General features: G+C 69.9%; 34 protein-coding genes and 2 rRNA genes (2 of these 36 running past the window's edge). 22 read left to right on the forward strand and 14 right to left on the reverse strand.

All coding sequences use genetic code 11. The features are described from left to right. The 5 genes from UA75_RS25680 to UA75_RS25700 form a co-directional block, all read left to right on the forward strand. A protein-coding gene (locus UA75_RS25680) for a hypothetical protein (RefSeq protein WP_157434438.1) crosses the window boundary here: on the forward strand, positions 1-408 show its 3' portion. Its footprint begins 138 nt before the window's first position; 408 of the gene's 546 nt are visible here — the last part of the coding sequence; its start codon lies beyond the left edge, outside the window; its stop codon occupies positions 406-408. Between the two features lie 162 nt (positions 409-570). Beyond that, positions 571-990 carry a hypothetical protein gene (locus tag UA75_RS25685; RefSeq protein ID WP_075742444.1) on the forward strand — a complete coding sequence of 140 codons (420 nt, stop codon included), beginning with the start codon at positions 571-573 and terminating at the stop codon, positions 988-990. Next, on the forward strand, positions 990-1,616 hold the full coding sequence (locus tag UA75_RS25690; RefSeq protein ID WP_075742445.1) for a DUF3558 domain-containing protein: 627 nt from the start codon (positions 990-992) through the stop codon (positions 1,614-1,616). Before UA75_RS25685 ends, UA75_RS25690 begins: the two co-directional genes overlap by 1 nt. 20 nt (positions 1,617-1,636) lie before the next feature. Then, complete coding sequence (locus UA75_RS25695; protein ID WP_157434439.1) at positions 1,637-3,025, forward strand: hypothetical protein; 1,389 nt, start codon at positions 1,637-1,639, stop codon at positions 3,023-3,025. Continuing rightward, on the forward strand, positions 3,022-3,816 hold the full coding sequence (locus UA75_RS25700; RefSeq protein ID WP_075742447.1) for an ESX secretion-associated protein EspG: 795 nt from the start codon (positions 3,022-3,024) through the stop codon (positions 3,814-3,816). The genes UA75_RS25695 and UA75_RS25700 overlap by 4 nt, the downstream gene beginning before the upstream one ends. Positions 3,817-3,922: 106 nt before the next feature. Here the strand turns inward: UA75_RS25700 and UA75_RS25705 are convergent, their stop codons facing one another. After that, complete coding sequence (locus tag UA75_RS25705; RefSeq protein ID WP_075742448.1) at positions 3,923-4,858, reverse strand: carbohydrate kinase family protein; 936 nt, start codon at positions 4,856-4,858, stop codon at positions 3,923-3,925. Between the two features lie 230 nt (positions 4,859-5,088). Here UA75_RS25705 and UA75_RS25710 point away from each other — a divergent pair, with 230 nt between their 5' ends. Further along, positions 5,089-5,295, forward strand: a complete 207-nt coding sequence (locus UA75_RS25710; protein ID WP_075742449.1) for a hypothetical protein — start codon at positions 5,089-5,091, stop codon at positions 5,293-5,295. Positions 5,296-5,654: 359 nt separating this feature from the next. Here the strand turns inward: UA75_RS25710 and UA75_RS25715 are convergent, their stop codons facing one another. Together UA75_RS25715 and UA75_RS25720 are read right to left on the reverse strand one after the other, a co-directional pair. Further along, the gene (locus tag UA75_RS25715; RefSeq protein ID WP_075742450.1) at positions 5,655-6,026 is read right to left on the reverse strand and encodes a HesB/IscA family protein; all 372 of its coding nucleotides are present in this window, start codon (positions 6,024-6,026) and stop codon (positions 5,655-5,657) included. A 147-nt stretch (positions 6,027-6,173) separates the two neighbouring features. Next, a complete protein-coding gene (locus UA75_RS25720; RefSeq protein WP_075744212.1) occupies positions 6,174-7,301 on the reverse strand; it encodes a glycerate kinase in 1,128 nt (375 codons plus the stop codon). A 339-nt stretch (positions 7,302-7,640) separates the two neighbouring features. On the opposite strand from UA75_RS25720, the gene UA75_RS25725 reads away from it, so the two are divergent. Together UA75_RS25725 and UA75_RS25730 are read left to right on the forward strand one after the other, a co-directional pair. Continuing rightward, positions 7,641-8,297 (forward strand): DUF3043 domain-containing protein, encoded by a 657-nt coding sequence (locus UA75_RS25725; protein WP_075742451.1) that lies wholly within the window; start codon positions 7,641-7,643, stop codon positions 8,295-8,297. A 55-nt stretch (positions 8,298-8,352) separates the two neighbouring features. Beyond that, the gene (locus UA75_RS25730; protein ID WP_075742452.1) at positions 8,353-9,336 is read left to right on the forward strand and encodes an aldo/keto reductase family protein; all 984 of its coding nucleotides are present in this window, start codon (positions 8,353-8,355) and stop codon (positions 9,334-9,336) included. 386 nt (positions 9,337-9,722) lie between these two features. Here UA75_RS25730 and UA75_RS25735 read toward each other — a convergent pair whose 3' ends face one another. Next, positions 9,723-9,923 (reverse strand): hypothetical protein, encoded by a 201-nt coding sequence (locus UA75_RS25735; RefSeq protein ID WP_075742453.1) that lies wholly within the window; start codon positions 9,921-9,923, stop codon positions 9,723-9,725. Between the two features lie 122 nt (positions 9,924-10,045). Between UA75_RS25735 and UA75_RS25740 the strand changes: the two genes are divergently transcribed. From UA75_RS25740 to cobS, 3 genes are all read left to right on the forward strand, one after another. Next, positions 10,046-10,618: a bifunctional adenosylcobinamide kinase/adenosylcobinamide-phosphate guanylyltransferase gene (locus UA75_RS25740; protein WP_075742454.1), complete on the forward strand. Its 573-nt coding sequence runs from the start codon at positions 10,046-10,048 to the stop codon at positions 10,616-10,618. Positions 10,619-10,641: 23 nt separating this feature from the next. Beyond that, the gene (gene cobT, locus UA75_RS25745) at positions 10,642-11,715 is read left to right on the forward strand and encodes a nicotinate-nucleotide--dimethylbenzimidazole phosphoribosyltransferase (protein ID WP_075742455.1); all 1,074 of its coding nucleotides are present in this window, start codon (positions 10,642-10,644) and stop codon (positions 11,713-11,715) included. A 217-nt stretch (positions 11,716-11,932) separates the two neighbouring features. Next, positions 11,933-12,682, forward strand: coding sequence for an adenosylcobinamide-GDP ribazoletransferase (gene cobS / locus UA75_RS25750; protein ID WP_075742456.1), 750 nt, complete (start codon positions 11,933-11,935; stop codon positions 12,680-12,682). Positions 12,683-12,788: 106 nt separating this feature from the next. Here the strand turns inward: cobS and UA75_RS25755 are convergent, their stop codons facing one another. The 3 genes from UA75_RS25755 to UA75_RS34770 form a co-directional block, all read right to left on the reverse strand. Beyond that, positions 12,789-13,889: a branched-chain amino acid aminotransferase gene (locus UA75_RS25755; RefSeq protein WP_075742457.1), complete on the reverse strand. Its 1,101-nt coding sequence runs from the start codon at positions 13,887-13,889 to the stop codon at positions 12,789-12,791. A gap of 188 nt (positions 13,890-14,077) precedes the next feature. Beyond that, entirely contained in the window at positions 14,078-15,205 is a 1,128-nt protein-coding gene (gene gcvT, locus UA75_RS25760) for a glycine cleavage system aminomethyltransferase GcvT (protein WP_075744213.1), read from the reverse strand. Positions 15,206-15,216: 11 nt separating this feature from the next. Further along, positions 15,217-16,473 (reverse strand): hypothetical protein, encoded by a 1,257-nt coding sequence (locus tag UA75_RS34770; protein WP_232237448.1) that lies wholly within the window; start codon positions 16,471-16,473, stop codon positions 15,217-15,219. Positions 16,474-16,896: 423 nt separating this feature from the next. Here UA75_RS34770 and UA75_RS25770 point away from each other — a divergent pair, with 423 nt between their 5' ends. Beyond that, on the forward strand, positions 16,897-18,393 hold the full coding sequence (locus UA75_RS25770) for a leucyl aminopeptidase (protein ID WP_075744214.1): 1,497 nt from the start codon (positions 16,897-16,899) through the stop codon (positions 18,391-18,393). 679 nt (positions 18,394-19,072) lie between these two features. Here UA75_RS25770 and UA75_RS25775 read toward each other — a convergent pair. After that, the gene (locus tag UA75_RS25775; RefSeq protein WP_075744215.1) at positions 19,073-19,423 is read right to left on the reverse strand and encodes an oxidoreductase; all 351 of its coding nucleotides are present in this window, start codon (positions 19,421-19,423) and stop codon (positions 19,073-19,075) included. 431 nt (positions 19,424-19,854) lie between these two features. Here UA75_RS25775 and lpdA point away from each other — a divergent pair, with 431 nt between their 5' ends. The 4 genes from lpdA to lipB all read left to right on the forward strand — a co-directional run bounded on the left by lpdA (position 19,855) and on the right by lipB (position 25,064). Then, on the forward strand, positions 19,855-21,237 hold the full coding sequence (gene lpdA / locus UA75_RS25780) for a dihydrolipoyl dehydrogenase (RefSeq protein ID WP_075742459.1): 1,383 nt from the start codon (positions 19,855-19,857) through the stop codon (positions 21,235-21,237). 54 nt (positions 21,238-21,291) lie between these two features. Then, the gene (sucB, locus tag UA75_RS25785; RefSeq protein ID WP_075742460.1) at positions 21,292-23,031 is read left to right on the forward strand and encodes a 2-oxoglutarate dehydrogenase, E2 component, dihydrolipoamide succinyltransferase; all 1,740 of its coding nucleotides are present in this window, start codon (positions 21,292-21,294) and stop codon (positions 23,029-23,031) included. Positions 23,032-23,365: 334 nt separating this feature from the next. Beyond that, positions 23,366-24,256, forward strand: a complete 891-nt coding sequence (locus tag UA75_RS25790) for a TIGR01777 family oxidoreductase (RefSeq protein WP_075744216.1) — start codon at positions 23,366-23,368, stop codon at positions 24,254-24,256. A 31-nt stretch (positions 24,257-24,287) separates the two neighbouring features. Further along, positions 24,288-25,064: a lipoyl(octanoyl) transferase LipB gene (gene lipB, locus UA75_RS25795; RefSeq protein ID WP_075744217.1), complete on the forward strand. Its 777-nt coding sequence runs from the start codon at positions 24,288-24,290 to the stop codon at positions 25,062-25,064. Positions 25,065-25,271: 207 nt separating this feature from the next. Here lipB and UA75_RS25800 read toward each other — a convergent pair whose 3' ends face one another. Further along, on the reverse strand, positions 25,272-26,219 hold the full coding sequence (locus UA75_RS25800) for an LLM class F420-dependent oxidoreductase (protein ID WP_075742461.1): 948 nt from the start codon (positions 26,217-26,219) through the stop codon (positions 25,272-25,274). Between the two features lie 103 nt (positions 26,220-26,322). On the opposite strand from UA75_RS25800, the gene UA75_RS25805 reads away from it, so the two are divergent. The 3 genes from UA75_RS25805 (at position 26,323) to UA75_RS25815 (ending at position 29,428) form a co-directional block, all read left to right on the forward strand. Beyond that, entirely contained in the window at positions 26,323-27,252 is a 930-nt protein-coding gene (locus UA75_RS25805; RefSeq protein WP_075742462.1) for an oxidoreductase, read from the forward strand. 291 nt (positions 27,253-27,543) lie between these two features. Next, entirely contained in the window at positions 27,544-28,545 is a 1,002-nt protein-coding gene (lipA, locus tag UA75_RS25810; RefSeq protein WP_075742463.1) for a lipoyl synthase, read from the forward strand. 154 nt (positions 28,546-28,699) lie between these two features. Beyond that, the gene (locus UA75_RS25815) at positions 28,700-29,428 is read left to right on the forward strand and encodes a DUF4191 domain-containing protein (protein ID WP_075742464.1); all 729 of its coding nucleotides are present in this window, start codon (positions 28,700-28,702) and stop codon (positions 29,426-29,428) included. Between the two features lie 566 nt (positions 29,429-29,994). Here the strand turns inward: UA75_RS25815 and UA75_RS25820 are convergent. Continuing rightward, complete coding sequence (locus UA75_RS25820) at positions 29,995-30,465, reverse strand: RDD family protein (RefSeq protein ID WP_075742465.1); 471 nt, start codon at positions 30,463-30,465, stop codon at positions 29,995-29,997. A gap of 247 nt (positions 30,466-30,712) precedes the next feature. Here UA75_RS25820 and glnA point away from each other — a divergent pair, with 247 nt between their 5' ends. The 3 genes from glnA to UA75_RS25840 all read left to right on the forward strand — a co-directional run bounded on the left by glnA (position 30,713) and on the right by UA75_RS25840 (position 34,788). Next, complete coding sequence (gene glnA / locus UA75_RS25825) at positions 30,713-32,137, forward strand: type I glutamate--ammonia ligase (RefSeq protein ID WP_075742466.1); 1,425 nt, start codon at positions 30,713-30,715, stop codon at positions 32,135-32,137. A 602-nt stretch (positions 32,138-32,739) separates the two neighbouring features. Next, positions 32,740-33,675 (forward strand): ion transporter, encoded by a 936-nt coding sequence (locus UA75_RS25835; RefSeq protein WP_075742468.1) that lies wholly within the window; start codon positions 32,740-32,742, stop codon positions 33,673-33,675. A 174-nt stretch (positions 33,676-33,849) separates the two neighbouring features. Beyond that, entirely contained in the window at positions 33,850-34,788 is a 939-nt protein-coding gene (locus UA75_RS25840; protein ID WP_075742469.1) for an ion transporter, read from the forward strand. Between the two features lie 26 nt (positions 34,789-34,814). On the opposite strand, the gene UA75_RS25845 is transcribed toward UA75_RS25840, so the two are convergent. The 4 genes from UA75_RS25845 to UA75_RS25860 all read right to left on the reverse strand — a co-directional run. Continuing rightward, positions 34,815-37,958, reverse strand: coding sequence for a bifunctional [glutamine synthetase] adenylyltransferase/[glutamine synthetase]-adenylyl-L-tyrosine phosphorylase (locus UA75_RS25845; protein ID WP_075742470.1), 3,144 nt, complete (start codon positions 37,956-37,958; stop codon positions 34,815-34,817). Positions 37,959-38,252: 294 nt separating this feature from the next. Then, positions 38,253-39,011 carry a type 1 glutamine amidotransferase gene (locus UA75_RS25850; protein WP_075742471.1) on the reverse strand — a complete coding sequence of 253 codons (759 nt, stop codon included), beginning with the start codon at positions 39,009-39,011 and terminating at the stop codon, positions 38,253-38,255. A 526-nt stretch (positions 39,012-39,537) separates the two neighbouring features. Next, positions 39,538-39,654: ribosomal RNA gene (gene rrf / locus UA75_RS25855) — 5S ribosomal RNA — on the reverse strand. Positions 39,655-39,810: 156 nt separating this feature from the next. Next, positions 39,811-42,837 (reverse strand): 23S ribosomal RNA (locus UA75_RS25860) (it continues 85 nt past the right edge of the window).

Below are 42,837 nucleotides of genomic sequence, written 5' to 3' on the forward strand. Positions count from 1 at the left end.
AGTGCGCCCTTCCAACGACTGTTCTTCGGCGCCGACATCCAACTCGGCCCGTGCACGTCGAAGCTGGTGCTGACCCCGTGTGGCACTGCCCTGATCCTGCGACCGGGATGCGTCGGTTCCTTCGCCATGCGGCTGAATCGACAGGACGTGACCGATCTGCTGATCGGCCTCGAAGACGACGAATTCCAGCATTGGGATCAGCCCCACGAGACGGGACCGACACCGGTGCGGCTTGCCATCGGCCGCATCTGGGGACGAATGGCCGTCTCCACCACACTGGGCACCGGGGAGATGACCATTCGCTTCAGCGAGACACAGCTGGCCCGCCTGCTGGATTACCTGACGGAGGCGGAGTCCTTGCTGCCGGATATCGAGGATTCGGCGGCGCTGTCGCCGCCGTCGGGTTGATGACCGCCGTTCGCTTCCCGGTGCCCAGGTCGTTCGTGGCAGCTGTGGTTGGGCCGTCCAGGTGAGGTCCGGCCGATCTGGGTGATCCGACTGATCCGCCTCGGCCCGGCTGCTAGCTTGATCGATTGGGAGAGCTGCACCGGGCACACACGGGGAGACGGGATGAACTGGAGCGACCTCCGCCGCCAGATCGAGGCACGTGTCGATCAGGCCGTCCACACGGCCAGACCACCCACCACGCCACCGCCCGCAGCCGGAGTCTCCTTCGAGGTCGACCCGGACAACGTCCTGCGCATCGCGGCGGCACTACGACAGGAAGCCGACGAACTCAAGGACATGCTGCGCAACGTCCAAGAGGGTCTGCGGATGGAGCCGATGGGCGGCGATCCCACCTCCTATGAGGGCGCCGCCGCCATCACCGAGGTCCTCGTCGATGGGGAACGCTCTTACTGGAATCTCACCATGCAACACGCCAACCACCTGGATGCCGCCGCCCAGCAGTGCGCCGAGGCCGCCCGAGGCTACGGCTACACCGAGGACGAGATCACCGCAGCACTGCGACCCACCGGAGACGACCTCTGATGGCCCACCGCACCCACACCACAGCCGTCGCCCTACTCACGGCGGCAGCCCTTCTCACCGGCTGCACCACCACATCGACCGGCCAAGCCACCACGACAACCGAGGAACAACCGACCTCCGGCCTGCCCGGAAGCGGCGGCGAGTCCTCGGTCCCCGGCGCGGCCGAACTCGCCGACCGCCCCCAGGAGATCGACCTCACCGGCATCGACCCCTGCACCCTCAACACCGAAGACGGCCTCCTCGAACAAGGCATCGACCGAGAACCACGACCCAACCGATCAGCCGACCCCCACGAACCCACCTGCAGCCTCGACCACAGCACCGGCCCCCCGTACTATGGAATTCAGGTGAAACTGAAGCCGGGCGAGGGTGCCGAGGTTCTCCTGGCACCGAACCTGAACCTGGACACCGAGATCATCGACATCGCCGGCTTCCCCGCCGTACAGAACCGACGACCCACCGACATGCGCGGCTGCTTCGTCGACGTCAGCGTCGCAGAAGGACAGACACTCAGCATCCAGTTCGACGGGGGCGAGGAGATGGGCCCCCCCGAATACCACTGCGAACGCGCCACCGCAGCCGCCACCATGGCCACCGAGACACTCGTCGCACTGCACGGAAACTGACACCGCCAAGGGGGGCGTACATGAGCGGGGAACGCGTTTCCTTCTCCGAAGGAATGCCCATCAATCACCACCGCTACGAAGGATACTCACTGGCACAGAAGTACCAGTGGATGCAGGAGGACGTCGGGCCGCAGGCCGCAGGCGAGGTGAACGCCACCCTTCGGCGGATGGCGGAACGAGTTCAGGACTCCGACGCGAATCTGCGAGCCGCCTTTCGCTCGGTGGGCAGTGAATGGCAGGGCTCGGCGGCCGACAACCTGGCCGCCGCCGGGGCCGCCGCCGCAGTATGGAGCGGGGACAGCGGCGTCGAACAACAGCTGTCCGGCAGGCAGGTCGAAGCCACCGGGGACGGCTTCGCGAGCACCCGCCATCGCATCCAGCCCGCCAAGGAACTCGGCGACTATGGGATCGGCGACGCGTTCCTGGACATCTACGGCGGGCCGTTCGGCGTCGAGTCCGATCTCACCGGCACGCTGGCGGAGAACCGGGCGCGCGATGCCGAGGCGAATCGCGCGCTCTATGAGTACGAAAGCCAGTTCCGCGACGCGCATCGTGGAATGGCCGTCCTGGGTGAGCCGCCCGTGATCGCGGCGCAACAGGTGAGTGCCAGCATCCTGTCCAGCCCGAGTCAGGATGTGTCTCTGCCGTCCGGTGGCGGCAGCCTCTCTGGTCCCCCCGGCACCGGCCCGAGCAGCTACTCCCCGCAGCCGCCCGACTACCAGTCCCCACCGTCAGGAATCGGCGGCGGCTCTGGCTCCGGTGGCGGTGGCGGTGGACAACCGATCTCGCCCGGCCCGCACCGGCCTACGCCAGCACCACCGATCAGGGACGCAGGTCACGGCGGCGGCGACCCGAGGCCACCGGAACAGCCCCGCAGCCCGCTCAAGCCCGCTCCACCCGGCCCGATCGGCCCCGGCCCGCTCCCACCACTGCCCGGTCCGCCGGGCGACGGGAGGACGGGCGGGCCGGGATCTCGCGGCGCAGGCGGTCGCGGCGACGCCGGCCTCTCCGGGGCCGGTTCCAGCGGCTCAGGCGGTTCCAGCGGCGCTCAGGGCGGGTCCACCGGCCGGCTGTCCGGCGCCGGTCCCGGCGTTCGCGGTCTCCCCGGTGGCACCTTCGGTGGCGCGCCCGGCTCCGGTGGTCTCGCAGGCTCCTCCGGTGCTCCCGGCGGAGTCACCGGAATCGGCGGCGTTCCCGGTTCGGCAGGCACGGCGGCGACAGCCGGGCGGGCTCCGCTGTCAGGCCAGCCCGGCCTGGCGGGCGGTGTGGGGCCGGGAGGCCAGGCGGGCTCTGGCGAGGAGGACGTCGAACACACCGACCGATACGCGGCACCCAGCAATGAGATCTTCGGGCTCGACGACCTGCCCAAGGTCGCCCCGGCCGTCTTCGGCGAAGATCCGCCGCGATGAGCACGACCAGCTGCCCGCCCACCACGATCACACTGTCGACGACCGAGTTCGACGTGTGCTGGGATCTGCTCGGTCTCGGTGAGGCACCGGTCGGGTTGAACCTCGGTGTTAGTCCCGGGGTGACGTGGGAGGAACGCCGACGGCTGATCGATCAGACGCACATCGAGCTGATCCGCAGGCAGCTGGCCGACACGATCAGCCTGGTCACCGAACTCACCGAGGCCCTCATCCTGCTTCGACGCCACGACTGGACCATCGTCGGGCACACGGCGACCGCGACAGGCAGGCTCCGACACACTCTCGGGGCGGTCGGGCGTGCAATGGGTGTGATCGCAGACAGGGACGGCGACCAGATCACCCTACGCCGCCTCGCGGACTACCGCGTGGTGCCCGAGACGGTCGGAGCGATCGGCGAAGTGCAGGCGGGCACTGGCGAGTCGGTCAGCGTTCGGGCCGAGGATCTTCTCGCGGCGGGACGAGCCGCCAAGGGAAACCCACAGGTCCTGGCCGAAGTGCTCATCGAGTCTGGGGTTCGAGCGGACGAGGCCAGGGCGCTTGCGGGAATGTCGGATACTCCCCGCCAACAGGGCCAGTTCACCGTACTGGCCGCCGACCGCGACGGGACGCCCCGGCACGCGTCCAGGAGCCTGTCCTTTCACGACACCGCGAAGGGCCGCTACCTCCAAGTCGGCAAGGGCAGGCCGGGGGACCGTTGGATCACGGTCACCCCGGCCGACAACACCAAGATCATCGGAGCGCTACACGAGCTGATCGACGAGACACGAGGGTGATCCTCGCGTCCCGTCCGCCCGGCCCAGCACTGCACGAACTCAGCACCGCACGAACCTCGGCGACGCACGGACTTCAGCGATAGACGAACTCCGGCGAGACACCACTTCAGCGCCGCACGATCGCCGCGAGGTCCGCAGCGGCCGCCGGACCGTAGGCGGCGTCGGCGCGGGCGAGGGCCGCGTCCGGGTCCAGCGTCCATTCCTGTGTGCCGACCGTCTCCAGGATGTGGACGGCGATCAGCGAGCCGAGCTGGGCTGACCGCTCCAGGCCCAGGCCGGCGGAGCGGGCCGCCAGGAACCCCGCCCGGAATCCGTCGCCCACCCCGGTCGGGTCGACCTTCGCCGTCTCGGGCACGGCCGCGACCTGCAACGGCTCGATGTCCCGACCGACGATCTCCACGCCCTTCTCACCGAGCGTGGTGACCCGCATCTCGACGCGGGAGAGGACCTCCTGCTCGGTCCAGCCGGACTTCTGGAGCAGCAGGCCCCACTCGTAGTCGTTGGAGAACAGGTAGCGGGCGTCGTCGATCAGGTCACGCACCTGCTCGCCGTCCATCCTGGCGAGCTGCTGTGACGGATCGGCCGCGAAGGGCAGACCGCGCTGACGGCATTCCCGCGTGTGCCTGACCATGGCCTCGGGGTCGTTCGGGCTGATCAGCACCAGTTCCAAGCCGCCTGCGCGCTCGGCGACCGGGGCGAGTTCGATGTTGCGTGCCTCGGACATCGCGCCTGCGTAGAACGAGGCGATCTGGCACATGTCCTCGTCGGTGGTGCAGACGAAGCGGGCGGTGTGCGCCAACTCCGAGACGTGCACCCCGGTGCAGTCCACGCCGTGACGCTCCAGCCACGATCGGTAGTCGGCGAAGTCGGCGCCCACCGCGCCGACCAGCAGCGGCCGGGTTCCCAGGACGCCCATGCCGAAGGCGATGTTGGCGGCGATCCCGCCACGCCTGATGACCAGGTCGTCGACGAGGAAGCTTAATGACACCCGGTCGAGCTGCTCGCTGAGGAGCTGCTCGGAGAACTTCCCGGGAAAGTGCATCAGATGGTCCGTAGCAATGCTTCCCGTCACAGCAACAGGCACGTCCTGCACACCTCGCTCGTCCTTTCGAGCCCACCCCGACCAGTCACCTCGACGCACCGGGCCCGAAAGACACGTCGAGGAAGGACAACCTTGCCATGAGACGAGCCGATCGGTCTCGAAGCCGAAGCGAGGAAGAATACCGGCTGGTAGGGGTGCGGGCAGCGTCAGACGGACCTACCGTCGAAGACATGCACCGCATCGAGCTCGACGCCACGAGGCCAGACTCCACCGAGCCTGACTCACTGCCCCAGCTCATTCGCGACTGCCGGGCGCTGCCCGCCCGGTTCACCGCCGAGCGTGCCCGGCCCTCGGTGACCGCCCCGCGATCCCCGGACTGGCACATCGACCGGGCCTGCCGCGAGCAGCTCGGCGGACTCGAGGACTACGGCACCTGAGTCCCGTCTCGCCTGGCCGGGTCTGCTGAGCCGCAGGCCGGCACAGGCCCGATCTGCGGCCCGTCCCACCCACACGAAACCGTCGCTGCGGGACACGGCCCGTCCTCGGGTGCCCCTAGGCCGCCAAGGAGACCACCGCAGCAGGCAGAACCCGGAAAGCACGTCCGCATCGCCCGCCTGACGAGGCGCTACAGCCCCGTGTGACCCGGCTGCCCCACCTGACTCGGCGGTGGCCGCGACCCACACGCCCGGCCGGGGGACGCCCTCCGGTTTTTACCGGTCAGGCGTGCCCCGACCCGGGACGTCCCCACCGGCAAGGCTCCGAATCGGGGCCCGCCGGTCGGGGCGAAGAGAGCGAGTCAGTGGAACGAGTCGCCGCAGGCGCAGGAGCCGCCCGCGTTCGGGTTGTCGATGGTGAATCCCTGCTTCTCGATCGTGTCCACGAAGTCGATCACCGCGTCCTGGACGTAGGGCGCGCTCATGCGGTCGACGACGACACCGAGGCCGTTGAAGTCCACGCGGGCGTCGCCGTCGAGCGAACGCTCGTCGAAGAAGAGCTGGTAGCGGAGTCCCGCGCAGCCGCCGGGCTGCACCGCGATCCGCAGGTGCATGTCGTCGCGGCCCTCCTGGTCGAGCAGCGCCTTGGCCTTCGCGGCGGCGGCGTCGCTGAGCTTGACGCCGTGCGTCGGCGCGTCAGTCTGCACGTCGATCCCAATGTCCTGGGCGGTCATGGCTCTCCTCAAGGTCCAAACTTGCCCGTACCGACTCGAGTAACACGAGCAGGCACCGGGATATTCCCGACTACCCCGTCCGATACGACCCCGAGCCCTGGTAGGCCGAGTCCGCACCGTGCGGCGCACCCTCGACGGTAGCCCCTGTCAGCCGCTGCTCCACTGACGGGCGACGTCGGCGGCCAATGCGGTGAGCGTGCCCGCCGGATCGGCGAAGGCGGAATCCACCGAACCCGCGTGCTCGGCCACCGCATAGGAGTTCTCCACCCCGGCGGCGGCGGCCTCGCGACGCCCGACGGACACCTGGCCCGCGAGCACCAGACACGGCAGGCCGCGCTCGGCCGCGCCCCTGGCCACGGCCGTGACGAGCTTCCCCCGCAGTGACTGCCAGTCGAAACTGCCCTCCCCGGTCACCGCCAGGTCCGTGGCGTTCAGCGCGTCGTCGAGGCCAGTGAGCCGCCGCACCAGCTCGGCACCGGACTCGACGTCCGCCCCGACCGCGAGCAGGCCCGCGCCGAGTCCGCCCGCCGCACCCGCCGAGGGCACGTCACGCACGTCACGACCGGTCGCCGAGGCCAGGACGTCCGCCCAGACGGTGAGGGCCGCGTCCAGCGCGGCGACGGCCGCCACGTCGGCGCCCTTCTGCGGACCGAAGACGTGGGCGGCACCGTGCTCCCCGAGCAGCGGGTGCTCCACGTCGGAGGCGGCGACCAGGGTGAGACCGCCCAGCTCGATCTCGCCGTTCAGGCCCGCGCAGTCCCGCAGCGCGGCACCGCCGTCGGTCAGCGACCGCCCGGCGACGTCGACGGGAGCCGCGCCGAGGGCGGCGAGCATCCCGGCTCCGCCGTCGGTGCTCGCCGATCCGCCGAGACCGATCACCACGCGACGCACCCCGGCGTCCCGCGCCGCCGCGATCAGCTCGCCGACTCCCCGGCTGGTGGCCCGGAGCGCCGAGGCCGGGTCGCGCTGGGCGACCAGATGCAGCCCGCAGGCCTGCGCGGCCTCGAGATAGGCGGTCCCGCCGCCCTCGTCGGGAACCTCCAGCCACTCGGCCGTCACCGGCTCACCGAGCGGCCCGGTCACGACGGACCGGTGCACGGTGCCGCCCAGGGCGACGGCCAGGACCTCCACGAAGCCGGGTCCGCCGTCGGCCAGCGGCCGGATCACGATGTCGTCGCCGGGTGCGCCGCGTCGCCAGCCCGCCGCGATGGCCTCCGCCGCCTCGCGTGCCGTCAACGTGCCCCCGAAACAGTCAGGTGCCACCAGGATTCGCATGGTCACAGAGCCTAGTGAGCATCCGGCGCTTCCCCGGCGGCGTCGGAGAAGACTCGGTCGGCCCGTTCGGGCCGATCTGCCCGCCGCGTCACCCTGGCCGGGCGAGCCGGGAACCGAACGAGTGGGAACGGACCCGGACCCGCCTGCCGTCGTCGCAGGAGCGCGCCTGCCCCTCGGCGGACCGACGTCCGGTGCGTGCCGACGACCCGTCGATCAGGCCCGGGGCCGGGTCGACGAGACCCGTGATGCGCGGGCCGGACCCGCGTCATGACGAGCCTTCGACCGGTCGCATTCCTGCCGCGCCCACGAGGCGGGATCGGCCTCCTTTACTCTGGGGGCGTGAGGTTCCTTCGCCGCAATACGAGTGACACCGTGTCGACCGACGCCACTGAGTCGGTGGCGACCGCGCAGGACACGGCGGCGGAGACACGACCCAAGAGCTACACCCCCGCCAAGGGCCGCCCGACGCCCTCTCGCCGCGAGGCCGAGGGCAAGCGCCGAGGGCCGGTGTCCGCGCCGAAGAATCAGCGCGAGGCCGTCCAGCGGATGCGGGGCACCAAGGAGGACCGCCGTAAGGCGGGCGCCGAACGACGTGAGCGGATGATGTCCGGCGACGACCGGTATCTGCTGCCGCGCGACCGGGGACCGGTGCGGGCCTACATCCGCGATCTGGTCGACTCGCGCCGCAACATCATGGGCCTGTTCATGCCCCTGGCGATCATGGTGTTCGTGGCCATCCTGCTGCCGTCGGCGGCCGTCCAGCAGTACGCCAGCCTGGCGACCTCGCTGATGCTGATCACGATGATCTTCGAGGGCGTCATGCTCGGTCGGATGGTCACCAAGCGGGTCCGGGCGAAGTTCCCCGAGGCGAAGGACAAGGGCTTCGGCATCGGCTGGTACTGCTTCACCCGTGCCACGCAGATCCGCAAGCTGCGGGTGCCTCGGCCCAGGGTGACCTACACCGACGCGCCGAAGCTGTGGTCCGGCAAGCGCTGACCGATCCGCGTCACATCGATCGTTACCACGGCAAACGACCCTTAGGATCGTTCGCATGGAGTTCCGTCGTCTAGGCCGCAGCGGCCTGTCCATCAGTGAGATCTCGTACGGCAACTGGCTCACCCACGGCTCGCAGGTGGAGGAGGAACAGGCGAAGGCGTGCGTGGAGGCCGCCATCGACGCGGGCATCACCACCTTCGACACCGCGGACGTCTACGCGGGCACCAAGGCCGAGTCGGTGCTGGGCCGCGCCCTCGCGGGTAAGCGCAGGCAGAGCCTGGAGATCTTCACCAAGGTCTACTGGCCGACCGGTCAGGGCCCGAACGACCGGGGCCTCGGCCGTAAGCACATCATCGAGTCCTGCAACGCGTCGCTGGAGCGACTCCAGACCGACTACGTCGACCTCTACCAGGCACACCGGTTCGACCGGACGGTTCCGCTGGAGGAGACCTTCCTGGCCTTCTCCGACCTGGTCCGCCAAGGCAAGATCCTCTACGTCGGCGTGTCCGAGTGGACGGCGGAGCAGATCGCTCAGGGCGCACAACTCGCCAGGGAGCTGAAGGTTCCGTTCATCTCCAACCAGCCGCAGTACTCGGCGTTGTGGCGGGTCATCGAGCCGCAGGTGGTGCCGACCTGTGAGCGCGAGGGCATCAGCCAGATCGTCTGGTCTCCGATCGCCCAGGGCGTCCTGACCGGCAAGTACCTGCCGGGCGGGCAGCCGCCTGCAGGCTCGCGGGCCACCGACGAGGCGGGCGGCAAGATGATCTCCCGCTTCATGCGGGACGACGTGTTGGAGCGGGTGCAGCAGCTCAAGCCGGTGGCATCCGACCTCGGGCTGTCCATGGCCCAGCTCGCGGTGGCCTGGGTGCTGCAGAACCAGAACGTCGCCTCGGCGATCATCGGCGCCTCGCGTCCCGAGCAGGTGACGGAGAACGTCAAGGCCGCGGGCGTGAAGCTGGACCAGGACGTGCTCGACAAGATCGATTCGATCCTCGGCGACGTCGTGGAGAGCGACCCGCTGCTCACCGTCTCCCCCTGAGCGGGTCGGATCGGGCGTCCCGCTCAGGCCGCCCCCTGGGCGCTCGGCGGGACGCCCGGTCCGGAGGTGGGGATCGGCGTCACGCGCGGCCGGGCGGGTGCCGGCCGATGCGGGCCACGCCGACGTCGCTGCCGACGAGCCGATCGCCGATGACCACGTGCGAGACGGTGCCCGGCACGGATGTCGCCGTGCGTCGACGAGACGACCGCGGCCGTCGGTCGATTCCGAGACCGCGTCGCACCGGCACGCGTCACGGCACGGCCGGTCTCGGACACTGTCGCCGACCCGGATCGTCCACAGTGTCCGGCCCCGCCCTGACGCGGTCGCGTCCGCCGTCGGACCGGGAGACGACGCCGCCCGGCCGCTGGAGGACCCGACGGAGCGGATCAGGCCTCCGGGCGCAGGCTCATCGGGCCGTAGACCTCGGCGCCGTTGTGCAGCAGGGTCACCTGTTCGACGCCTGCCTCGGCCAGTTCCGGCCACTGGTCCTCGAACCATCGCTCGGCGGCGGTCTGCTCGGCGAAGGCGATGTCCGGTCCGGACACCTCGCGACCGACCCCGTCCTGATAACGCCAGTGATAGGCCATCGGCACTCCTCGTCGTCATCGGGGATCCTGGCGTTCGCCACCGCCCCACCATGACCAGCCTGACAGACCGGCCGTCCGGCCGACCAGGAAACATCCGATACCGCGCCGTGACGAGGGACGCCATGACCACTCCGCCGAATCCGACGACCGGCCCCCGCACCCTCGTCCTCGGCGGCGCCCGCTCCGGGAAGTCGGCGCATGCCGAGGGACTGCTGCCCGCCGACGGGCCCGCCGTCTACCTGGCGACCGGCCGCCGCGACCCGGCCGACGAAGACTGGACCACGCGGATCGCCGCCCATGAGCGGCGCCGACCCGGGTGGTGGCGGACCGTGGAGGTGACCATCGGCGCCGATCTGCCCCGGCAGCTCGCCGATCTGCGCTCCACCGGGGACCCGGTGCTGGTCGACGACCTGGCCACCTGGCTGACCGGCCTGTTCGACGACCACGACGTCTGGGTCTCCTCGACGACCGGTGCGGCGGAGGCCCGCGCCCAGCAGGACGCGCTGGTGGCGGCGGTCGCCCGCCATGCCGGGCGGCTCGTCCTCGTCTCCGCCGAGGTCGGCCTGGGTGTCGTTCCCTCGACCCGTTCTGGCAGGCTCTTCCGAGACGAACTCGGCGCGCTCAACGCACGGCTGGCCGAGGCCTGCGACGAGGTGTGTCTACTCGTCGCCGGGCTGCCGCTGCGGCTGCGGTGACGAACCCGACGAAAGGCCACGACGTGAGCACGGTAGACGCCGACGGACCCCAGGCCACGTTCCCCGCGATCACTCCACCCGACGAGCAGGCCCGCAGGCAGGCGGTGGCGCGGCACGCGCAGCTCACCAAGCCCGCCGGTTCGCTGGGGCGGCTGGAGGAACTCGGCGTGTGGATCGCGTCCTGCCAGGGAGCCTGTCCGCCCCGGCCGTTCACCCGGCCCAGGGTGGTGGTGTTCGCGGGCGATCACGGCGTGGCCGCCGAGGGCGTCTCGGCCTACCCGAGCGAGGTCACCGGGCAGATGGTGGCGAACTTCCTCACCGGCGGGGCCGCAGTCAACGTGGCGGCGACCAACGCGGGTGCCACCGTCCGAGTGGTCGACATCGCGGTGGCGGGCGACACCCCGGAGCTGATCGCGACGCACAAGATCCGGCGCGGCTCCGGGGCCGTCAACCGAGAGGACGCGCTCACCGAGGCGGAGACGGCCGCAGCCGTGGCGGCGGGCCGGGCGATCGCGGACGAGGAGATCGACGGCGGCGCAGATCTGCTGATCGCCGGGGACATGGGCATCGGCAACACCACCCCGGCCTCGGTGCTGATCGCCGCCCTGACCGACACCGAGCCGGTGGCCGTCGTCGGGCGGGGCACCGGCATCGACGACGCGGGCTGGATGCGCAAGACCGTGGCGATCCGCGACGCCCTGCGCCGCGCACGGCCGGTCGCGGGCGACCCGCTTGCGCTGCTGCGGGTCGCAGGCGGCGCCGATCTGGCGGCGATCAGCGGCTTCCTCGCCCAGGCGGCCGTCCGCCGCACGCCGGTGCTGCTCGACGGGCTGATCGTCGGCGCGGCGGCGTTGATCGCCGAGGAGCTGGCGCCGGGCGCCCGCCGCTGGTGGGTGGCGGCGCACCGCTCCGCGGAACCGGCGCACACCCTGGTCCTGGATCAGCTCGACCTGAACCCGCTGCTCGACCTGGGAATGCGGCTGGGCGAGGGCTCTGGCGCCCTGGCAGCGCTGCCGCTGCTGACGCTGGCGACGCGCGTCCTCACCGAGATGGCCACCTTCGAGGAGGCCGGGGTGACCAGCACGGAGCCGGTCTGACCGCAGGCGCTCCCGGCGGCCCGACGGCCGTCGACGTTCCGTGCTCCGTGCTCCGTGGGCGGCCTCGTCCGATGAACCGCATCGCCGGACGGCCGCCGTCCGTTGGGGAGGCGCGACGCCGATCCGCCTCGTCGACACCGTCCCGGCCGCGTGCACTCGTCTCGCCACGCGACGACGAGATCCGAGACGACGACATCGAGGGCGGGGAGGCGGCGACATGGGAGACGGCGTTCGACTGGCACTGAGCTGGCTCACCGTGCTGCCGGTGCCGACCAGGGTCGTCGACGCCCGCGCGGCGCGACAGGCGATCATGCTGGCGCCGCTGGTGGGCGCGCTGCTCGGGCTGTTCGGCGCAGGTGTGCTGCTCGGCCTCACCGTGATCGGGGTCCCCTCGGCGGCCACGGGCCTGCTCACCGTGGGCTTCCTCTCATTGGCCACGCGGGGGATGCATCTGGACGGTCTCGCCGACACCGCCGACGGACTCGGCTGTTACGGCTCGCGGGAGCGCGCGCTGGCGGTGATGCGGGACGGCGGCGCAGGCCCGTTCGCGGTCGTCACCCTCGTCATCCTGCTCGGCGTGCAGGCGGCCTCCCTCGCGGCGCTGGCCGAGGCGGGCGCCTGGTACGTCCTCCCGGTGGCGCTCGCGGCCGGGCGAGCGGGTTTCGTCTGGTGTGCGCGACGCGGGGTGCCTGCGGCCCGGCCCGACGGACTCGGCGCGCTGGTGGCGGGCAGCCAACGCCGGTCGGTCGGGCTCGGCTGGTGGGCAGTGCTCCTGATCGCGGCCGTCGCGACGGCACCGCAGAACCCGTGGGTACTGGGGATCGGCGTGCCTGCCGCCTTCGGCGCGGTGGCCGTCCTCTCTCGACACACCACTCGACGCTTCGGCGGCATGACCGGAGACGTCCTCGGCGCGGCCTGCGAGACGGCCGTGACCATCGTCCTGGTCGCCGCAGCCGCCGCTCACTGAAGGCTGGGCGGCGACAGTCACGTCAGCACGTCACCGGCCGGGCACCCGCCGACGACGAAGGGCCGCCCGCGACGAATCGCGAGGCGGCCCTGGTCTGTCGCGAGACTCAGCCGAAGCTGTGCATCCAGCCGTGGGCGTCGGGTGCGGTGCCGCGCTGGATGGCGATCAGCGCATCGCGCAGCCGCTGGGTCACCGCGCCGGTCTTGCCGTCGCCGATGACGAAGCTGCCGCCCTCGTACCTGGCGCCGCCGACCGGCGTGATCACCGCCGCCGTGCCGCAGGCGAACACCTCGGTGATCTCGCCGGAGGCCACGCCGGACTCCCACTCCTCGACCGACACCCGACGCTCCTCGGTCCGGTAACCGAGGTCGCGGGACAGCCGGAGCAGGGAGTCCCTGGTGACGCCCGCGAGCAGCGTGCCGGTGAGCTCGGGGGTCACGATGGTCGCGTCCGCGCCGGAACCCCACACGAAGCAGAGGTTCATGCCGCCCATCTCCTCGACCCAGCGGCGCTCCACCGCGTCGAGCCAGACCACCTGATCGCAGCCCTGTTCGGCGGCCTGGGCCTGCGCGAGCAGGGAGGCCGCGTAGTTACCCGCGAACTTGGCCGCCCCGGTGCCGCCGGGCGAAGCGCGGACGAACTCGGTGCTCAGCCAGACGGTGACCGGGTTGAGCCCGCCCGCGAAGTAGGCGCCTGCGGGCGAGGCGATCAGCAGGTAGGCGTACTCGGCCGCAGGTCGCACGCCGAGGCCGATCTCGATGGAGAACATGAACGGCCGTAGGTACAGCGACTCCTCGGCGTGCTCCGGCACCCAGTGTCGATCCACCTCGACCAGTTCATGCAACGAGCCGAGGAACAGCTCGTCGGGAAGCTCCGGCATCGCCAGCCTGCGGGCGGAGGATCGGAATCGAGCGGCGTTGTCCTCCGGGCGGAAGGTCGCCACGGTGCCGTCCGCCTGCCGGTATGCCTTGAGGCCTTCGAAGATGGACTGGCCGTAGTGCAGGACCATCGCCGCCGGGTCGATCTCGAACGGCGCGTACGGCAGCACACCGGCCTGGTGCCAGCCCCGATCGGCGGTCCAGTCGATGCGCACCATGTGGTCGGTGAAGTGCCGACCGAAGCCGGGGTTCGCGAGTACCTCGGCGATGCGTTCCGGCGTGGCGGGGCTCGGATTCAGGGTCCGGGAGAATGGCAACACCGAGGTCATACCGGCAGCCTAATACTCGGTCCGTGCTCCGAGCATCGCCTCCCCTATTGTTGGAGATCCGATATCTTTCCGATCGGCGCATCGGCGGGTCGACGCACCGCCGTCGCACGCCGGGGCGACCGCGACCGGCCACGTCGATCCCGGACCCGCCGCGACCGGCCTGATCTCCGCCGGGATCGACGACGAGGTCAGCGGACGTGGGACTCCACGAACGGCGGCGCGACGACCGCACAGGCCAGCGGCCTGCCCCGCACGTCCACCACGACCTCCGAACCGAGTTCCACCCCGGCCGAGGTGTCGAGCAGGGCCAGGGCGATGCCGGTCTTGAGCGTCGGGGAGAACGTGCCGGAGGTGGTCCGGCCGACGGCCGCGCCGTCGCCGTCGCGCACGGTCATGTCCGCACGCGGGACGCCCCTGCCCAGCGCGCGTAGGCCGCGCAGCCTGCGAGCCCGGCCCGCCTTCTTCTCGGCCAGCAGCGCGTCTCGACCCCAGAACGCGTCCTTCTTCCAGCCGACGGCCCAGCTCGCGGAGGCCTGCAGCGGGCTGATCTCCGTCGAGAGCTCGTGACCGTGCAGCGCGTAGCCCATCTCGGTGCGCAGCGTGTCCCTGGCCCCGAGTCCGCAGGCCCGGCCGCCGACGGCGGCGGCCGCTGCCGACAACGCGTCCCACAACGCGGGCGCGTCGTCCCAGGCAGGCACCAGCTCGTAACCGTGCTCCCCGGTGTAGCCGGTCCGGCAGACGCGCACCGTCGTGCCGCGCCACGGGGCGTCGGCGAACGCCATGTAGTCCAGGTCGGCGGGCAGCCCCAGCGCGCCGAGCACCTCGGCCGAACGGGGACCCTGCACCGCGAGGACGCCGAAGTCCTCATGCTGCCCGGTCACGGTCACGCCGTCCGGCGCCGCCGCGCTCAGCCGCCGCACGACCTCGGCCGTGTTGGCCGCGTTCGGCACCAGGAACACCTCGTCGTCGCCGACGAGGTAGGCGATGAGGTCGTCGACGACGCCGCCGTCCTCGGTGCAGCACAGGGTGTACTGCGCCCGACCCGCCGAGATCCGACGCAGGTCATTGCTGAGACACGCGTTGACGAACTCCGAGGCTCCCGGCCCGGCGACGGTGGCCTTGCCCAGGTGGGAGACGTCGAAGATCCCCACCGAGTCACGGACGGCGCCGTGCTCCGCGACGACCCCGCCGCCGTCGTACTGGATCGGCATCTCCCAGCCCCCGAACGGGGCGAAGACGGCGCCCAGCGACTCGTGGGCCCGGTGCAGCGGACCACGACGCGATTCTGGCTTCGATGACTCGTTGCTCTGGCTCACGATCGCGGAGGCTACCGCCACGGCCTCGCGGTGAGCGCGAGCGCGGCGGCGCCGAAGGCGAGGACGAGCGCGGTGCCCGCGAGCGCAGCCACCGGCAGGCTCATCGCGAGGATCACCGAGGCGAACATCCCCGTGCAGCCGCGCCGCGCCGAGGCCGTGTCCTGCTCGCCCGCGATCAGCCGTGCCGAGGCGTTCAGGAACGCGTAATGCGTGAGCAGCAGGCAGACGCCCATGGCCAGTACGGCGGCCGGGGCGAGCACGAGGACCGCGACACAGGCGGCGAGTCCGACGACCAGTTCCACTGACCAGCTCGGCTCCGACGCGTCGGAGCGGGCACGCGAGGGCCAGCGCACGTCGCCCTCCACGATCGACACCCGCATCGCGTCCCGTGCCGAGGTGAGCGCGGCGATCACCGGGGGCAGCATGGCCGCCAGCGCCGCGATGCCGACGAGCGTGGCCAGCGGGGCGGCGTCTGCGGCGACGACGAGATCGAGCAGCGGCGTCGGCGACAGCCCGAGCCGATGCGGGCCGAGCTGGTGCCATCCCGCGAAGGCCACGATCAGGATCAGGGCGGCCGAGGCGAGCAGGGCGATGGTCATCGGCGCGATCACACCGCTGCGCGGGCGAGCACCGCGGGTGGTGAATCGCTCGAAGCCGCAGAAGGCGACGAAGGCCATGGCCGCCGCCTCCGCCACCCCGCTGATCTCGACGACCGGTACGGGCGCCCCGCTCGGGGCGGGCTCCAGAGCCACTGCGGCGGCCACCACGATCGCCAGCACGCCCACGACCAGGACCGGCAGCAGGCCGAGCCCGCGTGGGCGGGGCAGCCGCGCGATCACGAGCGTCGTCGCCACCGCGATCACCAGCGGGCCGGACCACGATCGCCCGCCGGGCCAGAGGTGATCGGTCAGGACGCCCGCGATCCCGGCGGCCAGGATCACCTGACCGGCCAGGAAGGCCACGCTGCTGAGTCGGGCAGGCCACACGCCGAGGTGATCACGTAGGTCGATGTGGGTGCCGTGCTGTCGCGAACCGGAGTCCCCGGCCCGACCGCGAGCCGAGGCCAGCACCGCAGACGACGACACGGTGCACCAGGCGGCGAGGAGAGCCGCCAAGACCGCGAGTGGAAGCCAGGGACCTGCCGTCGCGACGCCCAGCGCAGGTACGAGGAAGACGCCGACACCGAGCAGACAGCCCAGCGCCACGGTCACCGAGCTGAGCAGTCGCAGTGGCAACGTGCGCCGAACACACGTCAACAGTTGCGTCACCTCTACACCGTTCCAGAGATCACTCTCGGCGGGTAGCCGCCCGATCGTGGAGACCAATCAGCACGGAACGTAGTCGACGCCAGCCGGGCAGGCCCGAACACCGGCTCGATGTCCCTCGTCGTCACCCCGGCGGGGCAGCCGCCCGACACCCCGCCGGGTGCCGACGAAGACCCGCCGTCCACGAGGTCCCCCGCCGCCCGCCGGTCGACGTCGAGTGCTTCGGCGGCCCTTTCTCCTGGCAGTCGCATCGGCCCGTCGAACATCGGACACCGACTACGGCAGCCTGCGTGCCACTGGCGACGGAAATCGATGTTCGGGGAGCTGGAACACCCAGCTCACCGTGGTTCTACCATGCGCAGCAGAAGCACGGCCCCGCCCACGAATCGCGTGCCGGGGCGAGAACACGTCGCGAAGGAGCCTCACGTGAGCAGCCCCACGCTTGCCGTCACCGACAGTGATCCTGTCGGCCTGACAGCAGACGCCCTGATCATCGGCACCGTGCAGGGCACGGACGGCGCCACGCCCGCACCGGGATCGGACTCGGTCGACGCGGCGTTCCCCGGTGGTCTCGCCGCGCTGCTGACGGTGGTGGGTGCGACCGGCCGCGCCGACGAGGTCGTCAAGATCCCGACGCAGGGTCGGGTCACCGCACCACTGCTCATCGCGGTGGGGCTCGGCAAGGCCGACCAGGACGGCGGGCTCACCGCCGAACAGGTCCGACGCGCCTCGGGTGCGGCAGCCAGGGCGCTGGGCGACGACGTCGCGCAGGTGGTGAGCACCCTGTCGACGATCGACCTGGCCGCCGCCGCACAGGGCACCGCGCTCGGCGCCTACCGCTTCGACCAGTACAAGTCGACCGAAGAGGGTCGGGCACTGAACTCCGTCACGTTCGCCAGGACGCCGGAACAGGACGGTGACGCCACCGCGACCCTGACGGCCGCCGCCGCCATCGCGAAGGCGGTCAACTCCGCCCGCGACCTGGTGAACACCCCGCCCAACGACCTTTTCCCCGAGTCCTTCGCGCAGCGCACCGCCGACCTGCTCCGCGGCACCGACGTCGACTTCGAGGTGCTCGACGAGCAGGCGCTGGCCAGGGACGGCTACGGCGGCATCCTCGGCGTCGGCGCGGGCTCCTCCCGACCGCCTCGCCTGCTCCGCCTGCGGTACAAGGGCCCCAAGGCGGGCAAGAAGGTCGCACTGGTCGGCAAGGGCGTGACCTTCGACAGCGGCGGGATCTCGCTCAAGCCCGCAGCCGACATGCACCACATGACCAGCGACATGGCGGGCGCCGCCGCCGTCGTGGCCGTCGTGGTCCTCGCCGCCGAACTGGGCTATCCGCTGGAGATCACCGCGACGGTGCCGCTGGTCGAGAACCTGCCGTCCGGCACCGCCTACCGGCCGGGCGACGTGCTCACCATGTTCGGCGGCAAGACCGTCGAGGTCCTCAACACCGACGCCGAGGGCAGGCTGATCCTGGCCGACGCGATCACCCGCGCCGCCGAGGACGAGCCCGACTACCTCATCGAGACCTCCACCCTCACCGGGGCGCAGGTCGTGGCGCTGGGCAAGCGGACCGCCGGGATCATGGGCTCCGACGACTTCCGCGACCGGGTCGCGGGTCTGGCCCGCGCCACCGGCGAGGGCGGCTGGGCGATGCCGCTGCCCGAGGAGCTGCGCGGCGACCTGGACTCCAAGCTGGCCGACCTCGCCAACATCACCGGTCACCGCTGGGGCGGGATGCTCGCCGCCGGGATCTTCCTGCGCGAGTTCGTCGCCGAGGGCCTGGAGTGGGCGCACATCGACATCGCGGGGCCGTCGTACAACGACAAGGCCCCGTGGGGCTACACCCCCAAGGGCGGGACCGGCGTCCCGGTGCGCACCATCGCCGCCGTGCTCGCCGACATCGCCGAGCAGGGCTGAGCCGAGCAGGGCTGAGCCGAGCAGGACTGAGCAGGACTGAGGCGAAAGCAGCCACGGTCCGGCGGAGGCAGCAGCGCCCCGGTGAGTCGAGACTCACCGGGGCGCTTCTCGTGTCGTGGTCGAGGCACACCCCGCGCGATCGCCGCGGACGCGCAGCCCTCTCGATCACCGTCGGTCGGGCTGCGGCGCCTCGACGCCGAGCAGACCCCGCCGACCAGGGCGGCTCCCGCTACAGAACCCGACCTGCTCCGGCCGAACGCATCCGGTGCCACTGCCGGGCGGTCTCGGTGAGATCGGCGAGATCAGCCATCGGCCTCGCAGGCCCGGCCTGCGTCCAGACGGACCCCGACTCGTCGAAGGCTACGACGCTCGTCCCGACGGGCCACGAGATCGGCGGTGATCCTCCGCCGCGACACCGCCGAGTGCGCCGCCTGGCGCAGGCATCCGATCCAACAGCGCACCGGCACGCCGGTCGGGCGGCTCATCCGACACCGACCCGGCACCACGGGCCGCAGGCCTGGGGCCGGGCTCGTCGCCGCCCGCCGGTCCGGCGATCGTCCGCGCGGTCGGCCTGCTCACCGGTCACCGAAGCCATCGGCCGTCTGAGCTGCGCCGTCGTCCGACGCGGCTCGCCCGCCAGGCGGCCGGGCTCAGTCGACCGGTCCCCCAGCCCTCGGGCTCAGTCCTCCATGCGGCGGCGCTGCTCCTGTTTCCGTGCCGAGCGCTGCCGAGCCTGGAAGTCGCGCATCCGCTGCGGATAGCCGACGAGCCCGACGTCGTACACGGGCATGGCCAGCTTCTTGGCCAGCTGTTTGGCCGCCTCCGGTCCGGCGATCCGACGCCGGGTCCACTCGCCGTCGTGGGCGACGAAGACGATCGTCGTCTCCGTGACCGTGGTCTTCGGCTCGACGAAGGCCTCCACCCCGCGTCGAGCGGCAGCCCACTGTTCCAGATGACTCGTGTCGTCCTTGCTTGCCACGCGGGTCGTTCCAGGACGTTGACTCCTGCGAAACCTATCGAAAAGGCCCACAACGGACACCTCCTTCGTTATTGCCTCGATCCTGCCGGCCGGAGGTGTCACGGCGGTGACGTCCAGGCCGATCAATCCAAGCTCGTTTCATGATCCGTCATCGGCCGTCGGGCGCCGACGCGGCGAGGGGCCTGGCGAAGGCGCCGTCGCCCCCGGATCACCGCAGGCCGCCCGAGTGGAGATCGGGCCGCGACCGGTCACGGCGCGTCGGTCCGCGCGTGGTCCGAGCGAGGACGGGGATGCCGCCGCCTGCCGAGGGCATCGGCGGCATCCGGCACGGGCATCCGACACGGCGGCCGAACAGGGCCGGTCGAGGCCGCGTCGCCGACACGCCCGGCGTGGTGACAAGATGGCGTCGGGTACCAGCGACGACCGGCGCTGCATCCGATATATACGCGACCACCCTGTCGATGCGTTCGCAAGGAGATCCCGTGGCTGACACCTCCGCCGACATCGTGATCCTCGGTGGCGGCTCCGGCGGTTACGCGTGCGCGCTGCGCGCGGCTGAGCTGGGCCTGTCCGTCGTTCTGATCGAGAAGGACAAGCTGGGCGGCACCTGCCTGCACCGAGGCTGCATCCCGACCAAGGCGCTGCTGCACGCCGCGGAGATCGCCGACTCTGCCAGGGGAGGAGACGCCTTCGGCGTCAAGACCTCCCTGGAGGGCATCGACATGACCGGCGTCAACGCCTACCGCGACGGCGTGGTGAGCAGGCTCTACAAGGGTCTCCAGGGCATGATCAAGTCGAAGAAGATCACCGTGGTCGAGGGCGAGGGCACCTTCGTCGGTCCGAACTCCGTCGAGGTGGACGGCATCCGCCACACCGGCAGGAACGTGGTGCTGGCCACCGGCTCGTACGCCAAGAGCCTGCCCGGTCTCGAGCTGGGCGGCCGCGTCATCACCAGTGACCAGGCGCTGGAACTGGACTACGTCCCGGACCGGGTCGTGGTGCTCGGCGGCGGCGTCATCGGCGTGGAGTTCGCCAGCGTGTGGCGCTCCTTCGGCGCGGAGGTCACGATCGTCGAGGCGCTGCCCAGGCTCGTCCCCGCCGAGGACGAGTTCCTGTCCAAGCAGCTCGAGCGCGCGTTCCGCAAGCGGGGCATCGCGTACAAGACCGGGGTCCGCTTCAGCGGCGTCACCCAGAACGACGCCGGTGTGTCGGTGAGCCTGGAATCGGGCGAGCAGCTCGACGCCGACCTGCTGCTCGTCGCCGTCGGACGGGGGCCCAGCACCTCGGGCGTCGGCTACGAGGAGGCGGGCGTGGCGATGGATCGGGGCTTCGTCCAGACCGACGACCTGCTGCGGACCAACCTGCCGAACGTCTACGCGGTGGGCGACATCGTCCCCGGCCTGCAACTGGCCCATCGAGGCTTCCAGCAGGGCATCTTCGTCGCCGAGCAGATCGCCGGGCTGGACCCGACGCCGATCGACGAGACGGGCATCCCCCGCGTCACCTACTGCGAGCCGGAGGTCGCCTCCGTGGGCTTGACCGAGGCGGCGGCGGCCGAGAAGTACGGCGCGGTGCAGACCCTCGTATACGACCTCGGCGGCAACGGCAAGAGCCAGATCCTCAAGACCTCGGGTGCGGTGAAGCTGGTCAAGGCGGGCGCCAAGGGAGAGGACGGCCCGGTCGTCGGCGTCCACCTCGTCGGAGCCCGCGTCGGCGAGCTGATCGGCGAGGCGCAGTTGATCTACAACTGGGAGGCCCATGCCGAGGACGTCGCCCCCCTGATCCACGCACACCCCACCCAGAACGAAGCCCTCGGCGAGGCGCACCTCGCCCTGGCCGGCAAACCCCTGCACGCCCACGCCTGATGCCGGCGCGAGGAACATCCCCAACGAGCGACTAGTTCGAGGAGTCAGCGAAACATGGCCTTCTCCGTCCAGATGCCCGCACTCGGCGAGAGCGTCACCGAGGGCACCGTCACCCGGTGGCTCAAGCAGGAAGGCGACCGCGTCGAGGTCGACGAGCCGTTGCTGGAGGTGTCCACCGACAAGGTCGACACCGAGATCCCCTCCCCGGCGGCAGGCATCCTGCAGCGCATCGTCGCCCCGGAGGACGAGACCGTCGACGTCGGCGCCGAGCTGGCCGTCATCGACGACGGCTCCGGCGGCGCGGACGCTCCGTCCGCACCTGCGGAGTCCGCACCCGAACCCCCCGCCCAGGAGACGCAGGCCCCGGCTGCCGCCGAGCAGGAGGCCCCGGCCCCGCAGCAGTCCGAGCCCGCCGCGCCGCAGGGTGGTGGCGAGGGCACGTCCGTGCCGATGCCCGCGCTCGGCGAGAGCGTCACCGAGGGCACCGTGACTCGCTGGCTGAAGCAGGTCGGCGACTCCATCGCCGTCGACGAGCCGCTGCTGGAGGTGTCCACCGACAAGGTCGACACCGAGATCCCCTCGCCGGTGGCAGGCACGCTGCTGGAGATCTCCGTCCAAGAGGACGAGACCGTCGAGGTCGGCGCGCAGCTCGCCGTCGTCGGCGCGGCAGGCGCGGCTGCACCCGCAGCACCCGCCCCGGCCGCCGAGCCCGAGCCTGCGGCGCCTGCCCCGGCCGAGCAGCCGAAGCCCGCCGAGCAGCCCCCGGCAGCTCCCCCGGCCCCGGCCCAGCAGGCGGCACCCGCTGCCCCGGCGCCCACGCCCCCTGCCGCCCCGGCAGCGGCCCCGGCGACCGGGAACGACGCCGCGCCGTACGTGACCCCGCTGGTGCGCAAGCTCGCCACCGAGCACGGCATCGACCTGGCGACGCTGACCGGTACCGGCGTCGGCGGTCGGATCCGCAAGCAGGACGTCCTCGCCGCAGTGGAGGCGGCCAAGGCTCCCGCGCCCGCCGCCCCGACACAGGCCCCGGCCGCCGCCCCGGCAGGCGGGCCCAGTGCGGAGGCCGTCGCACTGCGCGGCAAGACCGAGAAGATGAGCAGGCTCCGCCAGGTCATCGCCCAGCGGATGGTCGAGTCGCTCCAGGTCTCGGCGCAGCTCACCACGGTCGTCGAGGTCGACGTCACGAAGATCGCCCGCCTGCGCGACCGGGCCAAGAAGGCGTTCCAGGAGCGGGAAGGCGTCAAGCTCTCCTTCCTGCCGTTCTTCGCCAAGGCCACCGTCGAGGCGCTCAAGCAGCACCCGAAGCTCAACGCCTCGGTGAACGAGCAGGCCAAGGAGATCACCTACCACGGTGCCGAGCACCTGGTCGTCGCGGTGGACACCGACCGAGGCCTCCTCGTGCCGGTCATCCACAACGCGGGTGACCTGAACCTCGGCGGCCTGGCCCGCAAGATCACCGATCTCGCCGAGCGCACCAGGGCGAACAAGATCACCCCGGACGAGCTGAGCGGCGGCACGTTCAGCCTGACCAACACCGGCAGCCGGGGCGCCCTGTTCGACACGCCGATCGTGTTCCAGCCGCAGGTCGGCATCCTCGGCGTCGGCAGCGTGGTGAAGCGCCCGGTCGTGGTCAGCGACGAGGCGGGCGGCGACACCATCGCCATCCGCTCGATGGTCTACCTGGCCCTGTCCTACGACCACCGACTCGTCGACGGCGCGGACGCGGCCCGGTTCCTCTCCACCATGAAGCAGCGGCTGGAAGAGGGCGCCTTCGAGGCCGATCTGGGTCTCTAGATCCGCCGACCCGGCTTGCCGGGTGACACCCGATCACGTCAGGCCCCCGAACCGTTCTGGTTCGGGGGCCTGATCGCGTCTCGCCCCCGAATCGGCCGATGGTCGGCGGCGTCCGGCCGCCCGCCCGCCCGCCGGAAGAGGTCGATCATCGGACGACGAACCCGCAGGTCGACTGCCCGACAGTCCCCCACTGCGGTCGATCAGGAGCCGCCGATCGAGCGGGCCCGGCCGCAAGCCGGTCTGCACGCCCAGTGGCAGACCGACTCCCGTGGTGCACCCGCCCGATACCGGGAGAGAACTCGCATTCTGGATGCCGATCGGCGACGATCACGCCATGCGCATCGTGATCGCGGGCTCCTCGGGACTGATCGGCACCGCCTGTGTCGCACTGCTTCGGCGGCGCGGCCACGAGGTCGTCCGGCTGGTCCGCCGGGCCGCCGCCGCACCGGACGAGCGGAGCTGGGACCCGCCGTCCGGCGTCATCGAGCCGGGTGCGCTCGACGGTGCGGACGCGGTGATCAACCTGTGCGGCGTGGGCATCCTGGATCGCCGATGGAGTGACGGCCGCCAGCAGATCATCCGCGACAGCAGGCTCGTTCCCAGCGAGGTGCTCGCGGGCGCCGTCGCGGACGCGGGAGTCCCGGTGCTGGTCAACGGCTCGGCCGTCGGCTATTACGGCGACACCGGAGACCGCGCCGTCGACGAGGGCGCCCCGGCAGGCGCAGGCTTCGTGGCCGGGCTGTGCGTGGACTGGGAGGACGCCGCCGCCGGGGCCACCGCCTCGGGCGGCAGGCTCGTGATCGCCAGGAGCGGCATCGTGCTCGCGCGCTCCGGCGGCCTGCTGGGCAGGCTGCGCCCGCTCTTCTCGGCCATGCTCGGCGGCAGACTGGGCAGCGGCAGGCAGTACATGTCCTGGATCTCCCTGGAAGACCACGTCGCCGCGCTGTGCTTCCTGATCGAGAACGAGTCGATCTCCGGCCCGGTCAACCTCACCGCACCCGCTCCGGTGACCAATGACGACTTCACCAGGGCGCTGGCCACCGCCGTGGGCAGGCCCGCACCCTGGGTGGTTCCCGGCTTCGCGCTGCGGGCGGTGGTGGGCGGCGCCGCCGACGAGATGATCCTCACCGGACAGCGAGCGGTCCCCCGCGAGCTGGCCCGTCACGGCTTCCAGTTCGCGCATCCGACCGTCGACTCCTGCCTGCCCGCCACCGTCGGCGGATGAGACCAGCGCCTGCGGGCGTAGGGTCGTGCTCGTGCCTCAGACGAACGCATCGGCGCGCAGCGCGTCCTGCCGGGCGAGCGCGGAACCCGTGCTCGTCGAGCGGATCGGCCGTATCGACTATGTGCAGGCCTGGGACCGGCAGCGAGAGCTCGCCGCCGCCCGTGCCGACGGACAGGGTCCGGACTCGCTGCTGCTCCTGGAACATCCCTCGGTCTACACGGCGGGCAAGCGGACCCAGCAGGAGGACCGCCCCTCGGACGGCACCCCGGTGGTCGACGTCGACCGGGGCGGGAAGATCACCTGGCACGGGCCGGGTCAGCTCGTCGGTTATCCGCTGATCGCGCTGCGGGACCCGATCGACGTCGTCGACTACGTGCGCAGGCTGGAACAGGCGCTGATCAGCGTGTGCGACCAGCTCGGCGTCCACACCGGCCGGGTGGAGGGACGCAGCGGCGTCTGGCTGCCCGCCGACGATCGCGGGATCGAGCGCAAGATCGCGGCCATCGGCATCCGGGTGCAGCGCGGCGTCACCATGCACGGCTTCGAGATCAACTGCGACGCCGATTTGGCGGCCTTCGATCGGATCGTGCCCTGCGGCATTCGCGACGCCGGGGTGACCTCGTTGAGCCAGGAGCTGGATCGACCGGTGACCGTGGCCGAGGTCCTGCCGTTGGCCGAGCAGGCGGTGTTGGACGCGATCGAGGGCATCCTGCCGATCAGCGAACGCGACGCCAGGGCAGGCGGAACCGAGCCGGTGCTCGATCCGGCCACCTTCGCCCTGGCCCCCAGCCTGGTGCCGCGAGGCTGACCCCGGCCGGGCGCTGTTGAAGACCGTCCGGGAGTTCGCCTCGCCGGGGGTCACCGCGGGCGGGACGGCTCCGGCACAGGCCTCGGCTCGCCGGCCCGCCGGACAGACAGCCGGGCGCGAGCCTGCCGCAGCCGGCGGTGGACGGCGCATCCGGCCTGCGCGCGCTCTCCGACCACCCGCCGGCGGGCAGACGTCGGCCCGCCCGGGTCAGCCGAGCTGCGGGACGACCTCGGCGGCGACCAGCTCGATGTGCTCCAGGTCGGTCACGTCCAGGACCTGGAGGTACATCCGGTCGATGCCGCCGCGCTCCCGCCAGCGGCCGAGCTTGTCGACCACCTCGGCGGGCGAGCCCGCGAGGCCGTTCTCGCGCAGCTCGGCGGGCTTCCGGTCGATCGCCTCGGCCCGCCGGACGAGCTCGGCGTCATCCCGCCCGACGCACAACACCTGGGCGGCAGACCACCGGATCTCACCGGGGTCCCGGCCCACGTCGACGGCGGCGGCCCTGACCCGGTCGAACTGGGCCGCAGCCGTGTCGGCGTCGACGAAGGGCAGGTTGAACTCGTCGGCGAACCTCGCGGCCAGCCTCGGAGTCCGCTTCTTGCCGCTGCCGCCGATCACCACCGGCGGCCCCGGCCGCTGCACCGGCTTGGGCAGCGCGGGCGAGTCGACGAGCCGGTAGTGCGTTCCGTCGTAGGAGAAGGTCTCGCCCTCCTCGGTCGCCCAGAGCCCGGTGATGACCTCCAGCTGCTCGGTGAACAGGTCGAAGCGCTCCCCGATCGGCGGGAACGGGATGCCGTAGGCGGTGTGCTCGCGGGCGAACCAGCCGGTGCCGAGCCCGAACTCGACTCGACCACCCGACATCTGGTCGACCTGGGCGACCGCGACGGCCAGCGGGCCGGGGTACCGGAAGGTCGCGGCGGTCACCAGCGTGCCCAGCCGGATCGTGGCGGTCTCCCGTGCCAGAGCCCCCAGGGTCACCCAGGCGTCGGTGGGGCCCGGCAAGCCGCTGCCGTCGCCCATCGAGAGGTAGTGGTCGGAGCGGAAGAAGGCGTCGTAGCCGGTCTCCTCGGCATGCCGAGCGAGCCGGAGCAGGTCGTCGTAGGAGGCACCCTGCTGGGGCTCGGTGAAGATACGGAGAGTGAGGCTGTCAGTCACGCTCCCCAGGCTACGACCCGACCGCCCGACCGCCTGTCCCACCGTGCAGGGCCGTTCGGGGTCGGTGTCGCTCTGCCGAGCCGAAGCGGGTATTGATGTCCTCATGGCGAAGTGGACCATCACGGATATTCCAGATCAGTCAGACCGAGTCGCGTTGATCACCGGCGCCAACTCCGGCATCGGCCGAGCCTGCGCGGTGGCGCTGGCCTCGCGCAACGCCAGGGTGCTGGTGGCGGCGCGGTCGGTCGAGCGCGGTACTGCCGTCGTGGAGAAGATCACGTCGGTAGGCGGCCGGGCCGAGCTGCTCGAGCTCGACCTCGCCGACCTCGCCTCGGTACGTCGGGCGGCCGCCGAGGTCGGCGAACGCGCCCCGGAGGGCCTGGACCTGCTGATCAACAACGCGGGGGTGATGGCCACTCCCCTCAAGCGCACCGCAGAGGGCTTCGAACTGCAGTTCGCCACCAACCATCTCGGACACGCCGCCCTCACCTGGCTGCTGATGCCCCGACTCCGACAGCGACCGGGAGCACGGGTCGTCACCGTGTCGAGCTTCACCCACAAGGGACGCGGGCTGGACCTGGACGACCCGAACTTCGATCAGCGCAGATACAACTCCGGCCAGGCCTACAGCCAGTCGAAGATCGCGAACCTGCTCTTCATGTTCGAACTCGACCGCAGACTTCGCACCGACGGCGCCGACGTGCTCAGCGTCGCCGCGCATCCGGGCATCGTCGACACCGAGCTGGCGGCCAACTCCGCCAGGATGCGTGCCTCGGACTTCATCGAGAAGGCGGCGAACCTCTTCAGTAAGACGACCGGACAGTCGCCGGAGCAGGGCGCCCTCCCGCTGCTCTACGCGGCCACCATGGCCGACGTCCGTGGCGGGGACTACTTCGGTCCCGACGGCCTTGGCGAGCTGCGTGGCGGGCCCAAGCGGGTGGCGACCTCCGCCGAGGCGCAGAGCATCTCGGATGCCCGCAGGCTCTGGGAGATCACCGCCGAACTGACCTCGGTAACCCCCGACCCCGTCTGAGGGCCTGCCTTCGGTCCCGCTCCGTCGGGAACGGGGATCGGCGTGGACGAAGCCGCACGGCGACCGGAGGAAGCCGCGACGGAGTCATGAGGACCGACGACGCAGCCGCAGATCGCCGCGACTGCCCCGCGCGACTCCGACGGCAGGGATCACAGACAAGCCGCGAGAACACCGGTGCGCTGGGACGACGATGACCGTCGCTTCCCGCAGGCCTCCCGATGCCTCGGCGACCACGAGTCCGGGCGCCTACGCCGCCGCCACCACGGGAAACGGCGGCGTAGGCTGGGCCGCGTGACGGTCGTACCGGAGGGACGGAAGCTGCTGCGTCTGGAAGTTCGCAACAGCCAGACGCCCATAGAGAAGAAGCCATCCTGGATCAAGACCCGCGCGCGCATGGGCCCGGAGTTCCGCGAACTCAAGAGCCTGGTGCGCCGCGAGGGACTGCACACGGTCTGCGAGGAGGCGGGCTGTCCCAACATCTACGAGTGCTGGGAAGACCGTGAGGCGACGTTCCTCATCGGCGGCGGGCAGTGCACCCGTCGATGCGACTTCTGTCAGATCGACACCGGCAAGCCGGATGCCCTCGATCGTGCCGAGCCGCGCAAGGTGGCGGAGTCGGTCCAGGCCATGGGCCTGCGGTACTCCACGGTCACCGGCGTCGCCCGGGACGACCTCGACGACGGCGGCGCCTGGCTCTACGCCGAGACGGTCCGGGAGATCCACCGGCTCAACCCCGGAACCGGCGTCGAACTGCTGATCCCGGACTTCAACGCCGATCCCGACCAGCTCGCCGAGGTCTTCAGCAGCAGGCCGGAGGTGCTGGCGCACAATCTGGAGACCGTGCCGAGCGTCTTCCGACGGATGCGCCCCGCCTTCCGCTACGACCGTTCGCTCGAGGTCATCACGGCCGCCCGTGCGGCGGGCCTGGTCACCAAGTCGAACCTGATCCTCGGGATGGGCGAGGAGCCCGCCGAGGTGGTGGCCACGATGCGCGACCTCCACGAGGCAGGCTGCGAGATCCTGACCATCACTCAGTACCTGCGGCCGAGCACTCGACACCACCCGGTGGACCGCTGGGTGAAGCCCGAGGAGTTCGTCTCCCACCAGCAGGCGGCCGAGGAGATCGGCTTCGCAGGCGTCATGGCGGGCCCGCTGGTGCGTTCGTCGTACCGCGCGGGCAGGCTGTTCGCCCGGACGAAGGCGCACCGGGGCGAGGCACTGCCTGAGAACCTGCTGCACCTGGCCGACGAGCAGCCTGCCGCTCAGGAGGCCGCCGCGCTGCTGGCCCGCTGAGCAGGCACGAGAGCGGGTCCCGGCCTGCGGGAGCCGCCCAGAAGAGACGCTCAGGCGACCGGATCCGCTCACCCTTCGTGACCGTCCGATGACGGTCACGGCGGTGGGCGGACCGGCCGCCCACCGGTCACGACGTCGGCCGTATCCTAGGGCCATGGCCCCTAAGCTGGATAAAGCTGCCGCCAAGGAAGCGGCGAAGCAGCGACGCCAGGCTTCCCGAGAGCGTCGCAAGCAGATCTTCGAGGCGTTCAAGATGCAGCGCCGCGAGGATCGCGGACTCATCCCGTGGATGGTCGGCGCGCTACTCGTGGTCGCCGGGGCGATCTTCGGCCTCGGCTTCATCTGGGGACTCCAGTGGGTCTTCCTGCCGGTCGGCATCGCCTTCGGTCTGCTGGCCGCCGTGGTCATCTTCGGTCGCCGCGTGCAGCGCAACGTGTATCGCAAGGCCGACGGTCAGCCGGGCGCGGCAGGCTGGGCGCTGGAGAACCTGCGCGGCCGGTGGCGAGTGACCAACGCCGTCGCCGGGACGGCCCATCTCGACGCCGTGCACCGGGTGATCGGGAGGCCGGGCATCATCCTGGTCGGTGAGGGCGCCCCGCACCGGGTCAAGAACCTGCTCGGCCAGGAGAAGAAGCGCATCGCCCGCGTCGTCGGCGACACCCCGATCTATGACGTGATCGTCGGGAACGACGAGAAGCAGGTGCCGCTCTCCAAGATCCAGGCTCACCTGGCGAAACTGCCCCGCAACATCACGGTGGCCCAGATGGACGTCATCGAGACCCGGCTGGCCGCGCTGGCCAGCAAGGGCGTGCCGCTGCCCAAGGGCCCGATGCCGCAGGGCTCGAAGATGCGCAGCATGCAGCGCACCGTGCGCCGTCGCTGACCCACGCCGAATCCGCACCGCCGCCGACGCTGGTGTCCAGTCAGGGCCGTCACCACGTCAGACCGAACGGGCCGCCTCTCGGCGGCCCGTTCGTCGTCTCGGCCTCGAGCGCTCGGGGAGTTCGGCAGCGGATCGAGGGCGTGCCGCGCTGCGACCGATTCCGCCTTCAATGGTTCGGATCGGCTCGGCAGGCCTTCCGTTCGCGGGGCGGCCGGTTCGCGGGGCGGCCGCGCACGAGAACCGGCAGACTGCCCTTTCGTGCCTGACGTGCCTGCCGACTGGCCCCCCGATGTGTCAGGGGCGGTACCGCATCAGACGGGCCCGTCAGACGTCGTCCGGAACCGGCCGTGCGATCGCGGTGGCTGCCCACGACGGCATGCGGCCCGTCCGATCCCGTTTCACCGGTTCACCACCCGCCCACGGCGCCGCCCCGAGGCATGCCGGATCAGACGGTCGAGGCCGTCGGCGCGGGCCGACGGGCGGCGCAGGCCTCAGTCCCGATGACGACCGGCCGCACTCCTCGGCCGTGGAGTTCGACGACCGTCGGCGGATGGGCGCGGCGACGCTCATCGCGATCGGACGACCACGGTCCCGGCGGCCTTGTCGTGCAGCCCTCGGGAGTCGGCGTCCCAGATCAGCGCGGGCACGATGAAGAAGATGAGCGCGGTGCGCGCCATGGCGCGCAGCGGACCGACGGCGGGAATGTCGCCGACCCTCGCGACGCGAATGCCCAGCAGGGCCATCCCGGGGGTGAAGCCCACGGTGGCCACCGGCAGGATGGTCAGCAGCGCCCAGACGAGCAGGCTCCAGTTCCTCGGCAGTTCCGGCGCGGTGAACAGGCCTGCGATCAGCGCGGACAGCAGCAGGTCGACCAGCAGGGCGACGGCCCGGCTCCCCTTACCGGCGACCGAGTCGGGTCCGTGCTCGGGCAGCCCGAGGCGTTGGCCGCGCCAGTCCTGCCGGACCTGCTCCGGTCGTTCCCCCGGCGGCAGCGCCGAGGATGGTCCGGTCAGCCAGGATCCGGTCAGCCTGTTCACCAGTCCAGAGTAAACCGCCTGGTGAAGGCGATCACGGCGGGTCGTGCCGCTCGGCGAACCCGCAGGCCAGTTAACGTGGTCGAAACATCCGGTTGATGAGTGGGCAACACGGGCCACCTAGCTTCGCCGTGAGCCGGTGGCATTAGACCGGTGGGAGGGACGGCACTGCCCGACCGGGCAGGGTCTTCGCTGCCCGAGTGGCCGGTAGCCGCCCCATGGTCCCGATCTGACGAAGGAGCCGTTAAGGGTGTTCAGCAATGCCGATGAGGTCCTGCGGTTCATCGCCGATGAGGACGTGAAGTTCGTCGATATCCGGTTCTGTGATCTGCCGGGAATCATGCAGCACTTCACCGTCCCGGCCGCGACCCTCGACGCCGACGCGTTCACCGAGGGGTTCGCCTTCGACGGTTCCTCGGTACGCGGCTTCCAGTCGATTCACGAGTCGGACATGCTGCTGCTGCCCGACCCCTACACCGCGCGGCTTGATCTGTTCCGGGCCGAGAAGACCCTGAACATCAACTTCTTCGTGCACGACCCGCTGACCCGCGAGCCCTACAGCCGCGACCCGCGCAACGTCGCACGTAAGGCCGAGGAGTACCTGGCATCCTCCGGAGTCGCCGACCAGGCGTTCTTCGGTGCGGAGGCCGAGTTCTACCTGTTCGACTCGGTCCGTTTCGACACCACCGCGAACTCGTCGTTCTACGAGATCGACTCCGAGGCGGGCTGGTGGAACAGCGGCGAGGACGAGCCGGGCGGCAACAAGGGCTACAAGGTCCGCTACAAGGGCGGCTACTTCCCCGTCGCGCCGACCGACCACTTCGGTGACCTGCGCGACCGGATCACGTTGAACCTGATCGAGTCGGGCTTCACCGTCGAGCGCGCCCACCACGAGGTCGGCACCGCCGGGCAGTCCGAGATCAACTACAAGTTCAACACGCTGCTGCACTCCGCGGACGACCTCCAGCTCTTCAAGTACATCGTCAAGAACACGGCATGGCAGGCCGGTCGCACCGCGACCTTCATGCCCAAGCCGCTGTTCGGCGACAACGGCTCGGGCATGCACACCCACCAGTCGCTGTGGAACGCGGGCAAGCCGCTGTTCTACGACGAGTCCGGCTACGGCGGCCTGTCCGACACCGCCCGCTACTACATCGGCGGTCTGCTGCACCACGCGCCGAGCCTGCTGGCGTTCACCAATCCCACGGTGAACTCCTACCACCGGCTCGTTCCCGGTTACGAGGCCCCGGTCAACCTCGTGTACTCGCAGCGCAACCGCTCCGCGTGCATCAGGATTCCGATCACCGGCAGCAACCCGAAGGCCAAGCGCGTCGAGTTCCGCTGCCCCGACGCGTCGGGCAACCCGTACCTGTCGTTCGCCGCGCAGATGATGGCGGGCCTCGACGGGATCAAGAACAAGATCGAGCCGGTCGCGCCCGTGGACAAGGACCTCTACGAGCTTCCGCCGGAGGAGGCCAAGGGCGTCCCGCAGGTGCCCAGCACGCTGCCCGCCGTCATCGACAAGCTCGAGAGCGACCACGACTACCTGCTCGAGGGCGGCGTGTTCACCCCCGACCTGATCGAGACCTGGATCAAGCTCAAGCGCGAGAACGAGATCGACCCGATCAGACTTCGCCCGCACCCGCACGAGTTCGCGCTGTACTACGACGTGTGATCGAGGCGCGGTCCCGGCCAGGGTTCTCGTGGCCGGCGACCGACTCCCGGCCGTACCCGGGTCGTGAGCCGGACCAACGGTCGAGCGCGTCAGGAGAGCGGCGGCTGAGGCATCCCCTCAGCCGCCGCTCTCGTCGTGTCTCCAGGCCCCGGCTCCCCGCCGCCGTCCGCACACGGAACGGCCTGTGGCGGCCGCGGCTCGGTGTGCCGACCGGCATGGTCGCGTGGCTCGACGCGTTGCGGCTGCTCGCCATCGAACCCGGCCCGCCCGGCCGCAGCGGCGGATGATCCGGCAGGCCCTGCCCCGACGGCGGGCCGGCAGGCGCCCGCGGCCTGCCCCTCGCACCTCGGACCGCCACGGCGGCACGGCCGGGCACTTCGCCCCAGCCTCGAGCCGGGCCGCGCGGGGGGACTCGTCACCCGGCAGGCGGAGCCACGCGGCAGCCCGGAGTCAGCCGCGATCCTCGGCACCGCACGGGCCCGCGTTCTGCCCTGAGCTGAACACGGAGTCATCTCACGACTCGCACGATCGAGAAAGATCGTTCTCATCTGGATCTCGATAGGCTGATGGGTATCTGATCGTCACCATCTTGTGGAGAATTCGTGACCAGCCGAGAGCGGGTCCGCGCCGTCGTCGACGCGCGGTGGTTCAACAGGTTCATCATCGGGGTCATCGTCGTCAACACGGTCGGCCTCGGCCTGGAGACCTCGCCGGGGCTGATGGCCGAGTACGGCACTCTGATCCACACCGTCGACCTCACCGCGATCGGCATCTTCGTCGTCGAGCTGGCCGCCAAGTTCTACGCCTACCGACTCCGTTTCTTCCGCGACCCGTGGAACTGGTTCGACATGGTGGTGGTCGGGGTCGCACTGGTCCCGGCGGGCGAGACCTTCGCCGTGCTGCGGGCGCTGCGCATCATGCGGGCGTTGCGGCTGATCTCGCAGGTTCCCAGCATGCGGCGGGTCGTGACCGCGCTGCTGAGCGCCATCCCGGGCCTGCTCTCGATCCTTGGTCTGCTGCTCCTCGTGCTCTACACGAGCGCCGTCGTGGGCGTCCAGCTCTTCCGGGGCGCGGCGCCCGAGCTGTTCGGCGATCTCACGACCTCGCTGTTCACCCTGTTCGCGGTCATGACGATGGAAGGCTGGCAGGGGATCGCGGAGGAGGTAATGGCCGTCTACCCGGCGGCCTGGATCTTCTTCATCGGCTACATCGTGGTGACCTCGTTCATCGTGCTGAACCTGTTGATCGCGGTCCTGGTGAGCACCATGGAGAACCAGCTCTCGGCCGAACGCTGGGAGGAGGACCAGAGCATCGAGGCCGTGCAGCACGCGCGCGTGATGGACGAGCTGCGGATGCTGTACGACAAACTGGCCGAGGTGCAGGCCGCCCTCCCCCGGCAGACCGGCGGCCCGGCCGACGGCATCGATCAGGTCGATCCGACCGCAGGCCGCGCCGAGGCCGCGCAACACGGAGCGCGAGCGGACGCCGCCCTGCCGTCCCACGAGAAGCCCGACAGGCTGCCGGAGCCCGCAGCCTGATCCGGCCACTCCGACTGCGGCTGTTGCTCCGCCCGATCACCCGGTCGTCCCGAAGCTGAGCAGCGTCGCAGGCCGCTCCGGATCGATCCACAGCCTCCCGTGAAAGCAATCGATCCCGGGGGTGACGCTGGATAGTCTGATCACGATCTGATCGTCACCATCCGTGGAGCATTCGTGACCAATCGAGACCGTGTCCGTGCCGTCGTCGACTCCCCGTGGTTCACCAGATTCATCGTCGGGGTCATCGTGGTCAACGCGATCGGCCTCGGACTGGAGACTTCGCCGAGCCTGATGGCCGGGTACGGGACGCTGATCCACACCATCGACATGATCGCGCTCGGCATCTTCGTCGTCGAGCTGACCGCTCGGCTCTACGCCTACCGTCTCGACTTCTTCCGCGACCCGTGGAACTGGTTCGACATCGTGGTGGTCAGTATCGCGCTGGTACCCGCCACCGAAGGTTTCGCCGTACTGCGCGCCCTGCGCATCATGCGGGCGTTGCGACTGATCTCCCAGGTCCCCAGCATGCGTCGCGTCGTCGGCGCGTTATTGAGCGCGATCCCAGGGCTGCTGTCGATCCTCGCGCTGTTACTGCTCGTGCTCTACACCGGCGCCGTCGTCGGCGTCCAGCTCTTCCGAGACGCCGCCCCGGAGCACTTCGGCGACCTCGGCAGCTCGCTCTTCACGCTGTTCGAGGTGATGACCCTGGAGGGGTGGCAGGACATCGCCGACCCGGTGATGGCGGTCCATCCGGCGGCCTGGGTCTTCTTCGTCGGTTACATCGTGGTGACCTCGTTCATCGTGCTGAACCTGCTGCTGGCAGTGCTGGTGAGCACGATGGAGGTCCAGCTCTCCGCAGAGCGCTGGAAGGAAGACCAGGACATCGAGGCCGCACAGCACAACCTGGTGATGGCCGAACTTCGAATCCTGCGTACGCAGCTGGCCGAGCTTCGCGGCGTGCAGCCCGGCACCTCCAACGGCTCGACATCGGGGGGCGTCGAGTCGACGGGCACGACGCCCGACGGCAACGGCCGACCGACGGCGGCGGCACCGAAGGCGGCGGCACCGACGAAGAAGGGCAGGCGGCGCCGGTCGCCCCGGCGCAGGCTCTGACCGAACCGGGCACGAACTCGCCCGACTCATTCCCCGTAGAAGACCCGATCCACGATCGCCCGCGCCCGCCGAGTGATCCGGCGATACTCGTCGACGAACTCACCTGGTTCGCCGGAGGCGTCCAGCCCCATCACCCGCGCCACCGAGGCCAGCTCGTGGCCGGAGCCGGGCAGCTGATCGGACGGCTTGCCCCGGACCAGCGTGGTCGCGTTGCGGGTCCGCGACGCCATCCGCCACCCGGCCCGAAGTCGCTCGGCATCCCGCTCGGTCAGCAGGCCCGCCGCCGCCGCCGCGTCCAAGGCCCCCAGCGTCGAGGTGGTCCGCAGGCCGGGGACCTGGTGTGCGTGGGCGAGTTGGAGCAGCTGCACCGTCCACTCGACGTCGGAGAGTCCGCCCCGGCCCAGCTTCGTGTTCGTCGTCGGATCGGCGCCGCGCGGCAGCCGCTCGGTCTCGACCCGTGCCTTGATGCGTCTGATCTCCCGCTGATCGTTCTCGCCGAGCCCGCCGTCGGGATACCGGAGGGGATCGATCATCTCGATGAACCGGCGTCCGAGATCGGCGTCGCCCGCGATCGGCCTGGCCCGCAGCAGCGCCTGCGCCTCCCAGGGCTGAGCCCACTGCCGGTAATAGGTCCGGTAGGACTCCAGGGTCCGCACCAGCGGTCCGCTGCGGCCCTCCGGGCGCAGCTCGGTGTCGACCTGGAGCGGCGGATCGACGCTCGGCTTGTTCAGCAGTCTGGTCAGCAGCTCGGCGACCGAGGTCGCGTAGCGGATCGCCGCCGCGTCCGCCGTGGCGTCCGCGACGGCGGAGTCGCCCGCAGCCGGGAGCGGTTCGCAGACCACCAAGACGTCGGCGTCGGAGCCGTAGCCCAGCTCGTCGCCGCCGAGCCTGCCCATCCCGATCAACGCGATCCTGGCGGGCCTGCGGCGCGGCTCCTCGCCGTCGACCGGGCGCAGCACCGACCGGATCGCCGCGCCGAGCGAGGCGTCCAGCACGGCGGCCCACACCCGCGACAACGCCCGACACACCTCGGAGAGGTCCATCAGCCCGAGCAGATCCGCGCAGGCCACCCGCAGCAGCTCGTGCCTGCGCAGTGAGCGCGCGGCGATGACGGCCTGGGTCGGGTCCTCATGACGTGCGACGGCGCTGGCCAGCGAGACCGCCACCTGTTCCGGGTCCCGGTCGACCAGGCCCGAGGTGTCGCCGAGAAGTCGGAGCACCTCCGGCGCGCGGACCAACAGGTCAGGAACCAGCCGCGAGCAGCCCAGCAGCAGTGCCAGCCGCTCCGCCACCGCGGCCTGATCCCGTAGCACTCGCAGGTACCACGGCGTGTCGGTCAACGCCTCCGACACCTGCCGGTAGGCCAGCAGCGCGTGATCCGGGTCCGGGGTGTCGGCGAAGAGGTCGAGCAGCATCGGCAGCAGCGCCTGCTGGATGGCCGCGCGTCGAGACACCCCCGACGTCAGCGCGCGAATGTGCCGCAGCGCCCCCTCCGGCGAGGTGAAGCCCAGGGCGGCGAGCCGGTCCGTTGCCGACTTCGCCGTCAGCCGCAGCGCGTCGGCCGGGACGCCTGCGACAGCCTCCAGCAGGGGCCGGTAGAAGAGCTTCTCGTGCAGTCGGCGCACCCGACCGCCGTGTCGGCGGAACTCGTCGAGCAGGATGCGGCCCGCATCCCGTCGGCCGTCGGTCCGCAGCCCGGCGGATCTCGCCAGCCTGCGCAGCCCGGCGACGTCGTCGGTGGCGGGGAACACGTGGGTGCGCAGCATTCGCTGCAACTGGAGCCGATGCTCGAGCACCCGGAGGAATCGGTAGGACTCCCCCAGTTCGGCGGCGTCCGCCCGGCCGACGTAGCCGCCGTTGCCCAGTTCCGCCAGCGTCTCGATCGTCGCGGCGGTCCGAAGCAGCTCGTCGGAGCGGCCGTGCACGAGCTGAAGAAGCTGCACGGCGAACTCGACGTCGCGCAGCCCGCCCCGCCCGAGCTTGAGTTCCCGCTCGGCCAGTTCCTGGGGCACGTGGTCCTCGACCCGACGGCGCATGGCCTGCACGTCGACGACGAATCCGTCCCGCTCGGCGGCGGACCAGACGAACGGCTGGACCAGGGCCACGTACTCTGCGCCGAGGTCGAGGTCGCCCGCCACCTCGCGTGCCTTCAACAGCGCCTGGAACTCCCAGGTCCTGGCCCAGCGCCGGTAGTAGGCCAGATAGCCGTCCACGGTGCGGACCAGCGCGCCCGCCCGACCCTCCGGCCGCAGGGCGGCGTCGACCTGGAAGCAGGCCTCCCCCGCGATCCGCATGACGGCGGCGGCCAGCGCGGTGGCCTGTCTGAGATGGCCGTCCTCGTCCAGCACGCCCTCGGGCACCGGATCGGAGGCGGCCTCGACGTCCACCGTCCCGGTGTCCTGGACCGGTGCGGGCGGCGGCGCGGACACGAACACCACGTCGACGTCGCTGACGTAGTTCAGCTCCCCCGCCCCGCATTTGCCCATCGCCACCACGGCGAGCCGCCCCCTGGCCACCTCTGGCGAACTCGGTGGCATGACCTCCGCGACCGCGACCGCCAACGCGGCACGCAGGGCCGCGACGGCCAGGTCGGAGAGCTGCGCAGCCACCTCCTCATACCGTTCGACCGGCGCGGGCAGCGTGCCCTGGCTCAGATCGATCACCGCGATGTCGGACAACAGATCGCGGTACGCGGTGCGCAGATCTGCCACGGCCTCCCGGCCGCGTGTCTCGGCGCGGAATCCACCCGGCACCTCGTCGGGAACCGCCCGCACCGAGGCCAGCAGCTCGACGGTCATCGTCTCGACATCCTTGTGCTCGGCGCCTGCCGCCACGAGCTGCCGCCATCGCTGCGGCCGCAGAATGAGGTGATCGGACAGCGCCGAGCTGGCGCCCAACAGGCCGAAGAGCCGCTGGGCGACGCGTGCGTCGGAGCGCAGCGCCTCGTCCAGTTCGGGCCATTCGTCGTCGAGCGCCTCGCACAGCCGCTCGACTCCACGCAGTGCGAGATCCGGATCGGCGCTGGCCGACAACGCCTGCAACGGAACCGCGACGCCCTCGCCGATGCCCGAGTTCCCCCACCAGCCGAGCTCGCGCAGGGTCTCCACGGCGCGGGGATCGGTGAGTCCGAATCTCCCCGGTGAGGTGCTGGTACGGGCGGCGTCGGCCATCGAGACTCCCTTTCTTCGTCTTCGGCGGACTCGTGCGACGAATCCGCCAGGCCGGAATGAACACCCGCGAGCAGCGAGATCGACCTGGGCCGATCCGCGCGGTCGGGGCGACGGCGAGGGAGGCATCGACCCGACGTGAAGCCGCTGCGGCCGCGAAGCCTCCGTGCAACGGCGCCTGCTTCGGCTCAGCGTCCGGCAGCCGCCAGGCATCATCGCCTCCCCGAACCCGGAGCGGGTCGACCTGACCGCCACGACGCACGACCGGCCGCCGAGGGCGGCGCACCAGGGGGAGCGCTACAACAGGGGCAGCCTGCGTCGGCCGGGGGTGCCGGGGATCAGACCTGCCTGCTGGCCCGCCATCGTGGCGAATCGCGCCATCACCGGCTGCCAGGTCTCCGCGATCTCCTCATGCGCCTCCTCCAAGCGGCCCGGCTCCCACTGCACCGCGGGGAACGCTGCGGCGAGATCCGCCGAGTTGGCGAGCCAGGCCCGAACCACCTCCGGCGACGTCTCGATGTGGAACTGGAAGCCGTAGGCCAGGTCGCCGACGCGGAACGCCTGGTTCTCGTACTTGGGCGAGGCGGCCAGGCGTTGTGCGCCGGGGGGAAGCTCGGTGATCACGTCCCCATGTGCCTGCATGACCAGCGGGGTGAGCGGCAGGTCCTCCAGTAGCGCGTCCTGTTCGGCGGCGTCGCGCTTGGCCACCAGCCGGGCGCCGACCTCGGGCCCGTCCTCGCCCGGTTCCACCATCCCGCCGCTGACGGACGCGAGCAGTTGGGCCCCGAGGCAGATGCCGAGCGTCGGAAGTCGACGTCGGATGCCGTCGGTCAGCCTGGCCCGCACCTCGACGAGCCAGGGATGCGCCACGAGGTCCTCGGCGTTCATCGGGCCGCCCAGCACGATCAACGCATGAAAGTCGTCCAGGGTCGGGATCGCCTCGCGATCCGCCCGTACCACCTCGATATCGGCGTCCGCCTCGATCAGCCACTCGGCCAGGATTCCCGGCGGGTCGCTCTCCGCGGGTTGGAGGATCAGTATTCGTGCCTTCGCCACACCCTTGATGCTAGAGCCTGCTCCATTCGCCGACCGTCACGTCCCGACAACGACACACGTTCGCCGAGATCACCCGTGCCTCGAAGCGCAGCCGGGTCACCGAGATCGATCGACGGGAGCGGTCCGGCGGGACGGCGGCGCTGGTTCGGACGGCGGATGCCCCATTCGCCGTGCGGACCGGTCAGCAGGGACGCTCTCTCCCGGTGTGCCACCGTGACGGCGGCGATCAGCCCGTTCTGCTCGCGCGCGGACCACCCGGCCGTGCGAGCGGCCGGGGGGGGGACGACCGCACAGGTTTCTCGGAGAATCCGTTCGTAGCGGAGGGCGCCGAGTCGCGGCGGTACGGAGTTGGCTCGCGGGACGGGTGCACCCTGAGACCTGCACTGGGCACGCACCGTCGTCCACCGTGTTCCGGCGTCGCGGGTGCCGAAGTATTCCTGTTTCGGGCATGAGAAAAGGGACGGTGTGCACACCCGGGAGCATCTCTGCTCGACCAGGGTGTACACACCGTCCCTCATCAGGTAAAGGTCGGCGGCGTCCTACTCTCCCACACCCCCACGGGTGCAGTACCATCGGCGCTGGAGGGCTTAGCTTCCGGGTTCGGAATGGGACCGGGCGTTTCCCCACCGCTATGACCACCGACACACCAGCGAACGAACAACCCACCCCCGACACCCGTGGACCGATCGTCTCGGAGTGTCGTCTGCCGAAGCAGACCACACCCAAGACAACCAACCAGAGTGTCTGAAGGGGGAACAGTTGTTCCTTCAGAACCACACAGTGGACGCGTAGCATCTTCGTGAGCAAGTCCTCGGCCTATTAGTACCCGTCAACTCCACCTGTTACCAGGCTTCCATCTCGGGCCTATCAACCCAGTGGTCTGCTGGGGGCCTTAACCCACAAAGGGGTGGGACACCTCATCTAGGAACAGGCTTCCCGCTTAGATGCTTTCAGCGGTTATCCCTCCCGAACGTAGCCAACCAGCCATGCACCTGGCGGTACAACTGGCACACCAGAGGTTCGTCCATCCCGGTCCTCTCGTACTAGGGACAGCCTTCCGCAAGTATCCTACGCGCGCGGCGGATAGGGACCGAACTGTCTCACGACGTTCTAAACCCAGCTCGCGTGCCGCTTTAATGGGCGAACAGCCCAACCCTTGGGACCTACTCCAGCCCCAGGATGCGACGAGCCGACATCGAGGTGCCAAACCATGCCGTCGATATGGACTCTTGGGCAAGATCAGCCTGTTATCCCCGGGGTACCTTTTATCCGTTGAGCGACACCGCTTCCACCAGCCAGTGCCGGATCACTAGTCCCGACTTTCGTCCCTGCTCGACCCGTCAGTCTCACAGTCAAGCTCCCTTGTGCACTTACACTCAACACCTGATTGCCAACCAGGCTGAGGGAACCTTTGGGCGCCTCCGTTACCCTTTGGGAGGCAACCGCCCCAGTTAAACTACCCACCAGGCACTGTCCCTGAACCCGATCAGGGTCCGAGGTTAGACATCCAGTACGACCAGAGTGGTATTTCAACGACGACTCCGCAGCCACTGGCGTGACCACATCACAGTCTCCCACCTATCCTACACAAGCCGAACCGAACACCAATACCAAGCTATAGTAAAGGTCCCGGGGTCTTTCCGTCCTGCCGCGCGTAACGAGCATCTTTACTCGTAGTGCAATTTCGCCGGGCCTGTGGTTGAGACAGCGGAGAAGTCGTTACGCCATTCGTGCAGGTCGGAACTTACCCGACAAGGAATTTCGCTACCTTAGGATGGTTATAGTTACCACCGCCGTTTACTGGCGCTTAAGTTCTCACCTTCGCCCCGAAGAGCTAAGCGGTCCCCTTAACGTTCCAGCACCGGGCAGGCGTCAGTCCGTATACATCGTCTTACGACTTCGCACGGACCTGTGTTTTTAATAAACAGTCGCTTCTCCCTGGTCTCTGCGGCCACACAACGCTAGCCCGCGAAGGGCTTCACGCCACACGGCCCCCCTTCTCCCGAAGTTACGGGGGCATTTTGCCGAGTTCCTTAACCACAGTTCACCCGATCGCCTCGGTATACTCTACCTGACCACCTGTGTCGGTTTGGGGTACGGGCCGCGAAGATACTCGCTAGAGGCTTTTCTCGGCAGCATGGGATCACTCTACTTCGCCTCATTCGGCTACGCATCACGTCTCACCCTATAAGCCCCGACGGATTTACCTATCAGAGCAGGCTACACGCTTACACCAGTACTACCACTCACTGGCGGAGCTACCCTCCTGCGTCACCCCATCACTTGACTACTACCAGCTCAGATCCCGCGCAGACCACCACCACCCCCGAAAGGGCAACAATAATCCGGGCGGTTAGTATCACCAGCCTCGCCATGGGCGCATCTACACGGGTACGGGAATATCAACCCGTTGTCCATCGACTACGCCTGTCGGCCTCGCCTTAGGTCCCGACTTACCCTGGGCGGAATAACCTGGCCCAGGAACCCTTGGTCATACGGCGGCAGAGTTTCTCACTCTGCTTTCGCTACTCATGCCTGCATTCTCACTCGCACACCGTCCACGACTCGTTTCCACGGCCGCTTCACCCGATGCACGACGCTCCCCTACCCATCCACACACCTAGACCCACCCCGAAAGGCAGGCCGGGCACACGTGTGAATGACACAGCTTCGGCGGTGCGCTTGAGCCCCGCTACATTATCGGCGCAGGACCACTTGACCAGTGAGCTATTACGCACTCTTTAAAGGATGGCTGCTTCTAAGCCAACCTCCTGGTTGTCTGGGCGACCCCACATCCTTTCCCACTTAGCGCACACTTGGGGGCCTTAGCTGGTGTTCTGGGCTGTTTCCCTCTCGACTACGAAGCTTATCCCCCGCAGTCTCACTGCCACGCTCTCACTCACCCGCATTCGGAGTTTGGCTGACGTCAGTAACCTTGTAGGGCCCATTAGCCATCCAGTGCTCTACCTCGGATGAGAAACACGTGACGCTGCACCTAAATGCATTTCGGGGAGAACCAGCTATCACGGAGTTTGACTGGCCTTTCACCCCTACCCACAGCTCATCCCCCAGGTTTTCAACCCTGGTGGGTTCGGGCCTCCACACGGTCTTACCCGCGCTTCACCCTGGCCATGGGTAGATCACTCCGCTTCGGGTCTAGGACATGCGACTCAGAACGCCCTATTCGGACTCGCTTTCGCTACGGCTACCCCACCCGGGTTAACCTCGCCACACATCACTAACTCGCAGGCTCATTCTTCAAAAGGCACGCCATCACCCCAAAAGGCTCTGACGGCTTGTAGGCATACGGGTTCAGGTACTATTTCACTCCCCTCCCGGGGTACTTTTCACCTTTCCCTCACGGTACTAGTCCGCTATCGGTCATCAGGAAGTATTTAGGCTTAGCGGGTGGTCCCGCCAGATTCACAGCAAATTTCACGAGCTCGCTGCTACTTGGGAACACGACCAGGAGACGTCAGGTTTTCGCGTACGGGAGTATCACCCTCTACGCCGGTGCTTTCCAGACACCTTCCGCTAACCACAACGTTTTCTCACTCCTTGCCAGCATGGCAGCACTGACCAGTCGGTCCCACGACCCCGCATACGCAACCCCTGCCAGGTATCACACGTACACGGTTTAGCCTCTTCCGCTTTCGCTCGCCACTACTCACGGAATCACGGTTGTTTTCTCTTCCTACGGGTACTGAGATGTTTCACTTCCCCGCGTTCCCTCCACACACCCTATATATTCAGATGCGGGTGACACCCCATGACGGATGCCGGGTTTCCCCATTCGGACACCCTCGGATCATAGCTCGGTTGACAG

It is taken from the genome of Actinoalloteichus sp. GBA129-24, from assembly GCF_001941645.1.
Lineage (GTDB): Bacteria > Actinomycetota > Actinomycetes > Mycobacteriales > Pseudonocardiaceae > Actinoalloteichus_A > Actinoalloteichus_A fjordicus.

Coding starts and splice junctions, on each gene's coding strand:
- UA75_RS25690 (WP_075742445.1), top strand. CDS start 990: ATGGCCCACCGCACCCACACCACAGCCGTCGCCCTACTCACGGCGGCA.
- UA75_RS25845 (WP_075742470.1), bottom strand. CDS start 37,958: ATGGCCGACGCCGCCCGTACCAGCACCTCACCGGGGAGATTCGGACTC.
- UA75_RS25730 (WP_075742452.1), top strand. CDS start 8,353: ATGGAGTTCCGTCGTCTAGGCCGCAGCGGCCTGTCCATCAGTGAGATC.
- UA75_RS25685 (WP_075742444.1), top strand. CDS start 571: ATGAACTGGAGCGACCTCCGCCGCCAGATCGAGGCACGTGTCGATCAG.
- cobS (WP_075742456.1), top strand. CDS start 11,933: ATGGGAGACGGCGTTCGACTGGCACTGAGCTGGCTCACCGTGCTGCCG.
- UA75_RS25755 (WP_075742457.1), bottom strand. CDS start 13,889: ATGACCTCGGTGTTGCCATTCTCCCGGACCCTGAATCCGAGCCCCGCC.
- UA75_RS25695 (WP_157434439.1), top strand. CDS start 1,637: ATGAGCGGGGAACGCGTTTCCTTCTCCGAAGGAATGCCCATCAATCAC.
- UA75_RS25710 (WP_075742449.1), top strand. CDS start 5,089: ATGCACCGCATCGAGCTCGACGCCACGAGGCCAGACTCCACCGAGCCT.
- UA75_RS25805 (WP_075742462.1), top strand. CDS start 26,323: ATGGCGAAGTGGACCATCACGGATATTCCAGATCAGTCAGACCGAGTC.
- UA75_RS25740 (WP_075742454.1), top strand. CDS start 10,046: ATGACCACTCCGCCGAATCCGACGACCGGCCCCCGCACCCTCGTCCTC.
- sucB (WP_075742460.1), top strand. CDS start 21,292: ATGGCCTTCTCCGTCCAGATGCCCGCACTCGGCGAGAGCGTCACCGAG.
- UA75_RS25790 (WP_075744216.1), top strand. CDS start 23,366: ATGCGCATCGTGATCGCGGGCTCCTCGGGACTGATCGGCACCGCCTGT.
- UA75_RS25735 (WP_075742453.1), bottom strand. CDS start 9,923: ATGGCCTATCACTGGCGTTATCAGGACGGGGTCGGTCGCGAGGTGTCC.
- UA75_RS25700 (WP_075742447.1), top strand. CDS start 3,022: ATGAGCACGACCAGCTGCCCGCCCACCACGATCACACTGTCGACGACC.
- UA75_RS25715 (WP_075742450.1), bottom strand. CDS start 6,026: ATGACCGCCCAGGACATTGGGATCGACGTGCAGACTGACGCGCCGACG.
- UA75_RS25705 (WP_075742448.1), bottom strand. CDS start 4,858: ATGCACTTTCCCGGGAAGTTCTCCGAGCAGCTCCTCAGCGAGCAGCTC.
- UA75_RS25720 (WP_075744212.1), bottom strand. CDS start 7,301: ATGCGAATCCTGGTGGCACCTGACTGTTTCGGGGGCACGTTGACGGCA.
- UA75_RS25815 (WP_075742464.1), top strand. CDS start 28,700: ATGGCCCCTAAGCTGGATAAAGCTGCCGCCAAGGAAGCGGCGAAGCAG.